41 protein-coding genes and 1 pseudogene (1 of these 42 running past the window's edge) are annotated in these 57,671 nt (G+C 44.1%); 23 read left to right on the top strand and 19 right to left on the bottom strand.

Features of this window, described 5'->3' with window-relative positions; all coding sequences use genetic code 11:
• The 3 genes and pseudogenes from AB6E51_RS13280 to AB6E51_RS13270 form a co-directional block, all read right to left on the bottom strand.
• A protein-coding gene (locus tag AB6E51_RS13280; protein ID WP_065584757.1) for an HlyD family type I secretion periplasmic adaptor subunit crosses the window boundary here: on the bottom strand, positions 1-1,192 show its 5' portion. 134 nt of this gene lie to the left of the window's left edge; only the first 1,192 of its 1,326 coding nucleotides appear in the window; its start codon is at positions 1,190-1,192; its stop codon lies off the left edge, out of view.
• Positions 1,185-3,344, bottom strand: a complete 2,160-nt coding sequence (locus tag AB6E51_RS13275) for a type I secretion system permease/ATPase (RefSeq protein WP_372058163.1) — start codon at positions 3,342-3,344, stop codon at positions 1,185-1,187. Before AB6E51_RS13275 ends, AB6E51_RS13280 begins: the two co-directional genes overlap by 8 nt.
• Positions 3,345-3,377: 33 nt before the next feature.
• Positions 3,378-15,883, bottom strand: a pseudogene (locus tag AB6E51_RS13270) (Ig-like domain-containing protein).
• Between the two features lie 254 nt (positions 15,884-16,137).
• Here AB6E51_RS13270 and AB6E51_RS13265 point away from each other — a divergent pair.
• The 3 genes from AB6E51_RS13265 to AB6E51_RS13255 all read left to right on the top strand — a co-directional run bounded on the left by AB6E51_RS13265 (position 16,138) and on the right by AB6E51_RS13255 (position 20,033).
• Positions 16,138-17,985: a M3 family metallopeptidase gene (locus AB6E51_RS13265; RefSeq protein WP_372058165.1), complete on the top strand. Its 1,848-nt coding sequence runs from the start codon at positions 16,138-16,140 to the stop codon at positions 17,983-17,985.
• A gap of 351 nt (positions 17,986-18,336) precedes the next feature.
• Positions 18,337-18,783, top strand: coding sequence for a hypothetical protein (locus AB6E51_RS13260; protein WP_372058166.1), 447 nt, complete (start codon positions 18,337-18,339; stop codon positions 18,781-18,783).
• Positions 18,784-19,178: 395 nt separating this feature from the next.
• On the top strand, positions 19,179-20,033 hold the full coding sequence (locus AB6E51_RS13255; RefSeq protein ID WP_372058167.1) for a hypothetical protein: 855 nt from the start codon (positions 19,179-19,181) through the stop codon (positions 20,031-20,033).
• Positions 20,034-20,171: 138 nt separating this feature from the next.
• Here AB6E51_RS13255 and AB6E51_RS13250 read toward each other — a convergent pair whose 3' ends face one another.
• Both AB6E51_RS13250 and AB6E51_RS13245 read right to left on the bottom strand, forming a co-directional pair.
• Positions 20,172-21,005 carry a regulatory protein RecX gene (locus tag AB6E51_RS13250; protein ID WP_017068390.1) on the bottom strand — a complete coding sequence of 278 codons (834 nt, stop codon included), beginning with the start codon at positions 21,003-21,005 and terminating at the stop codon, positions 20,172-20,174.
• Between the two features lie 204 nt (positions 21,006-21,209).
• Complete coding sequence (locus AB6E51_RS13245) at positions 21,210-22,814, bottom strand: mechanosensitive ion channel family protein (protein WP_017064335.1); 1,605 nt, start codon at positions 22,812-22,814, stop codon at positions 21,210-21,212.
• 251 nt (positions 22,815-23,065) lie between these two features.
• On the opposite strand from AB6E51_RS13245, the gene AB6E51_RS13240 reads away from it, so the two are divergent.
• On the top strand, positions 23,066-23,314 hold the full coding sequence (locus AB6E51_RS13240; protein ID WP_017062732.1) for a hypothetical protein: 249 nt from the start codon (positions 23,066-23,068) through the stop codon (positions 23,312-23,314).
• A 516-nt stretch (positions 23,315-23,830) separates the two neighbouring features.
• Here AB6E51_RS13240 and AB6E51_RS13235 read toward each other — a convergent pair.
• Positions 23,831-24,040 carry a hypothetical protein gene (locus AB6E51_RS13235; protein WP_371722397.1) on the bottom strand — a complete coding sequence of 70 codons (210 nt, stop codon included), beginning with the start codon at positions 24,038-24,040 and terminating at the stop codon, positions 23,831-23,833.
• A gap of 195 nt (positions 24,041-24,235) precedes the next feature.
• Here AB6E51_RS13235 and AB6E51_RS13230 point away from each other — a divergent pair, with 195 nt between their 5' ends.
• The 3 genes from AB6E51_RS13230 to AB6E51_RS13220 all read left to right on the top strand — a co-directional run bounded on the left by AB6E51_RS13230 (position 24,236) and on the right by AB6E51_RS13220 (position 27,719).
• Positions 24,236-26,299 carry a protein-disulfide reductase DsbD gene (locus AB6E51_RS13230; RefSeq protein ID WP_102503652.1) on the top strand — a complete coding sequence of 688 codons (2,064 nt, stop codon included), beginning with the start codon at positions 24,236-24,238 and terminating at the stop codon, positions 26,297-26,299.
• A 3-nt stretch (positions 26,300-26,302) separates the two neighbouring features.
• Positions 26,303-26,872, top strand: coding sequence for a protein disulfide oxidoreductase (locus AB6E51_RS13225; protein ID WP_108150893.1), 570 nt, complete (start codon positions 26,303-26,305; stop codon positions 26,870-26,872).
• A gap of 127 nt (positions 26,873-26,999) precedes the next feature.
• Entirely contained in the window at positions 27,000-27,719 is a 720-nt protein-coding gene (locus tag AB6E51_RS13220; protein WP_065583707.1) for a DsbA family protein, read from the top strand.
• 331 nt (positions 27,720-28,050) lie between these two features.
• On the opposite strand, the gene AB6E51_RS13215 is transcribed toward AB6E51_RS13220, so the two are convergent.
• Positions 28,051-29,067 carry a succinylglutamate desuccinylase/aspartoacylase family protein gene (locus tag AB6E51_RS13215; protein ID WP_372058168.1) on the bottom strand — a complete coding sequence of 339 codons (1,017 nt, stop codon included), beginning with the start codon at positions 29,065-29,067 and terminating at the stop codon, positions 28,051-28,053.
• A 376-nt stretch (positions 29,068-29,443) separates the two neighbouring features.
• On the opposite strand from AB6E51_RS13215, the gene AB6E51_RS13210 reads away from it, so the two are divergent.
• The 3 genes from AB6E51_RS13210 to AB6E51_RS13200 all read left to right on the top strand — a co-directional run bounded on the left by AB6E51_RS13210 (position 29,444) and on the right by AB6E51_RS13200 (position 32,149).
• On the top strand, positions 29,444-30,418 hold the full coding sequence (locus tag AB6E51_RS13210) for a porin (RefSeq protein ID WP_017064330.1): 975 nt from the start codon (positions 29,444-29,446) through the stop codon (positions 30,416-30,418).
• Between the two features lie 154 nt (positions 30,419-30,572).
• Positions 30,573-31,463: a DMT family transporter gene (locus AB6E51_RS13205; protein ID WP_065583706.1), complete on the top strand. Its 891-nt coding sequence runs from the start codon at positions 30,573-30,575 to the stop codon at positions 31,461-31,463.
• Between the two features lie 68 nt (positions 31,464-31,531).
• Complete coding sequence (locus AB6E51_RS13200) at positions 31,532-32,149, top strand: glutaredoxin domain-containing protein (protein ID WP_017062739.1); 618 nt, start codon at positions 31,532-31,534, stop codon at positions 32,147-32,149.
• Between the two features lie 153 nt (positions 32,150-32,302).
• Here AB6E51_RS13200 and AB6E51_RS13195 read toward each other — a convergent pair whose 3' ends face one another.
• The 3 genes from AB6E51_RS13195 to AB6E51_RS13185 form a co-directional block, all read right to left on the bottom strand.
• Positions 32,303-32,437, bottom strand: coding sequence for a hypothetical protein (locus AB6E51_RS13195; RefSeq protein WP_010431176.1), 135 nt, complete (start codon positions 32,435-32,437; stop codon positions 32,303-32,305).
• A gap of 285 nt (positions 32,438-32,722) precedes the next feature.
• On the bottom strand, positions 32,723-33,073 hold the full coding sequence (locus AB6E51_RS13190; RefSeq protein WP_017057980.1) for a hypothetical protein: 351 nt from the start codon (positions 33,071-33,073) through the stop codon (positions 32,723-32,725).
• Between the two features lie 100 nt (positions 33,074-33,173).
• Positions 33,174-34,379 carry a multidrug effflux MFS transporter gene (locus tag AB6E51_RS13185; RefSeq protein ID WP_048610725.1) on the bottom strand — a complete coding sequence of 402 codons (1,206 nt, stop codon included), beginning with the start codon at positions 34,377-34,379 and terminating at the stop codon, positions 33,174-33,176.
• A 108-nt stretch (positions 34,380-34,487) separates the two neighbouring features.
• Here AB6E51_RS13185 and AB6E51_RS13180 point away from each other — a divergent pair, with 108 nt between their 5' ends.
• Both AB6E51_RS13180 and AB6E51_RS13175 read left to right on the top strand, forming a co-directional pair.
• Positions 34,488-35,384: a LysR family transcriptional regulator gene (locus AB6E51_RS13180; protein WP_372058169.1), complete on the top strand. Its 897-nt coding sequence runs from the start codon at positions 34,488-34,490 to the stop codon at positions 35,382-35,384.
• A 180-nt stretch (positions 35,385-35,564) separates the two neighbouring features.
• On the top strand, positions 35,565-37,409 hold the full coding sequence (locus AB6E51_RS13175; RefSeq protein ID WP_372058170.1) for a putative bifunctional diguanylate cyclase/phosphodiesterase: 1,845 nt from the start codon (positions 35,565-35,567) through the stop codon (positions 37,407-37,409).
• Positions 37,410-37,559: 150 nt separating this feature from the next.
• On the opposite strand, the gene AB6E51_RS13170 is transcribed toward AB6E51_RS13175, so the two are convergent.
• The 3 genes from AB6E51_RS13170 to AB6E51_RS13160 form a co-directional block, all read right to left on the bottom strand.
• Positions 37,560-38,852, bottom strand: coding sequence for a peptidoglycan DD-metalloendopeptidase family protein (locus AB6E51_RS13170; RefSeq protein WP_372058171.1), 1,293 nt, complete (start codon positions 38,850-38,852; stop codon positions 37,560-37,562).
• A 276-nt stretch (positions 38,853-39,128) separates the two neighbouring features.
• On the bottom strand, positions 39,129-39,428 hold the full coding sequence (locus tag AB6E51_RS13165; RefSeq protein ID WP_009845720.1) for an isoamylase early set domain-containing protein: 300 nt from the start codon (positions 39,426-39,428) through the stop codon (positions 39,129-39,131).
• A gap of 125 nt (positions 39,429-39,553) precedes the next feature.
• A complete protein-coding gene (locus AB6E51_RS13160) occupies positions 39,554-40,207 on the bottom strand; it encodes a hypothetical protein (RefSeq protein ID WP_017064322.1) in 654 nt (217 codons plus the stop codon).
• Positions 40,208-40,239: 32 nt separating this feature from the next.
• On the opposite strand from AB6E51_RS13160, the gene AB6E51_RS13155 reads away from it, so the two are divergent.
• From AB6E51_RS13155 to AB6E51_RS13140, 4 genes are all read left to right on the top strand, one after another.
• Positions 40,240-40,722: a GFA family protein gene (locus AB6E51_RS13155; protein WP_170791798.1), complete on the top strand. Its 483-nt coding sequence runs from the start codon at positions 40,240-40,242 to the stop codon at positions 40,720-40,722.
• Between the two features lie 169 nt (positions 40,723-40,891).
• Positions 40,892-41,566: a YoaK family protein gene (locus tag AB6E51_RS13150; RefSeq protein WP_017062746.1), complete on the top strand. Its 675-nt coding sequence runs from the start codon at positions 40,892-40,894 to the stop codon at positions 41,564-41,566.
• Between the two features lie 228 nt (positions 41,567-41,794).
• Complete coding sequence (locus tag AB6E51_RS13145; RefSeq protein WP_372058172.1) at positions 41,795-43,165, top strand: YjiH family protein; 1,371 nt, start codon at positions 41,795-41,797, stop codon at positions 43,163-43,165.
• Between the two features lie 435 nt (positions 43,166-43,600).
• On the top strand, positions 43,601-45,472 hold the full coding sequence (locus AB6E51_RS13140) for a methyl-accepting chemotaxis protein (RefSeq protein ID WP_372058173.1): 1,872 nt from the start codon (positions 43,601-43,603) through the stop codon (positions 45,470-45,472).
• A gap of 128 nt (positions 45,473-45,600) precedes the next feature.
• On the opposite strand, the gene AB6E51_RS13135 is transcribed toward AB6E51_RS13140, so the two are convergent.
• Both AB6E51_RS13135 and ppiC read right to left on the bottom strand, forming a co-directional pair.
• Complete coding sequence (locus AB6E51_RS13135) at positions 45,601-47,007, bottom strand: alpha-amylase family glycosyl hydrolase (protein ID WP_017062749.1); 1,407 nt, start codon at positions 47,005-47,007, stop codon at positions 45,601-45,603.
• Between the two features lie 283 nt (positions 47,008-47,290).
• Complete coding sequence (gene ppiC / locus AB6E51_RS13130) at positions 47,291-47,572, bottom strand: peptidylprolyl isomerase PpiC (RefSeq protein WP_258185064.1); 282 nt, start codon at positions 47,570-47,572, stop codon at positions 47,291-47,293.
• Between the two features lie 281 nt (positions 47,573-47,853).
• Here ppiC and AB6E51_RS13125 point away from each other — a divergent pair, with 281 nt between their 5' ends.
• A complete protein-coding gene (locus AB6E51_RS13125) occupies positions 47,854-48,768 on the top strand; it encodes a chemotaxis protein (protein WP_017062751.1) in 915 nt (304 codons plus the stop codon).
• 94 nt (positions 48,769-48,862) lie between these two features.
• Here the strand turns inward: AB6E51_RS13125 and AB6E51_RS13120 are convergent, their stop codons facing one another.
• The 4 genes from AB6E51_RS13120 to hutW form a co-directional block, all read right to left on the bottom strand.
• Positions 48,863-49,423, bottom strand: a complete 561-nt coding sequence (locus tag AB6E51_RS13120) for an ATP--cob(I)alamin adenosyltransferase (protein WP_048610703.1) — start codon at positions 49,421-49,423, stop codon at positions 48,863-48,865.
• A 113-nt stretch (positions 49,424-49,536) separates the two neighbouring features.
• Positions 49,537-50,067, bottom strand: coding sequence for a heme utilization protein HutZ (gene hutZ, locus AB6E51_RS13115; protein WP_004731858.1), 531 nt, complete (start codon positions 50,065-50,067; stop codon positions 49,537-49,539).
• 155 nt (positions 50,068-50,222) lie between these two features.
• Entirely contained in the window at positions 50,223-50,744 is a 522-nt protein-coding gene (hutX, locus tag AB6E51_RS13110) for a heme utilization cystosolic carrier protein HutX (protein WP_372058174.1), read from the bottom strand.
• 58 nt (positions 50,745-50,802) lie between these two features.
• On the bottom strand, positions 50,803-52,212 hold the full coding sequence (gene hutW, locus AB6E51_RS13105) for a heme anaerobic degradation radical SAM methyltransferase ChuW/HutW (protein ID WP_372058175.1): 1,410 nt from the start codon (positions 52,210-52,212) through the stop codon (positions 50,803-50,805).
• A gap of 160 nt (positions 52,213-52,372) precedes the next feature.
• Here hutW and AB6E51_RS13100 point away from each other — a divergent pair, with 160 nt between their 5' ends.
• The 6 genes from AB6E51_RS13100 to AB6E51_RS13075 all read left to right on the top strand — a co-directional run bounded on the left by AB6E51_RS13100 (position 52,373) and on the right by AB6E51_RS13075 (position 57,261).
• On the top strand, positions 52,373-53,188 hold the full coding sequence (locus AB6E51_RS13100) for a TonB family protein (protein ID WP_372058176.1): 816 nt from the start codon (positions 52,373-52,375) through the stop codon (positions 53,186-53,188).
• 2 nt (positions 53,189-53,190) lie between these two features.
• Complete coding sequence (locus AB6E51_RS13095; RefSeq protein WP_065583702.1) at positions 53,191-53,892, top strand: MotA/TolQ/ExbB proton channel family protein; 702 nt, start codon at positions 53,191-53,193, stop codon at positions 53,890-53,892.
• Positions 53,889-54,302, top strand: coding sequence for a biopolymer transporter ExbD (locus AB6E51_RS13090; RefSeq protein WP_017062756.1), 414 nt, complete (start codon positions 53,889-53,891; stop codon positions 54,300-54,302). Before AB6E51_RS13095 ends, AB6E51_RS13090 begins: the two co-directional genes overlap by 4 nt.
• Positions 54,303-54,450: 148 nt before the next feature.
• Positions 54,451-55,338: a hemin ABC transporter substrate-binding protein gene (locus AB6E51_RS13085; protein WP_017062757.1), complete on the top strand. Its 888-nt coding sequence runs from the start codon at positions 54,451-54,453 to the stop codon at positions 55,336-55,338.
• Positions 55,339-55,441: 103 nt separating this feature from the next.
• Positions 55,442-56,479 carry a FecCD family ABC transporter permease gene (locus AB6E51_RS13080; protein ID WP_372058177.1) on the top strand — a complete coding sequence of 346 codons (1,038 nt, stop codon included), beginning with the start codon at positions 55,442-55,444 and terminating at the stop codon, positions 56,477-56,479.
• On the top strand, positions 56,479-57,261 hold the full coding sequence (locus AB6E51_RS13075; RefSeq protein ID WP_050620596.1) for a heme ABC transporter ATP-binding protein: 783 nt from the start codon (positions 56,479-56,481) through the stop codon (positions 57,259-57,261). Before AB6E51_RS13080 ends, AB6E51_RS13075 begins: the two co-directional genes overlap by 1 nt.
• The last annotated feature ends 410 nt before the right edge of the window (positions 57,262-57,671 follow it).

Below are 57,671 nucleotides of genomic sequence, written 5' to 3'. Positions count from 1 at the left end.
GCTGGTCTTCGTTTAACTGAATATGGGCACGATAATAGGCGTTTCCGTCTTCCGTTTGTAAGGCGTCGGCACTCACGTAAATCACCTCGCCTTTAAGTCCGCCATAAATGACGAAATCGTAGGCCGTGAATTTCACTGTTGCACCTAACCCGTTATGAACAAACGCAATATCTTGCGGAGAGATTCTCGCTTCAACAATCAGGTCACTGTTTGATGGAATGATCTCAATGATCGGCTCGCCGGGACGAACTACACCACCAATGGTACGCACAAAGATCTCTTTGACTGTGCCATCAACGGGCGCGACAATTTCAGTACGCTTGAGTTGGTCGGCAATCGCCTGCTGGCTTTCGTTCAGCTGCGCTATCTTGCTCGCCACTTCATTCAACTGGCCTTGCACTTTGGTACGAAAATCTAAAGCGATACTTCGATGATCCGCTATCGACTCTGAGTAGGCAGCTATCTGTTTCTGAGCCGCCACTTTCGAGCTGGCAATATCACCTTTCAGTTTGACCACATCACGGTTCAACTTCAGTAGTTCAACTTCAGCAACAGCACCACTCGCCACCACGTCTTTGAGCATGTTGCGTTCACGAATCACAATCTCGAGGCTGCTTTCAAGAGTCTGAATATTATTGAGCGTATCGACACGTGCTTGGTCTTGTTGCTCAATGCGAAGTGCCGCCTCTTCCAGTTCCGATTTCAACTGACCTAAACGTTCTCGATAGTTGGCTTTGGCGTTCATTAATGCCGGATGGCTCGATACATCGATGACAATATCTTGTGGCACCAAGACAACTCGTTCAAACCACTGTTTTGCATCGTTATTTAAAACAACGGTCGACAGCTCTGCTTTCAATCTTAATTGTTGGGCCAGTAAGGTATCCGCTTGTTGAGCCGACTCTAAAAAAGCCGCTTTAAAACGAGTGTCTTCGAGCTTAGCCAAGGGCTGTCCTTTCACTACTGATTGACCTTGTCGCACCATGATCTCTTGAACTAGACCGCCTTCTAAGCTCTGAATGGTTTGTACAGAAAGGCTAGGAACGACTTTGCCCTCGCCGATAACCACTTCTTCTAATGTTGCCCACGTAGCCCAACCGATAATTGATACAATGAGTAGAGCACTCAACCAAATCAGCTTTCGAGAGCGGAATGCTAAGTGGTTGTTGGTCCATTGAATATCATTACTCATGACGACCTCCCTTCACCACAGATACCGTCTTAAACCGGCTCGTACCTTTAGGTACACTTTTCTTCTGTAAAGAGAGAATTTCTTTAGGTTCACCTTCTGCCACGATTTGACCTTTATCCAATACAACAACACGATCACACATCATCAAGAATGAAGACTTATGGGAGCTGATTAGCATTGAGGTTTCTCTCGGCATACTTTGAAGTGCATTAAAGAACTGAATCTCGGCCTGATTATCTAGCGCGCTGGTGGGCTCATCCATGATCAATAACTTTGGACAACGATACAGAGCTCTCGCAATGGCAACGGCTTGGCGCTGACCACCAGAAAGTAACCGACCACCCTCACCGACAGGTGTTTCAAGGCCATTGCTTAGGCGCCCCATGTAACCATTCAAACCCGACTGTTGAAGAGCTTGTCTTAGCTTTTCTTCATCAACGTTGGTCGCACCAAGCGTAACGTTGTCGTAAACACTGCCAAAAATAAGATTAGTGGTTTGCCCTACCCAACCCATGCCACTACGCAGAACGCTGGTTGGCCATAATTGCCCATCGATTTCTTGATAGAAAGCTTGTCCTGTTGTTGGCAAATACTGGCGCGCAACAATCGATAGTAGAGTTGTTTTACCCGCGCCTGCCGCACCGACAAGACCAACTCGCTCACCCGGTTTGATCTCTAGGGAAATCTCCTTTAATGCAGGGCTTTGAGTCTCTGGATAAGTAAACGTCACTTCATCTAACCTAACCCCACCATCAAAGTCTCCTTTGTCGATAACTTGGTGTTTGGACTCTTCCTGAGGTAGCTCCATAATCTGATTCAGCCCTTCAACGGCCGAACGTGTTTGCTGGAACCTCAGCAATAGAAGAGAAAGCTGGTTCACCGAACTTGCAGCGCGCCCACTCAACATCACAACGGCTATCAAACCACCCATACTCAGCAAGCCTTCAGAGATCTGATACACGCCGAAGATGATGAGAGTGATAGTAACGATCTGCTGACTCGACTGAATGGAATGAGTCACGATATTGGAATAGTGACGAGATTGAGTCTGCCATTGAGAGAGCGATGAAATAGTCTGTTCCCAACGCTTCTGAGTGATTCCTTCAGCATTGTTTTGCTTGATATCCGGAAGGGTTGTTAAGCAATCAAACAGCTGTGCTTGTCTTTGTGTCGACAAACGTGCGGTTTCATCGAATGTTTTCTCGACTTTACCTTTCATCGCAATGCTCAGCACAATCAATACCAGCATAATTGCGACTGGGATAAACATCATTGCACCACCAAGCCAACCGATAAGGAACAGGAACAGCAAGGTAAATGGCAGGTCGACTAAAGTAACCAAAGAAATAGAAGTGAAGAAATCTTTAACACTATCGAAGTCTTGAAGCTGTCTGGCAAATGCGCCTACCGATTGAGGTCGATTTTCGAGCTTCATACCAAGGACTTTCGAGAACAGCTGAGAAGACAACTTGTTATCAATATAGCGCCCAGCCATATCAGTCACAGAGCTTCGTGAGCTTCTCAATACCCAATCAAAAATAACAACGATACCAACGCCTGCTGCTAATACCCAAAGCGTGTTAAACGCTTGGTTTGGCACAACACGGTCGTACACATTCATGGTAAATAACGGAACCACTAGCGCAAGCACGTTGATCAAGAACGAAGCGATAAACAGATCGCGATACCAAGGCTTCACTTCTTTGACCACCCGCCACAACCAACGGGTGTTGGATTTACTGTCATTGCGCTCATGTGCCTGAACACGCGCATCATCAAGCGCTTGAGCACCCACTTGCCAAACAAATGCATCCACTTTAATGACTAAGTCTTTAAGGAGAATTTGTTGGCTTAAGTTGGATTCACAATTCAATACTTGAAAGTCGCCAACGGAGCTTTGGGTTACGACAAGAGGAGACCCTGTCGCGGACTCAACAGCAACAACAGGGAACTGACATTGATTCAATAATTCTTTTTTAACGTGGCTCAGCGTTAACCCCGATTTCTCAATCGCTCTTGGAAAAAGGGATTCATTGAGCCTGCCTTCATTTAAAGGTAGGCCAGACACTATTTTGGAAGGGTGACTGCGAACATTAAAATGCTCACACAACCACTCAACACAAGCTAGCCAGCTGTCTTTTTGTTCTACCAATCTAAACTTCCTTTTATAGACTGTACATCTAACTTACAGCGTTAAATTATTGTCTTCTATCATTTTTTGTAAAATTTGTGCTTCTAATGCACTACTACTGTCACCTTGATACAGATCGTCGTACGTGACATCAGCTAGCAAGATGTTTTGTTGAACGTCTTCGTCACCATTAGGTTTAATAGAAATGGTCACACCTTCACCAGATTCTTCTAAATCTAGATATTGTGTTGCCCCTAGCCCTGTATTAAGCCCTAGGCTTCCCAAAATACCCGAGAGGTCAATTGCATCAGTGTCTGGAGACGCATCAAAATCTTGAATCACATCGTAGCTTGGTGCTTCTGCACTCCCTAAGCCTGAAGATGCGAACACAAAATTGTCAGAGCCTGTACCGCCAATCAACAGATCGTTATCATCTGTCGCGGTAATCGTAGAATCCCCTTCAGCGACAAACTCAATCGATACGGTTTGGGGTAACCCGACCGCTTGGTTATTGCCTATCTCTGCAGACGGCTCTATCGTTAGGTCAAATTGATCACCACTGTTGTAGCCCCCGGTAATCGCTAGGTTAGGCACATCTGCCAAGTCCACCACATATTGACCATAGAGCCGTGTGAGAACGTCAAACCTGCGGGAATATCATGAATTGTAATGAAGCCCACTTCTGAATCAGCAGGGTTTACAAGAGAAAGATCTAAACCAAGAGGAATCGTGCCACTTGCTTCTGCCACGATCGAAGAATATTCAACGCTCAATAACGGTGCATCAGGCTCTGGTGTGATAATAAGCGTCATGTCTTGCGAGCTCGGGTCACCCGTGTCGACCACTAACTCACCGAGTACCGTATTTTGATCAACCGTTCGGCCGGTAATCGTAATATCGAGGTTACCAAACGCATCGCCTGCAAAGAATTCGAGCTCATCAACAGAACTTGCTTTAACGAGGATCGTCGCCTGTATGATGCCACCAACACTGGTGAAAGAACTGGTTTCTGATCCAATTCGAATTCGGTCTAACCCAACTAACCCTGAAGGGTCCGAAGTTCCATTCACTGTTACCGTAATTGCTAAAAACTCATCACTGTTAGTTTCAAAGCTATTGGCATCAAGAGGAATCACGATGCCATCATCTTCACTTCCAGTGAGCTGTTCAGGTAAATCGAAGAACTCAACTTTGTCACCTATAGGGTTAACACCTACAGTAAATTCAGATTGTGTATAACGGATATCCGTCGTACCAATTTCTTGAGTAATCGCCTCTAGAGACAGATTAATGTCACCACTAAAGTCTCTTGGTGGCAGAATGACTAGATTAGATAACTGACTTGGATCTAACTGCCACTCATAGGTAGGGTTTCCATCGAAGGTACCGCCATCAGCACCATTGTTTGGAACCAACTCATAGTTGTCTCCGATTTTAATCGCGACAACTGCGCCTTCAGGAACTCCCTTCAACGAAAGCGACATGTTTTCAGAACCATCTTGGTCAATCAGCTCTGCGCTAAGTGATGACAACGAAATGTAATTATCTTCATCTCCGATAATATCCTCTGTTATCAAGTTCGCCGCATCAGCGACTGGCTCAACAGTAATAGTCACGACCGTCGTTTTATCTTGCGTATCCGTTTCTGTCACGCAATCCGCTTCATCGGTAATATTTGCTGTCACAGTGAGGGTAATTTCACCACTGTAATGCTCAGGTGGCGTAACTAACACATCACTCAAGCGGCTAGGATCCGTTACCGTCCAAGTACCATTGCCATTATCAACTAACAAGCCAGTATCAGCAGGACTCTCCGATAGTGTTACACCATTTGATACTGTGATGGTCAGAGAGTTAACTGTCTCCTTGCCAGTAGCACTATTGCCTTCACCCGTGATTAACTGACCGTCTTCAACGCTATCTCCAAGAACAAGCTCAAGATTAAGATCCGTGGCGATGTCTTCTTGAATCGTTGTCGAATCCGTGGCAACGGTGATGTCATCCACAACAGGCAAGACTTGAATACTAATAGTTTGAGCTGTCGTTACAGTCTCACCATTACACGGCGAGGTTTCAATCGTCTCTATCGTGAAATCAATACACCCAGCGAAGTCTTCGTCCAATCCAGTTAACGTCAATTTCGAGAGGCCATCGGCAGTGATTGAATAACCGACGATCTCACCAGAAGCATCGTATTCAGCAATCACACCATCACCGGAGATCTCAACGCCTTCAGGAAGTGAATCGGCAGGAATATAGAAAGAGATTTCATTGTCTGGATCACTGCCAACATCGGTGTTTAGCAAGCCAGTGAGATCAATATCTTCCCCTTCAGGTGTTTTAATTTCGCCATCGGGTTGAATCGGGCTTGGTGGGCCAACAGGGTCACAAGAACCGCCACCGCCGTCATGACCAGTAATTTGCAGCGGGAAAGTCGCATCAATATATCTCGCATCATCACCATCAATCACACGAGCACGAACCACAATATCCAGTACCGGAGTATCACTTGGGCTGGAAATCGTCGCATTATCTAAAATGTACGCTGCGAGTTCTTGGAAAGAGTCACTCGTTAACCCATCCGCAGATATGATCCAATTCCCAGAGCTATCTTGAGCGGCACCATTAGGGTGCTCAACAATCAACGAATAGCCGTCGGGAATCTCGATCAAAATATAATCGAGGTACTCTGACCCATCGATATCCGCGTCGACGAACGTCACGGCGTTAGAGATATCAACAGGCGAGCCGTCTGTACTCTGTAACAGCTCTGTAGAGCCTTCTAATCGAGTATCTAGCTCGACACGAGCATCTACAGTCACGCTAATAGAACCAGTAATATCTTTAATATCCGTTGCACCAGTTGGAGAGGTATCCGCGACTTCATAGGTGATAGGAATTGAGAATGTTCCGCTTAAATCTTCTGTCGCTGTAACAGAAAGCCTGCCGCTGCTTAGAAGATCCGAAAGCGTTGGCGTTGTTGAGTCCAGTAGAGTATCCAAATCTAAGCCTGAAGCTGGGACCTGAATAACACTCCCATCAAAATAAAGAGTGAGATCTGCAGGTAGGCTATCAATGACATATCCCGTCAAGGATTCGCTGCCATCAATATCCTGATTCACTGAAGGTTCAAGGTTCAGGCCGATTTGACTGTCTTCGATGCCTTGAGTACTGACCACTTGACCGTCTTCTTGATCAACGACCGGCGCTAGCTCTACTTTAAGTGTCATAGGAAACTCGCCCGAATCACCATCGGGCTCAGTTGAGATAGCAATAACGGTGAGTTCTAATTCACCACTAAAATCAAGAACTGGCTTGAGATACAGATCATCCAGTTGAGCGTTAGAGACTTGGAATACGGGCCCTGTCACATCATCAACATACGCAATCGTCAGCGATACTGGTTCACCCAACGCATCCACCAGCAAAGTGCCTTCAGGAATGTTAGTAAGCAGTATGTTGATCTCTTCTGAAGCATCGTCATCCGTCGTTTGTATGAGGAAGTCGAGCTGTATTAACCCATCTTCATTCAAGACCGATTGGTTGCTGATGACTTTACTGTCACTGTCGTATTGCCAATGACCATTACCACCGTCTACCGCGATAGGTTCATCCACAACACCTTTCAAAAAGATATTGATGGTTTTTGTATCACTTGACGCTTGCCCATTGATAGGAATAAGTGAATCGATCGTCGACTCAGTCGCTATTGCTGTTACGTCTATTGACAGATCTTCAGTAAAGGAACTGATGTCTTCTTTAGGCTGAATATAAGCAACACCATTGGCGATAGCTTCGGCAGTGACTGAATAGGAATTATTGCCTATCTTTGCGGTACCATCACCTTCAACAGACCAGCCATCTTGAACTTGGATAATATAACTTAACGATTCAGAACCATCGGTGTCCGCCAAAGCGCCTTCAATAACGTCTTTGAGGTAAATAGCTTCATCCTCTAGTCCCTTGTAGTCTTTAACAGACACATGAGGAGTATCAGCATCAGGTGAAATATCGACAGTAACGGTATGTACAATACTTGCCGTTTTATCATCTGGGTCAGCGAATGAATTGCCAGACTCTGTTGCAACCGCAGTAATCTCAAACTCAAAGCGACCCGCTAGGTTGTCTTCAGCCCTGATTTCCATTTTATCAATCTGAGCCTGTGTGTAAGATTTCCCTTCTTTGACTGCGTTGCCATTTAACGTCAAATTCAAGCCGTCAGGAATCCCACTAATCTGGTAGCTCAATGTTTCTGACGTATCTTGATCCACCAGCTGAGCTGTTATGTCCAAACTGACTGGGTCTGAGTCATCTTCTACTGAATGATAGGAGAATACGGAAGCCGACCAATCCGGTGCATCAGCCACCGGTAAAACAGACACTGCAACATCAGCCGTCAGTTCTTTAGGATCCGTATCAGTGCTAATGATTGCGTTGATCGCTAGGATAACCGTTGAGGTGGTATTGGATTCATGAAGTGCTGGTCGATAAGTCAACTGGCCATTCGGGCCGGTAAACTGACTATCAATCGCTGCCAATTGACTTCCAGACAAGGTGACCTTGCCGTCTACAACTTGAAGCAACACCCCATCAAGGTACAAGCTACCACCGTTTAGCGATGCTTCTGAGAACTCGATAGCAGTAACGGTTTCGCTTTGGTCGACATCGCCGGTTGCCACACTTACAACGATAATCGCGTCATTGTCTTCTGTGGTTTCAGAATCTTCATAACGAATAAAACCTTCGTTATCATCCAGAATAAGCTCAGCAGTACTCGTGACCTCATCACCATCGGCATCGCGAACCAAATAATCAATGTCATCGATTAATCGAGGATCGGTAGGGTCAGTTGATACATTGGCATTAGTAGTCAGTTGGTAGCTGCCATCAGAGTTAAGCGTAAACTGACCGTAGACGCTATTATCAAAATCATTAATGAGATCAATCTCGATTGACGTAATTACATCGGTAAAAGTGTAGGTATCACCGCGATAGTCAAAACTAACAATGACGGCGCCATCCGCACCAGCAAATTCTTCTGTTAAGAACTGTCCGCTGAGATTATCGCCTTCCACCATTTCAATGGAACCAGAACGAGAAGTTGGCACTGCATCCGTAACATTAACAACATAAATAGCCGGATCAGAACTATCACCATCGGCATCAGTAACGACCAATTCAAAATTCACAGCAAGATTATTTTCACCATCACCCGTAGCATGATCAAGCGGCGCATATAGATTGAACTCTGTTGTGCCATCGTTGTTAAAACGAATTCGGAAGATATCGTTACCCGACGTATCTTGAGCGTAATACCAACCATCGGCATTCACTGCCTGCAATGAAATGGCTTGCCCACCACTGGTATAAGCTAATGCGTCAAAAGCATCGGTATTAACTGAAACTGATGCGATATCGTCCGAGCCTTGGATAATAGCGATCGATGGGCTTGGTTCTTCAGTCCCAGTTTGTTCGTTGTCACCAATGAGTCCATCTTCATCGACAGATATGCTGCCTACAATCGAGAATGCAGGATCCTTACCATCGTATATTTTAATGTCTGATTTTTGGGTGGAACGCGAACCATCTGAATCAATAACGACAACCGTGGCCGGTATGCTCAATTCGGTATCTTTTAACCCAGCACCATGATCAATAGAGCGATATAAATCAATCTCAACGGCAACGGTACCTGAGATATTAGCTTCTAAGAAATAATCAGATGGCAGACGAATCTGCATAATGACATCGCCATTACTTAATATCGCATCGAAACTGCCGTCACCATTGTCTCTCCAAGTTAAAGCTTCACCATTATGAGTAACGGCTTCCCCATCACCATCTAAAACCGCCTGACCGTTTGTCACATCAATACCAAGATAAACGATAGGATCATGCGATGCCGTGATATCCAAATTTACCACTGCGCTTTGTTTTACACTATCTGGTGTCGTATTGGCGATAGGGGTTTCAGATAGTTCAACAGTTCCACTTCCAATAAACGGTTCACCACCGTCAGTAATAGAGATGTTAAGGTCTAGTTTGGTTTCATCATTATCTGAATCGCGAGCAGTAACGGTAAAAGGAAGAGAATCCGTACCATTGGTTTGATCTAAGCCTTTATAAAGAGTGAAGACATAATCCACACTGCTGTCTACATCACCGGATGCGGGCGCGGCAAAACTCACAGTAAAGGCAACATCGCCACCCACTACTGGTCCGGCGTAGCCAGTCAATAATGTTCCATCCTCAGAAACAGTGTAATAAATCTGTTCACCGCCGCTGAAGAGCTGAGGTTGATCTGCTAGATCAAAGAACACACTGTCTAAGTAATCACTGCCAATCCCAACACTGAAGGTTCCGGTGCTACTGACTTCACCGATAGGATCATTGCTTAGATCCGACTCGTTGACTGAAGCATTTGAATCAAGAACCAAACTCGGATCATTACCGTCCTCTACCACCCATGATATTTGACCGTTTTCTAAAGCAGTGCCATCAGTATCTGTACCAATAATATTCAACGGAATCGTGAGTAAATCACTGGTAAGAACATGATCGAGTGGGTGTTCAATCACAAACACAATATCAGCAAGTACATTATTCCCGTCGACCGTTGTCGTCATTGAAAACGAGAACACATCATCGTCACCTTGCTTAGCTGTAATAGTACGACCGTCAGCGCTGAGGGTGTAAGAAAGTGCCGTAGAATCGCCCCCCGAAGTGATACCTAATGCTTCTAGTTGCGCGACGGTCTCTGAGCTAAATTGTATAGAATCGGGGTCTGGGTTATCCGAACCACCTAATATCGTAAATTGAGCATTGATGGTTTGCGAACCAGAGGTCACGTCGACTTCCGTCACCGTTTTCGAATCATCCAATATCTGTCCTGCCGCACCATCAGTGATATCAATGGTCGCCGTTGCAGAACCAAAATCACCACTAGAGTCAGCGGCAACGTAATTGAAGGTAACGGTATGTTCTTGGTTATGATCTAGATTTCGATTTGCTTCAAAGGTCCACTGTCCATTGGCAAATACGGTCAATACCCCATCCCCGGTATTAAACACCGCAGGAGTTGCACCTGAAATGTCTTTACTGATTCCCCCTACTTCGACGCTACTAATCGTCAGTGCGGTATCAAGGTCAATGTCATTACTGAGAACGTTGCCTGACGATGTTTCACCTTCAACCATCGAGTAAGACTCGCCGAACAGCAAAGGTTCAGAATCTAGAATCGTGATCGGTAATTCGCCTAAAACGAGCTCAGTGGTTCCATCATCATCAATCTGAAGACCTTCGATAATGATCGCCGTTTGAAGTAACTCTTCACCAGCCTGTTGGTCAACCGCTTGGTAGAAAGTGATTTCAACGGTATCTCCAACAATCTTAGCTTCGAAAACCAGTGTTCCATCGGTTCGTGTTGCTTTGAGCACTTGGCCGTCAGACTCTAATGCAATAGCGATAGATTGACCTTGAGACGTCACTCCCTCGGCAGAGACTTGGTTTGCACTAAAAGCGAACTCGTCAGCAAACTGAATATTGATGTCAGCGACTTGGGTTTGATCTCCAAAGATACCAACCGTACTTTCAGAAAATGAGACTGAATCTGGCAGTATAATACTTGGCATGTCATCACTGACTTCATTACCAATCGAGTTAACAACTCTCGCATCGATAATCCACTCAGTAGATGGGTCTAAGCTAGAGACATCAATATTCTCAACTAGCCAGCCACCGGACGCATCAACTACACCTTCAAAAGTCAGCGTTTGCGTACCATCATTGATTTCTATGTAGACAGGTAAACCTTCGGAAACATCGGTCGTACCCTGCATGGTGGTTAAATCACCACTACGAAAATCTAAGATGTTGAAACCAGATAAGGTATCAATATCGATAACAGGTTGGACGGTATCAATTTTTCCTGTCGAGTCTGTGCCCGTTGTTTCATTACCTGCAATATCAACGGTAACTGCTTCTACGGTAATGTTGCCATCCGCAAATGCAGACAGATCGACATCATCGATGCTCCAAGCCCCTGCAACAACTACGGTTTGTAACGTGATAGACTGATTATTGCTATCCGAAACTGTGACGGTAATAGGCTGTCCATTTTCTACATTTTGAACAACACCTTGTAGACGAACAGATTGAACCTCTTCAGTGTTGAGTATGTTGTCGGCATCATCGAATTTTGCTGTGATACTTGCCAGAGTATCCTTAACGATTATATCGCTAGAAGTAACAGTATTGCCCGCAACATCCGTAACGCTAGCCTCTACGGTTAAGATTCCTTCTGCAAACCCCGAATAGTCTTGACCTGTCAGCGTCCAATTTCCGCCAACTACTGTGGTCGTATAAACTTGGGAGACATTAAGGCTATCGGTAAGGGTAATAGTGATCGTTTGACCGTCTTCAACATCCTCAACCGTGCCAACCAAGGCACCATTAGTAATTTCGGCTAAGTTGTAATACTCATCACCAAAACCATCAAAATCGACACTGATATCCGCTAGCGTATCTTTGACGATGGTATCGCTAGAAGTTGCAGTATTACCCGCAATGTCCGTAACCGTAGCTTCTACTGTTAGCGTGCCTTCAGCGAAGGCTGAATAATCTTGACCAATGAGACTCCACTCGCCACCAGAAACTATCGCGGTATAACTTTCTGACTTACCATCAACATCGGTGATAGTGATTGAAACTTCTTGGCCATCTTCAACATTGGTCACCGTGCCAACTAATGCGCCATTACTGACCTCGGCAGAGTTGTAATACTCATCACCAAAACCATCAAAATCGACACTGATGTCCGCTAACGTATCTTTGACTATGGTATCGCTAGAAGTTGTCGTATTACCGGCAATGTCCGTAACGCTTGCTTCTACTGTTAGCGTACCTTCAGCGAAGGCAGAGTAATCTTGGCCAGTTAGAGTCCACTCGCCACCAGTCACTGTCGCGGTATAATTTTCTGACTTGCCATCAACATCGGTGATAGTGATTGAAACTTCTTGACCGTCTTCAACATTGGTCACCGTGCCGACCAGTGCGCCATTACTCACCTCGGCAGAGTTGTAATATTCATCACCAAAACCATCAAAATCGACACTGATGTCCGCTAACGTATCTTTAACGATGGTATCGCTAGAAGTAGCAGTATTGCCCGCAACGTCTGTAACACTTGCTTCTACTGTTAGCGTACCTTCAGCAAACCCCGAATAGTCCTGACCAATCAGAGTCCACTCGCCACCGGAAACTATCGCGGTATAATTTTCTGACTTGCCATCAACATCGGTGATAGTGATTGAAACTTCTTGGCCATCTTCAACATTGGTCACCGTGCCAACTAATGCGCCATTACCGACCTCGGCAGAGTTGTAATACTCATCACCAAAACCATCAAAATCCACGCTGATGTCCACCAGCGTGTCTTTGACTATTGTGTCACTGGAGGTCTCTGTATTGCCCGCAATGTCGGTAACCGTAGCTTCTACCGTTAAAGTGCCTTCAGCGAAGGCTGAATAATCTTGACCTGTGAGAGTCCATTCGCCACCAGTGACTGTCGCGGTATAATTTTCTGACTTGCCATCAACATCGGTGATAATGATGGAAACTTCCTGACCATCTTCAACATTGGTCACCGTGCCAACTAATGCGCCATTACTGACCTCGGCAGAGTTGTAATACTCATCACCAAAACCATCAAAATCCACACTGATGTCCGCCAACGTATCTTTGACGATGGTATCGCTAGAAGTAGCAATATTGCCTGCAACGTCCGTGACACTTGCTTCAACGGTTAAAATGCCTTCTGCAAAACCCGAATAGTCTTGGCCGACTAATGTCCATTCACCACCAGAAACTATCGCGGTATAATTTTCTGATTTGCCATCAACATCAGTGATAGTGATTGAAACTTCTTGACCATCTTCAACATTGGTCACCGTACCAACTAATGCGCCATTACTGACCTCGGCGGAGTTATAATACTCGTCACCAAAACCATCGAAATCCACACTGATGTCCGCCAACGTATCTTTGACAACTGTGTCACTGGAGGTCGCTGTATTGCCCGCAATGTCTGTAACCGTGGCTTCTACCGTTAAAGTGCCTTCAGCGAAGGCTGAATAATCTTGACTTGTGAGAGTCCATTCGCCACCAGTGACTGTCGCGGTATAATTTTCTGACTTGCCATCAACATCGGTGATGGTGATAGTAACTTCTTGACCATCTTCAACATTGGTAACCGTGCCGACCAATGCGCCATTACTGACCTCGGCAGAGTTGTAATACTCATCACCAAAACCATCAAAATCCACACTGATGTCCGCCAACGTATCTTTGACGATAGTATCGCTAGAAGTAGCAGTATTGCCTGCAACGTCCTTAACTGTAGCCTCTACAGTCAAGATACCTTCTGCAAAACCCGAATAGTCTTGGCCGACTAATGTCCATTCACCACCAGAAACTATCGCGGTATAATTTTCTGATTTACCATCAACATCAGTGATAGTGATTGAAGCTTCTTGGCCATCTTCAACATTGGTCACCGTGCCAACTAATGCGCCATTACTGACCTCGGCAGAGTTGTAATACTCATCACCAAAACCATCAAAATCCACACTGATGTCCGCCAACGTATCTTTGACGATGGTATCGCTAGAAGTGGCGGTATTGCCTGCAACGTCCGTAACGCTTGCTTCTACCGTTAGCGTACCTTCCGCAAAGGCTGAATAATCTTGACCAGTGAGAGTCCAAGTACCACCAGACACAACCGTGGAATAATCAACCGAGGTGCCAGCACTATCCGTAATAGTAATGAAAATGGTTTGCCCATCTTCAACATTTAGTACCGTTCCAACCAATGCGCCATTGCTCACTTCTGCTGAGTTGTAATACTCATCATCCGATGCAGAGAAATCGACGCCAATACTAACTAGTGTATCTTTGACGATGGTATCGCTAGATGTTGCTGTATTGCCCGCAACGTCCGTAACGCTTGCTTCAACCGTTAGCTCACCTTCAGCAAAACCTGAATAGTCTTGGCCAGTCAGAGTCCAAGTACCTCCAGACACAACCGTGGAATAATCAACCGATTTGCCACTAACATCGGTGATCGTAATGGATATAGTTTGACCATCTTCCACATTTGCCACAGTACCAACCAAGGCTCCATTAGAGACTTCAGCTTGGTTATAAAACTCATCATCAGAGGCAGAAAAATCAACACCAATGTTCACTAACGTGTCTTTGATAATTGTATCGGTAGAAGAAATAGTATTGCCTGCAACATCAGTCGTGCTAGCAACAACCGTCAACTCACCTTCGGCAAAGCCAGAATAATCTTGGTCTTTCAGGCTCCAAAAATTACCAGAAACAACTGTGGTATAGTCAACAGATAAACCATTGCTATCTGTAATCTTAATATCAATAGCTTGGCCGTCTTCGACATTGAAGATCGCTCCAATCAGAGCACCTTTGCCAACTTCATTTTCGTTATAATAGTTATCACCAAATCCATCAAATCGAACGAGAATCCGGTCAATCGTATCTTTTTCTATGGTATCCGTTGCTGTGGTAGGGTTTCCGGCAATATCTATGGTGCTTGCAACAACAGTGAGTTCACCTTCGGCGAAATTGGAATAATCTTGGTTTTCGAGCGTCCAGCTATTTCCTGAGACTACCGTTGAGTAACTCACAGATAAGCCGTTACTGTCTGTAATCGTTATTGAAATAGTCTGTCCATCTTCAACATTGACTACAGTACCAACTAATGCGCCATTCTCTACTTCAAACTTGTTATAAAACTCATCACCAAAGCCATCGAAGTCAACCTCAATGTTGGCTAATGTGTCTTTGATTGTGGAATCGTTAGCTGCAATGCTATTGCCAAAATCATCAGCAATGACAGCATCGACTTGAAGATCCCCCTCCTCCAATGAAGAGAGGTCGACGCCATTGACGACATACGTTTCATCGCTTGTGATGGCTGTGGTGGTTACTGTGTTTCCGTTAACATCAGTGATGGTCAGAACAACGGTACGCCCGTCTCGAACATCCACTGCCGTGCCCGTAATCGTGACACTTGGTACTTCAAACTGATTTTCGTAACCGTCTCCACCATCCAAAATATCAACGGTTAATAGTGCACTAGGTAACAGAATATCAAGGTTACCCTCATTCGAGGTTGTATCTTCGTCGGCATATTCTGCAGGACGCGTATCAAAACCCGCCTCAGCGAGCGTTTCATCTAAGGTGGAACGAACATAAGCAATAAAAGAGGCGCTGGAACTAGGTTGATCATTTACTGAGTTAGGCTGTTGAGGTGCGCTTTCAATGTTGTTGACGAGTTCGGTGACCACCTTTTCCAACTGTTGTTCAACTGCGGCGATTTGTGGTTCGGTTAGGGGCTGAGCCTCTTGTAAATTCTGAGGTTCAATGCTGACGACTTGCACGCCTTCAACTTTTGGCTGCGTAGCAGGTAATTGAAGCCAAGTCCCATCAGGGAATACTTGCCACACAACACCACCAACTTCGATATATAAAATAGGATCCATCCTAAACCTCTTCCTTACAAAAACGCTGACCTTGAGAACATCAATTTACTCAATAAAAAGCCGGAGAAATCAGCACACTCTCTTTAGTTAATACTAGCAAACAACAAACCATTAACAGTTAATTAATTATCACTAATACGCTGTAAAGTAAACCGATAGGCTGTGACTTGCATTCAGTTATATCTATCATCACAAAATACATTCAATGAATGTGTCATAATGTTGAAATTACTGGTTAATTTTCAAGGAATGTCATGACTGCAACGAACTATCTCAACCAATTGAATCAAAAGTATCTTGCGACTCATAAAGCGAAAGAAGACTTCTTTTGGGATACATATATGGGGATCAGTGACGACCACGATGGTTCGACACTCGCGCAGACTCAGTGGACGGAATTTCTTAGCTCTGCCGAACAGATTACTGCTATCGAAACGCAACTCGCTGTTATCGATGAAATTCAAGATCCCCTCGAAAAAGAGAGTACACTGACAGGCTTGAATGGTTGGTTAGCGACCTTTAGATCTCACGCTATTGAGTCTGAACAGTCACAGAAGCTTAAAGCCGAACTCATAAAGTTTGAGGCTGAACTGTTTGAGAAAAAACAGAATCACGTGATGACTTACGTAAATGAAACAGGCGATGAAACAGAAGGGTCACTGCCCGTTTTAGGTTCAGCCGTTAGAAGTAATGGTAATGAACAAGTTAGGCTTTCTGCACATCAAGCACTATTAGATTTAGAGCAATGGCTGCTGGCTAACGGCTTTATTGAACTGATCAAAAAACGTAACCAATTTGCTCAATCACTGGGTTTTAAAACCTTCTTTGATTACTCGGTGGTAAAAACCGAACAGATGACGACAGAACAACTGTTTACGATTCTGGATGACTTCGAAGCACGCACGCGTGATAGCCATCAGCAAAGCCTAGCCAATTTGGCTGAGCAGAAAGGCGAGAATGCACTTCAAGCCCATAACTTTACCTACTCTTTTGCAGGTGACGTTATGAATGATCTTGATCCTTATGTTCCATTCTCAAAGTCACTTCGACGCTGGATCGAATCATTTGGTCGCCTAAACATCGAATACTCTCAAGCGACATTAAAATTGGATCTGCTTGATCGCAAAGGTAAGTACCCTAATGGCTTCTGCCATGGCCCTATCCCTTCTTTCTACGATCAAGACACTTGGGTTGCGGCTCAAGTTAACTTCACGAGCAACGCCAAGCCCGACCAAATCGGCAGCGGTTATGATGGTATCAACACGCTATTTCACGAGGGCGGCCACGCAGCGCATTTCGCCAACGTTAAGATGAACGCGCCTTGTTTCTCTCAAGAATTTGCACCAACCTCGATGGCTTATGCCGAAACTCAATCCATGTTCTGCGACAGCTTGTTGAATGACGCCGATTGGCTCAAACAATACGCGCTTAATGCAGATGGCCAAGCAGTACCTGACGAGTTAATCAAAGCAATCATCGATAACAAACAACCCTTCAGAGCCTATCAAGAACGCAGCATTTTAGTGGTTCCGTATTTCGAGCGAGCACTTTACGAATTGGCGGATGAAGATCTGACACCTGAAAAGATCACCGCTCTTGCTCGTAGCAGTGAGAAAACGATTCTTGGATTAGCTTGTAGCCCTCGCCCATTAATGGCGATCCCGCATCTATTGTCGGATGAAGCCTCTTGCGCATATCAAGGTTACCTGCTGGCTCATATGGCGGTGTATCAAACTCGTGCGTATTTCACCGATAAGTTTGGCTACCTAACGGATAACCCAGAGATCGGCCCTTTGTTAGCTAAGCACTATTGGCACCAAGGCAATAGCGTGAATCATAATGGGACAATCGAAAGCCTGACTGGGGAAGGTTTTAATGCAAAATACCTCGCTGACGAGTGCAACTTATTGCCAGAAGAAGCTTGGGCGATTGAGGAGCAAAAAATCAAACAGCTGTCGACAAGAGAACGTGCACCAGTCGCGGATTTGAATGCGAAGATATCGATCGTTGATGGTGCAACTGAATTAGCGAATAATGCAAAGTCGAATGACCAAATGTGTGATGATTTTGAGCACTTTATTATTGAGCAATACGGTCGATAGATTGAGTTTTAATGCTAATGAAAAAGGCAAAAATGAGTAGTGACATAACTCATTTTTGCCCCAAAGCTTGCTAGCAGACTTTCAATGAGAGTACTTATGTCTTGATTTTTCCTTAGCTAAGTTAATGATTCAGTGAAATTGGTAATTCTGTCACATACCTGTTTGTAGGTTCACACTGCCTTTTGATATAGGAGCTGATGATATGTTGAATGTTTCAACATTGCACACAGTACTTACATGAAAAATCCTGTATATTCAGTTAACTATGCAGCAGTACTTTGGATAAAGCTGTTATAAGCTTTGTCGGTTATTCTTGGTACGTTTTATTTATTGTTCATAGAAAGGTGATGTATGGGATTATTTTCAAATCTAATGAAAGATAAGTACTCGAGTAAGCAGTTTGTGCACAATGCTATACATGTATGTTCGCACTTGACGGAAATGTATAAAGATTCTCAGTTTCGCCCTTCTCCGAACAATCCTGAAACTGGAAAATTAGAGGATGTAGACTTGTTAGTCAGCATGTACCTCAACATAAATGAGATTGCTATCAAAGAAATGGTTGTTGGCGCGAACTCATACTTAAATCAAGCATTTCACTTTCACCATCAAGGCAATACGACATCTGCGTTAATCAATATATGTGATGCTATTATGAGTTTTGAGGGTTGGCAAAATCATGTAATACCCGAGGTCAATTTTGATGAGAAATACGATTTGTTGGTAGAACAGTTCTCCCAACTCATCAAAATAATTCATAAGGTTAATGCAAATAAAGCAGTATTTACCAAAGATTGAATCTCGCCTATAACAAGCGCTTCAATCTGACTGTATTACACTCGGCAATTTTAGTATAGAGTCCACTGCGCTTGGTTGATTCAGAGTGGCACACCTTACTTTGCCATACCTGTAGTTATTGGTTAACTGCTAATTTAGCAAAACCTGTAGCTCATTTGTGCCCCTTTTTCATTCAGAGTAAGTACTCATTCATAGTGTTAACGTTAGTTTTCCCTACCAAAAATTATCCGAACTTAGAAGATAATGAAATTAAACGTCACTCAACCTTCTAAGCTCACAATAAAGCCACCAACTTATTGATTGCAAACTGAACTGGCACATGAAAGACGGCATCATGTGAATATGAAAGGCGACCATTAGCCGCTTAAGTAGCATTAGGTTCACAGGAGAAAAATTTGGACGCAAGAACAACTTATAATCGACTGCCATACCGAAATGAAATTCCTGAGCAGGAGTTTTTGGGACGGATGTCAGCGCTGATACAAGATTTGTCTGAACTACTTTCGACCGAGTTGCTCAAAGGCGGTAAGGTCACCTCTCGAAATCCAGTAGAAAAATGTTTTGCTGAGATTTTGGAGTTTCACCGTAATCGAAATTACTATAATCGCGACTTTGAGTTAAAACGTTTGTTTACTCTTATGACAGACTTAAAGTCAATACGAGATAATTCTGAGCAGAATTTTTCTCAATTTAAGAAACAATTGAGAAATTGCAATCGAGTCAGCCAATATGTTGGTATACGGTTTGAAATTTCGCTAGCTAGTTTTTTTATCAGAAAAGGGGTGCCTTACAAAAACCGAGAATCTCCAGACTTTGAGTTTAATGTTGATGCAAATCAGAGAGCATATATTGAGACGACAAGTTGTCATATAGTTCAAGAAAAATCACAGAATCTATATTTAAAAGTTAATAGTGCTATTCGTACTAAGTCTAATAAGAAGTATGCAAACGACTCTACAATTTTGGTCATAGATGTCACTAATCTAGTCCACAATTCTGTGAAATTTCACCCCGAATTTAAAATTGAAAATCTGGCGGTAAATTGTCAATCTGAAATGGATAAATCATCGTATGGGGCATTCATTTTTCGCTGTACAGTCCCAAGCGAAAAAGATGGTTTGATCTATTCTGGTGGAGATTCTTATTGTAAAGGAATAGCTTCATCGAGTTTACTTAAGGTTTGGAGTTTGTTGGGCTATGAGGAAAGGGTTGCTCATGACGTAGAGCATGGTACGTACTTTTGCTCATAAACCATACAAGCATTTAAGGTTTCAAGATACTTTTACTAATCTGATAGCAACGGTTTACCATCATTCCCTAAATCGTTTCTGTCCAATAGTTACTTAGGACAAACCAACATACTACAATAGGAAATTTTTCCGGCTTAGTTATTCGTTATCTTCACTCAATGCAAATTTGATCTCGTCAGAAGAGAACCCCTTTCGACTTAGCATCGCGTAAGCCTTAGAGCGTTCTTTATGATCGTTTAGGTCATAAGACTTCTTCTGCAACTGTTCTAAACAAGAAGAATAGAAATCTAGCTGCTCTTCATTAATCAATCGGTCGATGAGCGATGACAGCTCACTGGTGTCGATTTGTCGTTGTCTCAGTTCTTGCTGTATGGCAGTCAGTCCCTTGCCTTTACGAGCATACTTGAGCACCTCTTTTTCCAAGTCGGCTTTCTCGGCCTTAATTTGAATGTTACTTTTCAGTTGATGCGCTTGTGGGTGCTGGTCAATCGCTACCTTAACTTGTTGATAGCTAAAGCCACGCTTTTGCAGTGTCGCAACCAGCTTTTCACGGCTCATGGTAAAGCTTGAATAGTAGTGGTTGATTCGGTCTATCAAGATGGTTTGTTCATCAATAGACTTTTCGAACGACACTTTATGGATTGCATCAGAAATCACTGAATCGGTCAGCCCCTTCTTCTTCAGTTTTTCGACAATGTATCGAGAACCGAATTCACCAGAGAAAGCTTGTTCCACGAATTGTTCTGCAAACACTTGGTCAGACTTGAGATACCCGAAGCCTTTCAGTGTCCCTAGAGTTTCATCGATCCATTCTTGATTGTCGGTTTTCACTTTGAGCTTCGCAACCAACTCGCTTTCCGTCATGTCTCTCTGAGTTAAATGCCACATCGCAGAGTTCATAACACTTTCAATTCGCGTCGCTTTTCTTACCGTTGTATTTCTAGTATTCGTTTTTTGCTGTGAATCGTCCATTCGATTTCAACTTTCCAGATTAAGCCTACCCCATCATAACGTAATTCTAAGGTGGTTGAGTGACATAAAAGAATGAAGCTCAACATAAGCGGCAGCCAATAAAAATGGACGCTTGTTCAGCGTCCATTTGATATCACATTAAGAATGATGGCTCTAAGCCATGCTTAGCTTTTTCGTAATAGCTTTTCATACTAGATCTTTCGTTTAGTTCTCTTCGTGATTGTAAATATGTACATCTCGTTGAGGGAATGGAATCGTGATGCCTTCTTCATCGAAGCGTTTCTTCACGGTTTCCGTTACATCCCAGTACACATCCCAATAGTCATCAGTCTTAACCCAAGGTCGTACTACGAAATCAACAGAAGACGTATTCAAGGTATGAAGCTTGATCATATGCTCTGGTTTTTTCAACACTAGAGGGTGTGCAAGAATGATGTCGTTCAATACCGCTTTCGCTTTATCGATATCATCTGAATAACCAATACCGAAAACCATATCAACACGTCTTACACGTTCTGCCGTGATGTTGTTGATCACGTCACCCCAAATCTTGTTGTTTGGGATCACCAAGCGTTGGTTATCAATGGTTTGAACAGTCGTCGATACTAAGCTCATGTCTTTTACCGTGCCTTGCACGCCTGCCACTTTAACCATGTCACCGACGTCATAAGGACGGTAGATCAAGATCATCAAACCCGATGCAAAGTTAGATAGTGTGTCTTGCAATGCGAAACCAATGATGACACCGGCTACACCGAAACCAGTAAGAAGAGGTGCTAGCTCTATCCCTATTTGAGACAGTGCGATAAGCAAACCAATAAACACGACCGCTTTAGATGCGATGGATACAAAGAAGTCCTGCATCAATACACTGAAGTCCATTTTAGAGTGCGAAACACTCTTACGAACGGTTTTGCGAGCCACGTTAGCAATAAGGCGAGTTACATACAAAATACCGAGAAACAGAGCAAGTTTAACGATAAAAGAAGGGGTATTTTCAAAAGCCCATGAACTGAACGAACGAAGCCAACCATCCAACAGCTCCAGTGCAACATCAACATCCAACACATCGGCGTTAATGTCACCTGTCGTCGCTAGCAAAACACGTTTGTACGAAGTCACATCCACGCCAAACGGTTCCATTAGCGTGATGGTTTCTTCTAAGCTCGCGACCATAACGCTAGTTCGCTCACTGAAGCGTTCAAGCTCAGTTTTAATCGTCGCTTTCTCTTCTTCACTTACATAAGATAGCCGGCGTTCTAAATCTTGACGTTGTGTATCCGTGTATAGAATTGCATTAGTAAGATATTGAGAACGAGAAACAAGTGCCGTTTTGAGCTCACCTTCAGGAACAGCAACATCAACACCACGCTCTTTCGACCAATTTAAGGTCTTAGCAAGCTGCTGATAATAGACATCCATCATTCCGATTCGTTTTTGAATACGCAATTCAAGGCGTTTTTTAGCGTCACCTTCAGCTGAACGGTTTTCTTTACTCATTGAAACGATTTTAGTTTCATTCAACGACAGCAATTTTTGTAGCAGTTCGACCTGCTGAGCAAGAGTGACATCCAGCCCCTCTTTTTTATCTGACGATAGCTGTGAAAAAATCTCTTCGCGTAGGCCCTGATTCTTACGCCTTAAGATATCTTCAAGAAAGGGCTTCTCAGCATCATGCGCCGTTTCTAATGTTGCTAGATCGAGCATTAACTGATCTTGTACTTCTGCGATTTTCTCAACGCTCTGCGCATAACTTCCAAATGCGACAAACGCCAACATTAACAATAGACAACGCCAAACCTTCATCATATTAATTCCTATCACTGTCTAAATTGACCCTATAAATAGTAGTAAAAAGAATATGGATAACAAGCATTTAAACGTATGTTATGTTAAAAATTCGCAAATTATCAGCCTGCTTCTAATATTTGAGAGTTCCAATCCCCTCTTATGACCTGTAGAGTACGCATCCAACAAAGAACAACAGCCAATATCTTCATTCGAGCACAGCACTAAAGCGCCCTAAATACGATGTTGGCTCACAGCAAGAGAGCATAAAAATGAACAACGAACTTGATATTATTGAGTCTCTAGAAGAACTAGAGCAATTCCTAATTTCAGTGGAAGCTGGCGGTTTAGGCCTTGAAGGCGTTGAAGGTGTAGGCATGGCAACCAATAATTCAGATGGTCGTCACTTCGTTGCTGTATTCAATAGCAGCCATAAAGTTCTGCTTGCTCGCTGGATCACCAAAGAGGTGTTTGATAACGGTAAAGACTTGGTACGTAACGGCCCTCGCCGCACTCACTAAGTCTTTCCAATAGCACCAATGATTAAAGCCCAACACGTTCACTGACGATCTGTTGGGCTTTTTTGTATCGCCTGTCCCGTCCTGATAGTTAATAAACCACTCAATACAGAATAATTAGCGATAACTTTCAGTTGTTGTGAACTTTAGCTACAGCTCAATGTCGTATTCGCGTGAATTGGTGTTTATGCGTCTTTTATCGTGTATCTGCCGTTTCCCGCATTTATACATAGTTTCACTTTAACCATTTTATGACTTGTGGCACGAAGAGAACTTATCTAAGCTAACCACAATTCAATGAGCTTGCTTTAACGACTAACAGATTTGATTACTGACTAATTTGCTGAACACATCGCTACTTTTCTTATCCACACAGAACCGCCGACAAAAGCATTCGCTTTGGGCGCTCTTCCTTACCGGACTGGTTATCGTAACTTGTCTGGCGAGCACTCTGGCCGTCAAGAAAGTATCGTTATCTGCATCCGCTAATGGCCAATCAGTCCTAGTTGGCACACAAACTCATACAGAAACCAGTAATCCCCAAACCAACATCGCTTCTTCAGAAAAAATGGCTGCTCTATACGCCAGCGTTTTCGGCTTAGAAGCCTCAAAAATGTTAACGTCCCCCAATTCAAATTCATGCAGCCTAAGTTCGAAAATGCTGACCTTTGCCGCACCTAAAACGGGCTGGCTGATCCCTTTCGTTCTGATGATTGCTGTTGCATTCAACTTATCTCCGCACATCTCGAGATTATCCGGAGACAATCATCGCTCTACTCGACCGACAAAACACCGATTGCATCTAAAGCACTGTATATTTAGAGAGTAAATAACCGGGCTACTACACCCTTTTATTTATTTTTTGGAGATACATTTGTGTACAACACACTACTAACTAAGTTTGTCGATTCGTTGGCATTCTGCATGCGCACATGCGCAAAAGCTTTCGTCACTGCAATCTTAGTCATGACGTCATTTACCGCCCTGGCTCAAACCACGGGCTGGATAAGCGTGCCTGAGCATCCGCCAGTTAAGATGCGAATGATGTCGACGGGTGAACAGTCGGATAACGGCGGTACCGTTCAAACTGTATTGGACGTTACACTCGACGGTGACTGGAAAACCTATTGGCGCAGCCCAGGTGAAGGTGGCATTCCGCCAAGCTGGGACTGGTCTGATTCAACTAATATAGAGTCTGTAGATTGGCATTGGCCGATCCCTAAATACTATGAACAACTTGACGTGATGACGTTAGGTTACAAAAAGCACGTAAGCTTTCCTGTCACCCTAACGTTGAAAGACAAAACGCAACCTGCTGTATTTAAGGCTTCTCTCTCGTTCCCGTCGTGCACCAATATTTGTGTTTTGACTGACTATGACATCGAACTCCCTATCGACACGCAGCAATTGCAGTTCGATGAAGAAGCGATGTTCTTGTTCAACCAAGGCATGAGCCAATCTCCAAGAGAAGCGAACCGGACTTCAGTGAACGGTCTATTTTGGGACAAAAGCAAGCAACAACTGGTCACTCAACTAAACAGTAACGAAGGCTGGGATAAGCCGATGGTGTTGATCGATGGCAAAGAAGTCATCGATGATTTCTTTGCTCAACCAAGCGTCCACATCACCGGCAATACGATGACCGCGGTATTTGACGTCAGCAACTGGATAGGCGAAGTCGACTTAACGGATCGCACCGTTAGTGTCACCGTTTCAGACACTAATTTTGCCGAAGAAATGACGGCTCAAGTCGGCTCAAAACCTATTGCTTATCAAGCAAGTAACAACGGTTTTCTTGCAATGATCGGCTTTGCTTTGATTGGTGGTTTAATCCTCAATATTATGCCGTGTGTGCTGCCTGTATTAGGAATGAAGCTAAACAGCATCATTCAAAACCAAGGCGCATCTAATCGTCATATCCGACTCTCATTCTTAGCTTCTGCGTCAGGTGTCATTACATCATTTGCACTCCTAGCCCTTGGCATGACCGTTCTAAAAATGGGTGGCAATGCGATTGGTTGGGGAATCCAGTTCCAAAATGTTTGGTTCATCGGGTTCATGCTGATCATCACTTTGCTGTTCTCGATTAATCTACTTGGGTTATTCGAATTCAGACTACCATCAGGTTTAAACACTTGGATGGCAACCAAAGGCGATGACTCACATTCAGGCCACTTTATTCAAGGCATGTTTGCGACGCTGTTGGCAACGCCGTGTAGTGCTCCGTTCTTAGGGACCGCAGTTGCTTATGCACTTGGGGCAAGCTACCAAGAGTTGTGGGCTATCTTTATCGCACTCGGCATCGGTATGAGTGCACCTTGGTTGATTTTCGCGCTGTTCCCGAGTCTTACAAAACTGCTTCCAAAACCTGGGGCATGGATGTTCAGAGTTAAGCTGGTATTTGGCTTAATGATGTTCATTACCAGTCTATGGTTAGCAAGCCTAATGAGCCCATTCATTGGTAAATTCCCGACGATCCTGTTGTCACTGTTTATCGTGATTACAGTATTGATTTGGATTGGCCGTAAGTTGGGCCGCAAGGTACTTATTCCTATCGTCGCAACCACAACCTTGGTGTTTGGTGCTGCATTGATCGTCGGTAGTGTCACCGCTGATAACTGGGCGACACCGATTGTTGACGATCTCGATTGGCAAAAGCTAGATGCAAAACAAATACCTCAATTGGTTGAGCAAGGCAAAACGGTATTTGTCGATGTGACCGCTGAGTGGTGTATTACCTGTAAGGCCAACAAGATCGGCGTCATTCTCCAAGACCCTGTCTACAGCCACCTGCAGCAAGAAGACATTGTTTTGATGAAAGGCGATTGGACAACACCAAGTGAAAGCGTCACTCAATACCTACAAAGTAATGGTCGATTTGGTGTGCCATTTAATATCGTCTACGGCCCAAGCTATAGAAGCGGTATTCCACTGCCTGTCATTCTCGACAGTGACACTGTCGTTCAAGCCATCGACGCTGCGAGATAATAGATGAAGACTCCCAACAATAAAGATAAATCTAGCACGACTGAAGACAGCGCTGTAAAGGGTGATACCAAAAAGCCAAGTCGTCTTAAGAAGTGGGGAAAGGAACTGGTTTCAATGATATTGATCGTTGGCGTGGTTTCATTTGCGATGGACTTTTATCACAGCAGGAGCATGCCTCAGGGCGACGCGATTCCAATTGTGGGTCAATCGCTCCAAGGCGAAGATATTGATGTTATCGAGCTAAGCAAAAATGGTAAGCCAGTCATTGTCTATTTTTGGGCGACTTGGTGTGGCGCCTGCAAATTTGTAAGCCCAACCGTCAATAGCTTCAGTGATTCCCATCAGGTGGTTTCGGTCGCTCTGTCATCTGGCCCAGACGAACGTGTTCAGCGTTACTTAGAGGCGAAAGAGTATGACTTCCCTGTGATCAATGATCTCTCTGGATCGATCAGCAGAAGTTGGGGAGTCAATGTCACGCCAAGTATTGTCATCATCAAAGATGGAAAGATTAGCAGTATCGCAACCGGCGTTACATCCCCTATCGGCCTGTGGTTAAGAACCTACTTTGCCTAAATCGCTCACAAAGAAAAACAGAGCAAAGCTAAGTGAATAAACCGACTCAGCCAGTTTAACAAACAATATTAATGTAAGCGCAACCTAATAAGCGCTCACGATTATCACGAATTTGAGAAAAGACAATATGAAAAAGCATCTGATAAGCGCACTGATTATAGGCTCATTAATGAGTACTAATGCCTTCGCAGAATTAAACAAAGAACAAACTCAACAACTTGAAGAAATTAATCAATTCCTGAAGGAAAATCCATCGACGATCTCTGGATTGCATACCAGTTTAGAGCAGTACGTAGCAGGTCAAGAGCAAACGAAAAAAGCCCAAGCGGAAAGCCATGATTGGTTATACAACAATGACGCCCACCCAATCACGGGCAATCCGGATGGCAAATCGGTCATCATTAACTTTACCGACTATAACTGCCCTTACTGTAAGCGCTTGGAAAAAGGCTTGGTTCAATTAGCCTCTGAAAACAGCGACATTAAAGTGATCAACGTGTACTTATCGTTTAAGCAGCAACAGGTTTCGGGGCTAGACACCAACGCGGCGCTATACGCGATGAAAGTATGGAAAGATAACCCAGAAGCATTCCCTGAAGTTGATAGATTGCTGATGGCGAAAAGCGGTATTCACTCGAAAAGCTCACTAGAAGCCGTTGCCAAGAAGACGGGAACAGAGGCGGAACTAAAAACAACTCAAGAACAAAACCAGGTTCTAACCACTAACCATCAAACGTTCAGTGCACTCGGCTTAACGGGCACTCCAACCATGATGATGAACGGAAATGTTTTACCAGGGTATGTGCCTTACGACCGACTTAAAGATATCGTGGATGACGCTTTTTAGTCGAGTGTAGATAGAGATAAAGACTCGAAAGAGAAGTGAATAAAAGCCGACTCGCGCAACCCGCAGTCGGCTTTTTCATTGCTTCGAAACAATAGAACACTTTGAAACGACAGTTTTGAAGTCATGGTTTTGAAACAAAAAAGTCGAAGTGTCACCATCTCGCAATAGATTCTTAATTTACCCTCGCTACGCTAAAAGCAGTTCTGTCGATGAGTCAAAGACGTGTTAACTCAAGACAACTGTCCTTTGACCGAGCCTTGCTCGGTCTTTTTTTTACGTGTTTTAGATAGCAACACAGTGTATTAGCACAGAAACGTCCAACCGACTAAGCCTAACTTAGCAAGCGACAAACAAGCGCACCCGGCTCCCTTAACGCATCCACGTTGTAGCTAAGGACACGTCCAGCAGACGGCGCGTGATAACGGCGACACTCATTACCAAAAGCGTCATATTGAATAGCCAATAAATCATCTTGTTCTACGCTCTGCAGAAGCTCAACCTGCGGCAATACAAAACCACCAATATCAGCGCGGATAGAAACCACATCATTACCCTCTATCCAATCCATTCTCGGCAGTTGCATTTTGTCTGGGTTATTTAGGTTAATTTCGAACATTTCATAATAAGACAGCATATTAAAAACACCGTCCACGGCTCGTTGAATCATATCAGGCTGAGTAAACTTACCCATCCCCACTTCCACCGTAATGCTAGGAATTCCACTTCGATTCCAAACCGTTTCGAGAATACCTGGGTCGCCCGGATCATTGAGAACACAATCTGGCGTCATCAACCTTGCCATTTCAAGGCATTGTTCAATTCGGTAGTCAGCAAAAACATAAAGTGGGTAGACCGCGCCACGAGTTTGGGTATGTAGGTCAACGGCGAATGTCGCATTGTGTTTGAGTAAGCGATCCCACAAAGACGCAACAAAGCGCTCTGCCGCTAAGCCATTCGCATCACCCGGAAAGAGTCGATTAAGGTTGGCAGGGCAAGAGCCCGGATCCGAAGAGATAAAATCGCGGCTGTGGTTAAGCAAACCCGACAAGTTCACAGTAGGCACTATCGTGACCGTGCCTTTGAGAGTTTTACCGACTAAGTCTCTGATAATTTGCTGAGCAGCCAACACACCGTTGAGCTCATCACCGTGAATACCAGCGGTGATCATCAACTTAGGACCTGCTTGACTGCCTTTGAAAACAGAAACCGGCATGTTCTTGGGTTGCCCTAGCCCATCACTGGTTACTTGAAACCAAAACTGGTGCTCTCCAACGGGTAGGTCTTCAACATTCAAGGAGCCAATAACCTGCCTACCTTGTAAAACATCGCCTAAGTACTCTGTTTTCATCCAACGTCTCCATCTTGTTGAGCAAAATCTATTCTCTTCTAAGTTTTTGCATCATAGAGGATATCTTAATCAGTACAAACAGTTAATAAGATGAACAAGCTCTGACTTTCCCATAATACTCACGCATATCATCATCACTTCCCCTAAATAAAAGCTTGTGAAAGTCTGCACTTAAGAACCGATAAGTTATATAACCATTCACAAACCACTCAGTCTATTGAAATGAAAGTGCAATAAAATCAACACTTAAAAAGTTCCCTATTCACGAAAATGTAATTTTATAGAAATGAAAGCTTAATTTAGCTGCTCTAAATTAGCTTCATATCGAAACGGAGAGCACATTGCTCACGGATTTTAAAATACAAGGTAAGTGATTATGAAAAAGGCAGTTCTAGCTTCTGCAGTGGTAGCAGCACTAGTTTCAGGTTCTTCTCTAGCAGCAACAGTTTACAGCTCTGATGGTACAGAACTTAAAATTGGCGGTCGTGCGGAGGCTCGTTTCAACGTATCTGACAACAACGAAAGCGCATCTGACAGTTCTTTCAAAGACAAGTCACGAGCTCGTGTGAATATTTCAGGTAAATCTGAACTTTCTGATGGTTTATATGGATTCGGTAAGTATGAAGCAGAGTTCACTAGCGCATCAACAACAGAGTTCGAAGACGGAAGTGGCAATACTGTAAAAATTGAAAATGAATCTCTTACCAATCGCTACTACTACGCAGGTTTAGGAACCAAATTCGGTGAGTTCTCATACGGTAAGCAAGATTCTTCACAGGTAATGCTGACTGACATTACAGATACAATGGCAACATTTGGTGCAGATGCTGCTGATGCCGTTGATGGCAACAAAGATAAGCGTGAGAATAACTTCCTATACTCTGGCGAGTTTGACGCGTTGACGGTACAAGCTAACTACATCGCTGCAAATGAAAAAGATGCAGATAGTTTTGGCCTTGCTGCTATGTATAACCTAGGCGCTTTTGACCTTGGTGCGGGTTATGTTTCTCAAAAGAATGGTAACTTCGATGACGATCAAATCAACCTTGTAGCTCAATTTTCTATGGATGCGTTTACGGTTGGTGGTCTATACACAATGGCTTCAGTTGCAGATAAAGATTACACAGGCTACGAGCTTTCAGCTATCTTCAAAGCAACTAAACAGCTATCACTAATTGGCGTATACAACTACGGCGAGTTCGATAAAGCGGCTGACGAAGAAGCAAATAACTTTGCTATTGAAGCGGTGTACAAGTTTAACGGCCACATTCGCACATATGCTGGTTACAAGTTTGAACAGCGAGACAATAAAGATGACCAACTACAAGCGGGCATCCGTTACGACTTCTAATCTAAATCGACTTTAGATACAGACTAAAAGGTTGGGCAATGGCTCAACCTTTTTTCATATTCGAATATTCTGACTAACTTCATCAATGCTTTTTCTGGTTAAGTGGTGTTAAATCCGTATCATAGGTGAACCACATCAAATAATTAGAAGCATCATGTCACAACACCATCCGATCCAAGGCGCTAGCTGGATGCTAACCGCAGGTTTAGCCTTTGCTTTGATCAACAGCCTAACTCAAATCGCTAGCATTCATTTCGGACTGACTTCTACCACCGTTGCCGTCATTCAGTATTCAATCGCATTGTTCGCCATCCTTCCTTACCTAAAAACATTGGGAATTCGCCGCGCACTAAAAACTGATAATCTCAAGCTACACGTATTCCGTGTCTTCTTGTCTGTTATTGGTATTCAACTTTGGATATGGGCACTGGCTTACCCAGTACCAATTTGGCAAGGCATTGCCCTTCTCATGACATCGCCATTGTTTGCAACCATTGGTTCAGGGCTTTTCTTAAAAGAGAAAGTTGGGGCTGCTCGCTGGGGCGCGACCTTAGCAGGCTTCGTGGGTGCGATGGTGATTCTAGAGCCGTGGGCTGAAGATTTTAACTGGGCAACGTTATTACCAGTCGGTGCCGCTTTCTTCTGGGCATGCTACTCACTGATGGTGAAAAAACTCTCTTCGCAAGACAGTCCTTCAACCATGGTGGTCTATCTTCTACTATTAATCACACCATTTAACATCTTGCTTGCTGCGCCAGATTGGCAAACGCCAAGCGGCGGTACAATCTGGGCTATATTGATTGTTATCGGTGTTATGACGGCACTCGCTCAATGGGCGATAGTAAAAGCCTACTCGGTCGCTGATGCTTCGTTTGTGCAACCTTTTGACCACGCCAAATTACCGCTAAACGTTTTAGCAGGTTGGATTGTATTTAGTTGGGTTCCACCGGGTCGTTTATGGCTAGGGGCTGCTATTATTATTGCGTCAGTTGCATTTATAACGCACTGGGAAACTAAAAAACCTTCAAAAGTGAAGAAAGTTTAAGGTTGGTGAAATAAATAGTTCGACAGTCCGTTCTATATGGATAAGAGAATTCAAACGAGGCCGTAACCATGAAGAAACCAGTCAAGATTACACTATACCGTTGGGCAGGCAGCTGGGGTCCATTTAAAGTTAACATCCCATGTGGAGAATGTACCCTTACCAAAGACATTCTGAAGGATACTTTTGAGAATGAGTTGGCCGATGTCGATGTCGAACTGGAAGTGAAAGATTGGTTGTCTCACTGGTGGGAGCCGCTAAAACTAGGCTCTTGGCATGCTCCAATCCTTGTTGTTGAAGGCAAAGTGGTCAGCCAAGGTGAAGCGCTGAATCGCGGTGTGTTAATCCAATCGGTGATCAAAGAGTGGACCAAACGAGACAGCTTAAAAGGCAACATCGTTTATGGTAAGGCGACCTGCCCATTCTGTGTTAAAGCAAAGAAAATGTTGGATGAAGCGGGTGTTGAATACCAATACCACGATGTCGTAAAAGATAGCGCCGCTTTGTACCGTATGATTCCAGAGGTAAAAGCACACATTGGTGAGAAAACACCGGTCACCGTCCCGCAGATCTGGCTTGATGGTAAGTACATCGGTGGTGCCGATAACTTAGAAGCGTGGATGAAAGAGAATGGCTTAGATAGCATCCCTAATAATGTGGTCGACTTATCCAATCAATCTGCTGGCTGAGTTCATTAAAAGCCATTAGTCAGAAGCTTAATTAGTGTTTTTTGTGTCCATCCACAACAAAACAAAGCGATAACTTTCACCAATCGCTAAAACGAAAAAGGCCTTAAACTTCATCGAGTTTAAGGCCTTTTAAAATTCCGTTTTTGAAAATGCTTATTTAGCCATTTTCTTCATCATTCGCTTAAAGAACGATGGTTTCTTTGGCTTTGAAGTGCCGTACAATGCTTCGTGCATCATGTTTTTTGCTGCCATTTGACCAAGGTATGCGTGGCCTAGTTCGTAATTCATGCTTATCTCCGCACATAATCAACTTTCTTTAGCGCGGATTCTACACTTAAAACGCCCAAAAACAAGATCTAAATCACACTTTAATGCAATATTAAGCATTCATTTGCAATTAGCCTAATTTTGTCTCTGTGCTAATCAGCATTGTTTTTGTATATCAATGAGTTAACCTAAATTCTGGTTTGAGCTTAATGCTCCATTCCTAATAACAACCCAAGACATTGATTTAGACACTGATAAAAAAAGCAGCTCAATAGAGCTGCTTTCTAAAATGCTTTACTGAGAAACCTAGCTGCGCTTTGGCTGTCTGTAAGTTTTACCGGCAATTTGGTATGTGTCTTTTTGCTTCAATTCAAACATCGTTTCAAAGAACCAAGCTGCAAATTTGATTAAGTCATCGCCTTCATTCATAACATGTTCGATGTACTCTTGCTCTTCGCCTTGTTCATTTTCTTGAAGCGTCACGTGGTAAATACGCTTTTCGCCTTCCACTTCAGCAAGTGCAAATTGACCAGTCAGTGATGCAGCAGCCTCAGCGACTTCTGTATCCTCATTGGATTTCAATAGCTCAAGCGCTTGAGGCAGGCCATCTAGTGCGCAGATAGCTTTTACCAGTACTTCAAATTCATTTTGCTGCATTTTGTTCTTACCTATTCAATGGACCGAAGCATTGTAGAAAACCATCAGCACAAATACAACGTATTAACGATGGTGCGTTAAACGATAGTGAATTTAGTGTTTAGCTATATTCCACTTCAACAGTATCGCCTTTGTTGTTCATTTTGGTTGAAGACCAAAGCACTCCGCCCATGGCTGCGCCAATAATGAGGTAGAACACGCCTAACTGTAGATGAGTCGTGACCCAACTTTCTACCAGATACCCACCCAATAAACCCGCTAAACACATCTGAATTGAACCAGACAATGCCGACACTGCTCCCGCTTGTTTCTTATGAGGTTCTAATAACATGCTGATTGATAATGGGAACGAGATGCCTTGTGCTATCGCCAACCAAGTAAACGCCCAAACTAAGTTAAAGATGGATAACTCATGAGTAAGAAGCCAAGTTCCCGATGCCAAGATAATCAAAATAGCTAGGCTCATCAGTTGGGGCGTACTAAACCTACGATTGAGTAAGTTTAAAGCGACGCTACCTATCAGTAAGCCTGCCGAAGGGACAATCATCAATGAACCATACTCAGCGGCGGTCAGCCCCAATTGCTCTTGCATTAAGAATGGAAACAACGACAGCGATACCAAACTCGCCATGTAGCTCATCCAGTTGTAACTGGCACTGGTCAACACTTGGCGATTGGTCAACAAGCGTCCGTAGTTCTTCACCACTTGGCACGCATCAAAGCGGCTCTTTCCGTATGGCAAAGTTTCATGCAGAACAAAGTAACCCAGTGTGAATATCGCTAGTAGATACAATAAAACGAACAGGAACACCGCCTGCCAACCGAGGTGGAATGAAATCCAGCCACCAAATACAGGCGCGATGATCGGCATAATCGACGCGGTGATCGAGATATAAGACAACGCTTTGGTAAGCTGTGAACCATCATAGCTGTCACGAAGCACACTTCGCCCAAGAACCGAGGCACTGCCCGCCCCTAAACCTTGCAGCAAGCGACCAACTTCTAGCGCCGTCATATTGTCAGAAAACACAACACAAACGACTGTACCAATCAAATAAACACCCTGACCTAACAAGAAGATAGGTCTTCTTCCCACCGCATCGGACATCGGTCCGTAAAATAGCTGAGACAAGCCAAAACCCACCAGAAACAGCGTGACGAGAAGCTGTACATCTACTTGAGTAGCACTTAAATCAGAAGCAATTAACGGTAATGCTGGCAAGTAGATGCTCACACCCACCTGCCCCGTAGCAATAATCATCATTGCTAAGAGTAACGGTGTTTTTTTAAAGGTCGATTGGCTCAAAAAATTCCCTATTCGTTTGATATTTGTTCATTAGACGAGTTTACATTCAAAACCAATAATTGATAATTAGCTAAATTGGAATTTTATTAAGTCCCAACAGGAAATAATATGGATTGGATTCTTAACGTAAAAAGCTACGTCAGAGTAGTCGAAGAAGGCAGCTTCAATGGTGCTGCTCGAAAGCTGAACACCACCAGCTCGGCGATCAGTAAAAGAGTGAACTGGTTAGAAGAGCGCATCGGCACCCAACTGTTAAAGCGTACCACGCGATCAATTAGCCAAACCGAAGCAGGTGCGCTCTTTTACCTGCGAGCCAAGGATCAGCTCGATAATTGGCAATCGATTATTGATGAAACCCGATCGGTTAACCAAACGCCTGCGGGCCTACTAAAGATAGGCGCAACCATTGCTGTTGGTTCTAAGTTTCTCGTGCAATACATGGACGACTTCTTAGAAAAGTATCCAGACATTAAAGTACAGCTTATCACCACCACGCCAGGTCAATTACCTGAGCTTGGCTTGGACCTGGTGATCAGTCGTGAACTGGAACAACTCAACTCGTTAAGCTTCAAGAAAACACCACTGTTCGAACACAAAGCTAGCTTTTATGCCGCACCAAGTTACTTGGCTAAACATGGTTATCCCATCAACGAGCAAGACTTAGAGCAGCACAACTCCTTAATATGGGGAGAGCGTCCTATTCGTGAAGTCACGCTAACTAAAGGACAGCGCATCACTTTGAACGGTAACTTTGCGACCACCAACCCTGAGGCTTTGTTTCATGCCGCCAAGCGAGGAATGGGCGTACTGTTAACCATCAAAGCAATGATCAAAGAGGATCTTAAACAAGGGACACTGGTTCCAGTATTACCAAATATAACAGCCGACGAAGTGATGGTTTACGCGTACTACCCTAAGCTTGACTACTCACATACACGAACCAAGCTATTTTTAGACCACCTAAAAGATAGGCTAGACAAAGAAAGAAATAGTCAAATTTTGTGAAATATATCGCACTAAATTTGAAAAATCACACAACACGACCAATAATAAACTAGACGCATATCAAGATTATTAATGCAAGTTGCATTGTTAATACTTAAGACAGCGCTGCTACAAGATCGTATACACAAGATCATACACATACAGCTTACACACGATTCTGGTTGGCTACGGATGGTGACTATGACTCAACATACACGCAATAGCATGATAGACACAGAGCGCATTGGCCGCTTACTCAAATTGGAAGGTATCGACCTTTTAGAATCTGCCGTGCTTACTTTGCATCAAACCTTCGGTACTCAATACACCAGTATCATTGAGAAAAAGCACTTCCCCGATCAAATGGTTCCTTTGGTAATTGCCCATTCTGACCATGTACTGCATGACAAAATAAACGCACGCCATGGTCACATATACCAACAAGCCGTTAATCAAAAACACCCAGATTGCTCATTTGCTCAGTATATCGTTCAGTCACTCCCAACATCAGCATTTAGACAGGAAATCACCTCACAGAACTCAATCGCTATCCCAGCACGCAGTCAAAGTGGCGAAGTCATGGGTGTGCTTTTCTCAACCTTTAGTTCGCCTATGAGTACAGATCAACAACAAGACGTGATAAAACACCACCAGTTGTTCGCAGATATCGTCATTCACACCTTGCGTGAAATGTGGTTCAACGACCGTTCTGAGCAACTGGTTAATCAACTCAGCTACGAAGTATCACACGATAGTCTAACTGGGCTATTAAACCGTAGCTGCTTATCAGACACCTTGGAATCGATCACTCAGCAGAGTGTCACTCCCTTCACGCTCGCTCTGCTCGACATCAATAGCTTCAAAGCCATCAATGATATGCACGGTAATTATATTGGCGATAAGGTACTTCAGTTCGTTGCAGAGACCTTGCGCCGAACCTTGCCCGACAACAACCTGACGTTCCGGACGGCTGGCAATGAGTTCGCATTCATTACCTATCATTCAGACCCAATAGCTGTTTGCGAACAAATTCTGGATAAGATAAAGCAAGGTTACACTAGTATTGATATCAAAATCGATTTCGACGTCAGCATCGGCATTGCCCGGTCAGATGGAGACAATAAAGACGTAGAACAAATCATCTTCAACACCAGTTTGGCGCTAAAAGAGTGCCAGCATAGTCAAGATACATACATTCAATGTTACGACACTCACCTAAGGGTTCGTTACCAAAGGAAAACCGAGTTAATCGCCGCCTTACGAAGTGAACTTGATAGCCCCATATCAGACAGTCAGGCACCTAATGACAATGGAATGTACGTGGTTGTACAACCAATCGTTGATCACATTGATACACGATGGGATTACTTCGAGGTGTTAACTCGTTGGAAAACCACAAGACATGGCGACATCTCGCCAGTGGAGTTCATTCAGGTAGCGGAAGAATCGGGGTTGATCGTGGAACTGGGTGAACGGATCATCGAATTGGTATGCCGCGCTAAAACAAGATTGGAGCGAGGCTTAGGCTACAAAGTTAAGCTTGGAATAAACTGCTCCGCTCACGAGCTTACCGATTCTAAGCGTTATATTTCCTATCTCACTCGAACGATTGAACAGCATCACTTTAAAGCAAACGAGTTTGTCATTGAGCTAACCGAAACCGTTCTGTTATCTCCAACTCAAGAAACAAAGTCAGCACTCGACTTTCTAAGGGGACAAGGGTTCACGATCGCTCTAGATGATTTCGGTACTGGTTACTCAAGCTTAAATTACATTCATAGCTACCCTATCGATTGTATTAAGATTGATGCCACCTTTATTCGAAACTTGCTGACAAACTCAACATCCGAAAGTGTTGTGTGGTTGATTGTTCAACTGGCACACAGACTCAATGTGTCATTGGTTGCGGAAGGTGTAGAGAAGCGCGAGCAATTAGAAAAGCTGCACGCAATGGGGTGTGACAAAATTCAAGGATACCTCTACTCTCCACCTATGCGACCAGAAGCTATCGTTAGCTACGTCACTCACTCAGAACCTCTAGCCTAAACGCCGTTTACTACCTCAACCTAAAATCAAAAAGCCGCGAGCGTATCACTAAACATTTAAGTATTTAGTTCTGCACTCACGGCTTTAAAGGCTACATCATTACTCGCAACCATCTAGCTAACGGTTACCTTGACGACATATAGTCAGCTGCTAGCTATTATTCGATTGTTTTTCTAAAGCTTTCTTTAATAGCTTGTCGGCTTCATCTCTAGCAGCTACGAATGTCGCTTTTTCCTTTTTAGGCACAGAATCGGCCATTGGGATATTCGCTTTCATCGCATCAACAGGACGACCACGTTCGATCAATTCGTAATGTAAGTGCGCCCCCGTCACTCGGCCCGTTTTACCTGATAAGCCAATACGCTGACCACGAGATACCGTTTGTCCTTTACGAACGAGGATCTTACTCAAGTGTAGGTAGCGTGTTTTGTATGTGCTCCCATGCTGAATCACCACATAGTTACCCGCATATGGGTGCTTACGCGTCATAATCACTTTGCCATCACCCGTTGCTTGAACCGGCGTACCAACTGGCGTCGCGAAATCTGTACCGTTGTGCGGTGAGATTCGGCCAGTCACAGGGTGTAAGCGCTTAGGGTTAAACTGAGAACTTTGGCGCCAGCTACTGCTCACTGGGTAACGTTGGAAAGCACGTTGTAAGCTATCGCCATTAGCATCGTAATATTGTCCGTCAGTGTGTAAGTATGCTGACACAACGCGGTTACGATTCATGATCTTAATTGCTTCAATTTCACGTTTTCCGGTTGCAACACCATCAACATATTGCGCTTTTTGAAGCACTTCAAACTGATCGCCAGCACGTAGGTCTCGGCTAAAGTTCAGCTTATCTTTAAGAAGAGTCACAATATGGTCAATCTCAAGACTGCTCAGGCCAACCTTGTTCGCCGACATAGAGAAGCTGCCTTGAATATCACCCACTAAAGGTTTTTGCTTCCATTCACCAGGAATAGAGATGTCTTCGAATTCGTAGCTGCCGTCATCAAGTAATCGGTAAACCACTTTGTCCGCGACGCTAAATTGAAGTTCCATTTTAGAAAGGTCGCCCGTCGCTTCATCACGCCAAAAACGCAATGTGTTACCTGGGCGAAGCGTGTCTAACGCAAGGAAGTTTAAATCGGTTTCCATCACGCTCATCATCGATTTGTAAGAAAATCCAAGCTGAGTGAAGATGCTACTCAAGTTATCGCCAGATTGAATTTGATACTCAAATGTCGGCGGCTCAATAACGGTAACAGAAGATGGTGACAGAATTGACTCAATAACGGTTGAGTCGGGCAAATCAAGATCGATCGTTTTCGTCAGATCCGATTGTGACGATTGCAAAGCAACACCAATCGCAGCAATAAGTGGCAGTCCCAAAATAGCTACTTTTTTTACAGGTGAAAGCTCAGCAAACGGAGAGGGAAATATTTTTGAATACACGGTAAACAGGTCTTTCTACGATATAAAGGCATAGGATATGCTTTTCAAACGCATAAATCATCAATACATTGTCATAATATGACGTGAATCTTCCCAACTTAGCCTAAGTCATTGAGTTGCCGTAGATGAAGAGCCACTAGATAAGAAATAAAATTAACCGCTAAATTTAAAAATAAAAAAGCAGAAACGGCTAGTTTCTGCTTTCTATTGGTTTACGTTATTCCGTTTCGAATAATTAATAAACGAAGCGAATTAGTCGCTGGTTTTAAGAAAAGATTATGCGTTTACCGTCGACACTAAGCAGTTGTCTTCACCAAACTCATTTGGGATGTAACGGTCAGCATTCGCATCGTTCACCCATTGTTGGTCATCAACTAGGTAGCGGAATTGAAACTCGCCATCTTTAGGTAGACGAGTTTTAAACTTGTAAACCTTCCCTTTGGCCAGTTTTTTCATTGGGGTGGCTTTCCAATCAAGAAAGTCAGCAACGATGGATACAGAGTTCGCTTCCTGAGCTTCTAGCTCGAAGGTCACTTCAACTTCATCTTTCGTCTTAAAAAAACGTTTATTAATCATTCGCAAGCTCCATTTGTAATAAGTAAGCGGACACAAAGCTAACTGTGTCTAAATTTCATTCATCTAACTAAGATAATATGTAATTTGGCTCACATAAACAACAGATCCTTACATTCACGAAAACGTTATTGCTTACCAATTGATTGCGTATCAAAAGAAAAACTCATTAACACCTTTTCAGAAGGGGGTTCTGCAAATGATTGTTCCGCAGAATGCTGAGTAAAGCCGATAAAACCTTCCCCAGTAAGTTTATTCTGTGATTGCGAACCTGGCTGCTGAGCTACCTCCAATGTCTGAATTTGTATACGATCACCCAGTAAAAGTTGGTCGACTAACACCACACGGCTTCGTTGCTGGTCATGCTTAAACAGGCCTAGATAATAGAAAACACCGCTGCCTTGGTTAGATATCCACATCGGCGCGACAAAGAAACTCGCCTTGCCCAACGTGGCGGCTGAAAGATTATTGGTGTCTACCGTTACCACACCGCGCTCAACACCTGAGTCATAGCGTCCAAACGCGATGGCTCTAGGCTCATCAACTTCATTGATAAAAGCGTAGGCGTTAGTCTCAGGAACTTTAATTGTCCATGGATTGGTCGTCTTCAAATCAAAAACGGTTTCTACGACTGGGTCATAACTCACTTGAGAAGAAGGAAACTTCGCCAAGATCTCTTCATCACTTAAGCTAAAGCGATAAATACCCGCTACTATCACCACAACCAGCATGACAATTGGAATCAGTAGAATCAGAGGGATAGGTAAGATTTTCTTTTTCATGGGCAATTATATTCTTTTGTTTTCATCCAGTTGTGCAGACCATAAAGGGCTTTAGTATAATTATCAATACAGGGTTAACCAGAAGTGGAGCATGGATGGATATCAATCATATTAAAGATAGAAATATCAGAAGTTGCGAATGCCGCTGTGGAGCAGTCAACCTAGTATGCCGAGGTGAACCTCAACGTACATCTGTCTGCCATTGCTATGAGTGTCAGAAACGCACCGGAAGTGTGTTCGGCATTCAGGCTCGGTTCCCAATAGAACAAGTTACACTCAGCGGTGAAGTGACCTCTTTTTCACGCATCAGCGATACGGGTAATGAAGTCACCTATCAGTTTTGTCCCAAGTGTGGCACCACCATGCTTTTGCAGTCGGTTGCCGCCGCTGATTTTTATATCGTCCCGCTCGGATTATTTAAAGAGCAAGACTTCCCACTGCCGAGCTTTTCGGTTTATGAAGAACGCAAACACGGTTGGGTTAAGTTCGACCACCAAATGAGCCATTACAACTAGTTCGTCATTGAGCGTTATCTCGTTATTGACCGTTATCTTTATATAGCAACAGTATTAAAACAAACTGCAATACTGTTGCCTAAGATCAAATATCACCGCTTCACAGCGCTAGCGTATCTTTTGTCTAGCGTTATAATCTTGCTCCTCTATTTAACCCAGGGTGAACCACATGATTTCTAAGTTACCTCGCTGGGTTGAATACGGCGCCCTTTTGTTAGCTGGTCTTGCTGGCAGTGTTAATGCTATCGGCTTACTTGGCTTCCAACATCAAGCTATCTCCCATATCTCCGGCACCATGTCTTTGCTAGGCAGTAGCCTGCTTACACCGACCTCGGCTTCTGTTCACCTCCTATTGGTGATCATGAGCTTCATGTTAGGTGCGGCGTTCAGCGGGTTCTTTATTGAAAACCAAGCATTGAAGTTAGGACGCCGTTACGGTGTTGCACTATGTATTGAGGGTGGATTGCTGTTTTTGGCGCTGTGGACACTGTTGCAAGGCTATACTTCAGGTCAGTATTTCGCTTCAGCCGCGTGTGGTTTGCAGAACGCGATGATCACCACTTACAGCGGGGCAATCATTCGAACAACACACATGAGCGGGATCATTACCGATCTTGGGATCATGATTGGCGCTCGCTTAAAGGGGATGCCTTTTGACCGCCGTAAAGCCAAACTGCTAATTTTCATTGTGGTTGGCTTCCTGTTTGGCGGCTTAATTGGCGCTTGTCTGTTCCAACGCTTCGAAATCTTGGCATTGGCTTTCCCTGCCTCTTTTGCTTTCATTATTGCGTTTAGCTACTGGTTATACTTGACCTATCGAACTGAAACCCCAGTCAATTTATAAATATCTGGCAATATAACCTCAAACTACGTAACATCCGCAACACTTTATTCTAAACTCTTAATACGTTGCAGAATAACCAGTATGAATATTTAGCGATATTTGATGAATAGTATTGCAAGCGATATTAATACTGGGTAATCTTGCACCCAATGAGAAAATACGGACGTTTAGTGAATAAAAATGCCAAGGATGTGGCTTTTTTACGTGTAGAAATTCGAGAACAATAACATGTCTAACAACAAGAATACTGCTCAAACAGAGAAATCTAAAGGCAGTTTCTGGGTTTTCTTAATCCCATCATTGATTGGTTTATTCCTTTTCATGGCGCCAATCAGCTATCAAGGTGATCTAACGATCCCTGTCGCTATTCTAGCTAAATCAATTCAAGCGGTTTTCGGTGAGTCTCTAGTTGCTATTATCACTGCAATCGTTGCTTTCATGTCTGTAGCTTCCGTTTTAAGCACCATTTTCAAACCTACATTCATTACATCAAGCTCTTTCTTAAACGGTCTTTTCAACCCATCTCCACTGTGGTTGTTGGTTCGTCTTATCGGTGGTGCTGCTGCATTCATGGCTTTCTTCCAAGTAGGCCCTGAGTTTATCTGGGAAGAAAACACTGGTGGTCTCGTACTAGAAGGCCTACTTCCAACACTGTTCTCAGTATTTATCTTTGCAGGTTTACTACTGCCACTACTACTTAACTTTGGTTTGCTAGAATTGTTTGGCACCTTACTAAGTAAAGTGATGCGCCCAATCTTCAACCTGCCAGGTCGTAGTGCTATCGATTGTATGGCTTCTTGGTTAGGTGACGGCAGTGTCGGTATCCTGCTTACAAGCAAACAATACGAGAAGAAATTCTACACGCAGCGTGAAGCCGCTGTAGTTGGTACGACTTTCTCTGCAGTCTCTATCACGTTCAGTCTTGTGGTTATTGCTCAAGTAGAGCTAGAGCACCTATTCCTGCCTTTCTACGCAGCAATCTGTCTAGCGGGTATTGTGGCTGCGGTAATCATCCCTCGCCTTCCGCCACTAAGTATGAAGAAAGACACCTTCATTGATGGCAGCAAGCCGCACAAAGACGCTGACGCGATCCCTGCAGGTCACTCAACATTCTCTTGGGGTCTTGAGCTAGCAGTAAACAAAGCATCACAAGTTAAGTCAGCTAAGTCAGTATTTGCTGAAGGCATCCGTAACGCCGTGGATATGGTATTTGGCGTACTGCCTGTGGTGATGGGCCTTGGTACGATGGCACTGGTTATTGCGGAATACACATCGGTATTCTCATTCCTAGGTCAACCTTTTATTCCGTTCCTAGAGCTACTTGGTGTTCCTGAAGCGGTTGCGGCATCTGAAACCATCGTGGTTGGTTTTGCAGACATGTTCATCCCAGCAATCCTTGCGGCTTCTATCGACAACGAGATGACTCGCTTTGTTATTGCAGCAATGTCGGTAACTCAGCTGATCTACATGTCTGAAGTGGGCGCTCTGCTTCTAGGCAGTAAGATTCCAGTGAACATCTTAGAACTGTTTATTATCTTTATTCTACGTACGTTAATTACGCTTCCAGTTATCGCTGGTGTAGCGCATCTAATATTCTAAATTAGATACTACTTATGTAACTCAATAAAGATTCAGTTTATAAAGCCTCACTTTTGTGGGGCTTTTTATTAGCACAAATATATACACAGCATTATTTAGAGTTCAATCAATTTATAAGTTCTGTATATCACTTGATTTCATATCATTTATTCAACCCACCTCTTGTTAATAGAAAACTGAACGCATAATCGTCAAATTAATACATTCTTAATCCCTCCTTAAACTCTGTCTAGCCCCATTCCCCAACTCATTGAACCAAATACTAAAAGTAACAAATATGTGATTTAGTGAATTTTGTGTTGTTTAGGTTGTTGTATTTTTGCAGTCTATTTTGTGAAATTACATTCAAGTAAAACCCAATCTAGTCGATATATATAATTACAAAAACACGATTAACTTTAGTCTTCGCAAAGCCTGTGAGAAGGGGAAAACTCAATGAAATTTAGCCATAAGGTGGTTGCTGCATCATCAGCCTTGCTGCTAGTGACAGTATCATTGCTTTCAATACAACAACTTTACACTGTAAGAAGTGCAGTAGAAAACCACGTCAATGCGAGCCTGAAAGAGATGGTCTCGGGCGTGAAAAATACCGTCGTATCGGAGATGAACGCCAAGAAAGCGTTGGCTCAATCGACGACTGAAGTCATCGAGATCAACCCTGAAGATCGCGCTTACGTTAAAGAAATCTTAGAAAAGCCAAAGCTTAAAAACAGCTTCCTAGCGGTTGGTTTTGGTTATGAAGCAAACGGTTTCGTTATTGAAAATGATGATGGTTGGGATGCCGGTCCAGACTACGACCCACGAATTCGTCCTTGGTACATTGATGCTAAATCCAAAAACAGTTTAGTTGTTACCGCTCCTTATGTGGATGCATCAAGTAAGAAAGTCATCATATCAGTAGGTACTCCAGTTAAAGACAACGGCCGCTTTACTGCGGGTATGTTCTACGACCTAGAATTGACGAACCTTGCTACCTTGGTCAACCAAGTGAACTTGTTTGATGCGGGTTACCTGTTCCTAGTAACAGCCGACGGCACCACGATTGCTCACCCAAATGCGAAAAACAACGGTGAAACGCTATCAAGCTACATGCCACAAGCGACTATTCGTGAAGGCTCTCAAGAAATTGAAGTCGACGGCAAAATGTTCCTAGTTAATTTCACCCACATCCCTAGTGAAGATTGGTACATCGGTGCCATCCTGGATGAAGAGATCGCTTTCCAAACCGTTGAAGAGTTGAAGAACAGCTCAATGATCTACTCTTTGATTGCGGTAATTCTCAGCATCATTGCTCTAACAGTTCTAATTCGCGTGTTAATGCGTCCACTGGATGCACTTAACCAAGCGATTCAAGATGTAGCAAGTGGACAAGGTGACTTAACTAAGCGCCTAGATACCAACACAGACAAAGAGTTCTCTGACCTAGCGAAAGGCTTCAACACCTTTACCGAAAACCTGCAAAATCAAATTATTCAATCGAAAGCGATTGGTGTTGAGATTAAACGCGGTACTGAAATCACGGTTAAAGGTGCAGGCGAATCAGCAAACGCAATGAATACGCAACTTCAAGAGCTTGAACAGTTAGCGACTGCAATGAACGAGATGGCGGTGACTGCAACTGAAGTGGCGAACAACGCTCAAGGCGCGGCTGCGGCGGCTCGTGAAGCTGATGAAGCAACGCTAGACGGCACATCTGTCGTAAGTGACACCACTCAAGCGATTGATAACCTTTCAGCTCGTATCGACCAAGCGGTTGCCGAAGTACAAGTACTTGAATCAGCAACAGCCAACATCGAAACGATTCTAAAAGTAATCAACGATATTGCAGACCAAACCAACCTACTGGCATTGAATGCGGCTATTGAAGCGGCGCGTGCTGGTGAATCAGGCCGTGGTTTCGCAGTCGTTGCCGATGAAGTTCGTACTCTGGCACAACGTACTCAAGAATCAACTACGGAAATCCGCAACATGATCGAGCAGCTCCAAGCGGGTGCAAGCTCAGTATCGAACGCGATGAACCAAAGTAAAGACACAGCCACTGACGCCGTTGAACGCGCTCAGCAAGCGAACTCTTCACTTGACCGTATCCGTGACGCGATTCAACGCATCTCAGATATGAACATCCAGATTGCTTCAGCGGCAGAAGAGCAGAGCTTAGTAGCGGAAGAGATCAATAACAACACTGTTAAGATCAAAGACCTTTCAACACAAGTATCAACAGCGGCCCAAGAAGCGAATACCGCAATGCAGCAGCAAACTGACAATGTTCGCCAACAAGACGAGCTATTGAATAAGTTTACGGTTTAACCAAGGTTTGGCTCAGTTGCCGTTTGGCTGAGTCGCCATTTGGTTTAGTTACCGAGCAATAGCTTAAAATAAAAAGCCCCGATTACTGATTGCCAGTAAGCGGGGCTTCTCTTTCTAGTCTATCCAAGTTAACTCGTGACAGGCTTCAATTCATTCGTCGTTAACATCATGCATTGGTTCGATTCCACCTTGATGGTTAAATCCTTACCAACACATTCAAACACATCATCCGACAGTAAATCGGTTACCGCACCAGTCCAATTTAATGAGGCTGTTTTGCTTCGCTTCGACTTGTTGATCACCACAATGCCTTTATCGCCACGGACAAACACCAACAAATCATCATTCGCTTCAACCACACGCATCGCTTCGCCATGAACATGGTTATGGAATTGAATCATGCTTTTCATGTAAGGCGCTTGCCAGTCGTTAAGCCAACGAGGCTGACCGCTCTTGTCCAGAATACCGCTGGTGCTCAGTTCACTGTAAACAAGCGGCACACCGCCGTCTCGACCAAGAATGAAAGCATGAGCCAATCGCTCATCCACTTCATCCATCACATGCTCCAAAAACACCTCGTTATTGGGAATATCATGAGTGACCGCAAACGTGATCGCTCGCATATTCGACAGAGCCTGACCAAAACAGTATGGGTTAATCAAAGACTTAAAGCTGCCCTGCTCTTCAAATGCTTTGAAGATGGTGTTGAACAACGGGAAATCGTAAGCGCCTAAGCGAGTGTGTTTAAGATAAGGCTCAAGGAACAGCTCATACTCTTCTTCTGTCGCGCCGCCATCGGTAATGATCTCACCGAAGATGTGCATTTCTTCGCAGATGTCATCCGTCCACACCTTGCGTAGGTGTGCCAGTGTCATATGCTTTGCCGCATCAATGCGAAATCCTTTCACACCAATCTCTTTCAGTGCTTTTAGGTAGGCTCTTTGTTGTGCCACCACATTATCGTTATCGAGTAGCGTTGGCAGGCCAGGATCGCTGGCGCCACCGGTAATACGCCCGTTTTGCACTTCCCACGTGTCTTTCCAGTTCTTGATACCAAACGCTTCCACGAAGTCGTTCTCATCAAAAAGAGGCTCAGAAAGGTCACCAAACAAACGTATGGATTCATAATAGTCAGCATCTTTTTGATAAGACGCCATGTCTTGCTGATTGGGATACGTTAGATCACCGCGGATACCCGATTCGTTGGCCATGTGGTTAAACACCACATCCACATAAGTACGAAGCCCATGTCGCTTTAACGTGTCGACCATCGCTTTAAAATCTTGTGTGTCACCCAACTGATTATCGATCACACGATAGTCTTGGGGCTGATAGCGTTGCCACCATTGAGTACCAGAATTTCGATCGCAACCTTTAGGGCCGCGCAGCGATTTCATCGCCGGTGATACTAAAACAGATTTATAACCCAACTCTTGGATCAGTGGGGCGTTCTTCATTACGTCAGCGTAGCACCAGTCAAAGGCATGCAATATGACATCTGTCGCTGGTTTGCTTAACATAGCTGAACTCTCCATGTTGTTCTCCTACCAAACTCGTTTACAGCTTTTTAGAAAAGGCAAAGGCTAAAAGGCAAAGCTGCAATAAATTTCCTCAAGAATGGCATTTATTATATGAGTTACTCATTAAAAACCCTCCTCCTCCTACCAATTACTCACGGTGGATGGTTGAGGGCGTAGCACCAATTATCGCATAACGTCTGGGATGAACACTCAACCGTAGTGCTTTAAAACGCGCACAAAAGTCACAAAAAAGGAGCGTATATACGCTCCTTTTATTCAATCTAACACATATTTATAACTAAGTTCTGTAAAGAACCTTCACGACGTGCCAGCCAAATTTTGTTTTCACAAGGTGTGGTACAAGCGTCTCGCCAGAGAAACAAACCTTATCAAACTGAGGCACCATTTGACCTTTTTTGAACTCACCTAGGTCGCCGCCCTTTTTACCAGATGGACAGGTTGAATGTTTCTTCGCTAGCGTTTGAAATTTAGCGCCCTTTTTAAGCTGCGTCATGATGTCTTCTGCTAGTTCTTTATGCTTCACCAAAATATGAAGCGCTGCTGCTGTTCTTGCCATGATAATTCTCAGTTTGTTGCTGCCAGTTTACTTACGACGATTACTTAGAACATCGCGAATGAACTGACTGTTGTAAATCTGTTTGCCGCTAACGGCTTATCGACATAAATTCATCGACAGCCAGCGTTTAGCGTGATTTTAACCCAAGAACCGCTATTCTTCACTCTATAACCGAAAACAACTGCCTTAAAGGCCATTAAAAACCGCATCGCGACTTGCTGCGGCTTCCATTTCCCTTTAAATTAATCCTTATAAATTAAGCGCGTATTAAGTAGGAGCCACTTATGGCCAAACCGATCAGTAAAGCGAGTCAGTCACAGGGAATGTTGATGTTCAAGTTGTCCCTCACTCAAAGTTTTGCGATTGGCACGCTTAAGGTCAGAGAAATCGTCCCTTTTCAGCCGATGACTCAGATCCCCTACTCCCATCATCACGTGATTGGTACAGTGACTATCCGCGACCTTACAGTTCCTGTGATTGATATGTCCGCTGCGATTGGCTTCCGTCCGATAACACCCGCTGAATACCAAGATTGTGTACTCATCGTTACTGACTGTTTGAGAACAGTTGTGGCGTTCTTGGTTCGTTCAATTGATAAAATCATTGAATGCGACTGGAAGAGCATTGAATCTCCACCCACCAGTGTGGGTCGCAATGTGTTTGTAACGGGTATTACACGTTTTGAAGACCGTATTGTGCAAATGCTCGATGTGGAACTGCTGCTTTCTAAGATCTACCCAGCTTATGAGAATGCTCATATCCCGATGCTGACCGATGTAGAAAGGGAACGCCTCAAAGCATTGAACATCTTATTAGTGGATGACTCTTTGATTGCACGTAAACAGTTATCTGATGCCTTAGACAGCATCAACATCCCTTACAGCATATGTAACAACGGCTTAGATGCCATCGACCTAATGCGACGCCAAGCCAGCGCAGGCAATGCCATTGATCTTCTGGTGAGTGATATCGAGATGCCGGGATTAGATGGTTATGAGCTTGCATTTGAAGTGCAAAACGACAGCGCTTTAAGTCACGCTTACTGTATTTTGCATACCTCACTGTCCAGTGAGATCTGTGTCGACCGTGCTAATCAGGTGGGGGCGCATGAAGCGCTTGAGAAGTTCAACGCGGGTGAATTAATCGAAGCTATGCTACGCGGCGCAAAAGTCTTAAACGGCGCCTCTACGGCTGCTTAGGCTCTGTTATAGAAGCTAAACCTGGCATAGTGCTCAATGGTTTAGCTTCTTAGTCTCTTCTTTCTTCAAATCTTAATAAGAATAGAGCTAACCGTTAGTCTTTGTTTTCTGGCATAGACTTTTTCGGCATAGAGTAGCTCTTACTCACAAATTCCACTTCCTCGACTTCATTCACATGATTGGTAAAAGAGGCCAATGCATAGAGAGTGTTCGCGACTAGGTTGGCGTATTTAAAAAGAATCGGGTCTGGCGACTTTTTGCTTTCATGATGTTCAATACTCACCAAAGCTCGCACAACTTTCTTAGCCTGACAACGACACAAGTGAAGTTCACTAGACACTCGGTGTCCACCGGGTAAGACAAAGCCTTTAAACCCCCCTTCTAACTGCTCACGGATACGATGATAATCTTGCTTGAGCTCGACCAATTCAGACTCGGTGATGGCAAGCTTACCGCGCACAGAGCCATTCAAATGGTAGATGTTTGGCTGCAAGCGTTGCAGGATCTCACGAACCTGAGGCTCTAGCTCTAAAGACAACACCAATCCAACTCGGCAACAAAGTTCATCCGACAAAATCTCAAAATCACAGATAGGACTGTCTTCATAAATAAACGGGTAACAGAACTCGTCCCAATCTCGACTTACTGGTTTCACGTACCGATCCTTACATATAAATAGTCATCAAACACCAATATACCAAACTCTTTGATTTAGACATAAAAAAGCCCTCACATTGGAGGGCTCCTAAAGAAATCGATTAAACGAGATTACTCGTTAGATACTTTTTTGTGACCTTCTTGTAGGTGAACGAAATCCACCAGATCGTCGCCTGACACTTGGTATGCCTGACCAAAGCCTTTAACGAACAGGCCGTTCTCAGCTTTAAGGTTAAACAGAGAGAAGTCTTGAAGTTGGCTCAAACCATCAATGATTTCACCAAAACGCTCTTGCATCTGGCCAATCACTTGAGTCCAAAGTTCCGTTTCACGCTCCACAACACTTGCTTGAGCATCAAACGTTAAACGTTTACGTGCGTAAAGTTGCTTCGAGCTCTCTTCGTCTTCAATCATCATCAAAGAGACCTGAGGGTTCGCTTTCAAGTTGCGAGCATGACGAGCAATATCAGAAATTAGAACAAAGTAACCTTCTTGGTTCTGAACGAAAGGTGCGTAACTTACGTTCGGGCGACCTTCTTCATCAACCGTTGCAAGTTGAAGGGTACGGCGCTCTTGGCGAAACTCTTTAATTTCTGGACCTAGGCGACCTTGTAGACGTTCTTGTTTTACTTGCTGTTCCATGGGTAATTCCTTTCTTCACTTTCTCTGATTTATTATTTTTGCCCAAGGTTGAGCGATCATTAGCGAACTAAACGATCCTCGAGCATTGATGTCTTGTTTAAGCCAGTTGGCAACCCTATGTAAGATTACTGCTGATTATTTACTATTGACTGTACTTAAGCTTGTTCTTTTAACGCTTTGAAGCGTTCTACTTGGTCGGCAATAAGCTCACGCTTTTCGTTACGGCCTAGGTAAATCTTAAAAATGTTCTCACCGGTTTCACTGAAGAAGCCGAAGTAATGACTTTCACGACCCATGAACGCCTTGCTCACCAAACCGATATGTTTAACGTTATCAAGTTTAAGGTGACCATGAAGCTCGCCCTCTTTGCCCATTAGGTTGTAGTAACCACGCGCTACCTTACCTTTCGGGAATGGCGCTTTAACTTCAAAGATAGAACCAAATGAATGCACGATAGTGGTCACAGGGCCCCAACCCACTAAACCTTCTAGAACCTCTTGAGCACGGCTGCCATCTAGCATTACCGCCATGTCGTTTGGAAAAGCAGCAACCACTTCAACCTCTGAAACACCTAGCTTCTCAGCAATTGCTGTTGGCAGTAGTTTTGGCTCTTCTTCTAAAATTAGAGCTACGCGTTGTTCTAGAGTTTCTGTCATTTCTAATGTTGTATCTGTCATTGAATATGTTTCCGTATAAACGAGTAATTTACGTAAGTTTTAAATTAAAAATTCGATATTAAGCGTGCTTCAAACTTGCATGCGGGTGTACGCCCGAACCTGACGCTTTAGGCGCTGGGTGCATAGCTTGGTATTCAGCGTTAAGCACTTGAATCACACTCTGCGCTAGGCTTACCGCCCAAAAGCTGCCAGCAATAGTCAGGCTCAGATAATCTTCCGAAAGCTCAACTAAACCGTTCTTTTCCCAATGCGCGAACAAAGGCTTGAGGTAGTCGAACGTATCTTGCCCCATAAATCTCGGTAGCGTACTTCTTCTAACAACACCAGAATCGAAACCTGCCTTTAATGTTGAGAAGATAGGCTCTAATGAGCTTTGCTTAGTCATCATGGCAATAGGTAATTGACCTTGCTTTATAGACTCCATGTAGCTGTCTAAAGTTCGATGCTGCATCACACCATGACCGCCGATGTTGCCACCAGCGCCACAACCAATGGGTAGAACTTCGGCATAAGCTTTCGCTAAGCTGTTGTAAATGCTGCGTTCGCGGTTATCACGAGTCCAGTGGTTTACGCTCAGTTGCTTGACCTTATTTTTTGCCATGAACTCCACACCCGCCAAATACATGCTCGCCTTATCTGGCGTATTCGCAGGCGGTGGGATTTTTCCTTTCTCAACAAGATTAAGCATAGGTGCATTGCCCGCAACAATCAGTTGGTAGAGGTCAATGCCGTGTGCGCCAGTAGACATGTAGTCTTCTAAATCTTGTTGGAACACTTCCATAGATTGGTGTGGTAATCCGTATAACAGATCAAGAACGATTGGCGCTTGCTCGGTGCGGCTTAGTGAACTGATACGTTCTAGCACAACCTCTCGGTCATCTAGGCGCTTGGCGCTGCGTCTAACTTGAGTGTTGAAACTTTGAATACCGAATGAGAAGCGATTGAAACCACCTTCAAGCGCACAATCAAACATCTCGTCGCCAAAGCGATTGATGCGCCCTTCCAAGGTCATTTCCACATCGTTTGCTAGTGGGAAATATTGACGAATGGCTTTACCAAGCTGCTCAACTTGTTGAGGTGACAAATCGGTGGGTGTTCCGCCACCAATATAGACAGCGTGAAATAGTCCAGACTGAGCCCAAGGTGTTTTGGCTTTCTGCTTTAGCTCGACCATCAGTGCATCGAAATACTCATCCACTAATTTACGGCTTGCGGCATTTTGGAAGAAATTGCAGAACGTACAACGCACACGACAAAAAGGAATATGGATATACAAGCAACGTTTATCCTGTTTTTGCCCTTCACTTAACATCAGTTCATCAAAGAGCTCCAACTTCTTGCTCGGGTCGACCGGAATTGAACTTCCTCCGGCATGGGCAGAATGCTTTTTAGCAAACGCAAAACGAAGCGGATCAGGGCTAGAAATACCTAAGACTGATTCGTCATACTTATAGATATTAAGACTCATATAATCTCTCTAAACACTTACATAGCAAAGTCTGGAAGACTATTCGCTAAAACTGAAATAATCATAAATAGACGCAAATGATAATGCAATTGATAATTGATCTTATTTAGATTCTAAGCAATAATCCGATACAGATTTTGGATTTGGTAAAGGATTGAGTGTGAACGTTCCTAGATATGTTATTGCAGGCGGTGCATCGTTAGTGATTCATGCAGCGCTATTATTTGTTGCTCAAGAATCCAAAGTATTCGCGATGCCTGCAGGTAGCCAATCGAACACGGTATCGATCAACTTCACTCCCAAGAGCACGCCTTCTCCAGCTCAACAAAAAACCACCACAGAGCCGGTTGAACCAGAACCAATCAAAGAAACGGTCTCACAAGCTGAACCTAAACCTGTCGAACCCAAGGCCGTTGAGCCAAAGCAAGCCAAACCGACGCCAAAGAAAAAAGCGATCACCAATAAGCCTCAACCCAAGAAAGTAGAGAAAAAGGTTGTTGAAAAGAAAGTCGAGAAGAAGCCGATTCAAAAGAAACCAGTGACTCAGAAAAAGGTCGTTAAGAAAGAACGCCCAGAACCAAAGTCCAAACCAACGCCTCAACCAGAAAAACTGGCCGACAAGAAAGTCGATAGAAATCTGGCCGAGTCTGCCAACAAACCTCAGGAAGTAAACCAAGGCGTATCAAACCAAGAGCCCGTATTAGTGACTAAGCCCTCTTTTTCTTCACGCCCCACACCACCGAATTACCCGCGCCAAGCTAGACGTCGGGGCGTTGAAGGGGTCGCAACTTATGAGGTCTGGTTAGACGCGGAAGGCAAACAAATCAAACAAGCATTAGTAAATTCATCAGGCGCACTAATGCTCGATAACGCCGCTTTAGATGCCATTAAACAATGGAAATTCTCACCTCACACTGTCAATGGTCGAGCGATTGCTCACCGTGTACAAATACCTGTTCGTTTTAGGTTGGATTAATCATGCAACAAATCAGTTACTTACAAGATCAACTTGGCTTAATGACTTGGCCTCTTCTTATCTGTTCAGCATTAACCGCAATGATCATCGCTGAACGAGTCTTCCAAGTCATGCTCAGCATTGGTGTGGGCAAACGTGCCATTCGTCGCGAGTTAAACCAAACCTCACCAACCAACAGCAAAGAGATTGAAGCGCTTGCTCAGTCGATTTCAGGTAAACGCCCGCTCTTGTACAAGGGCGTGTCAATGTTGCTTGCTCACCACTCTTTCTCAAAAGGGTTACGTGAAGATGCCGCTGGGATCTGGCTACAAGAAAAACGCCACCAGCTTCATGCAGGTTTAAGACTGCTTGGTTTGATCGGCGTGATCAGCCCACTCATCGGCTTGCTTGGTACGGTACTTGGTCTTATTGAGATGTTTAAAGGCGTTGCCGCGACAACAGGCAGCATCACGCCTAATGATTTGGCAGACGGTCTTGGATTAGCAATGCGAACCACAGCAGCAGGTTTGATGATTGCGCTTCCTGCTATTTCTGGTGCTCAGCTACTAGGGCTATGGGCAGATCGAGTGCTGGCTCAATTGGAGCATACATTGAACTATGTGAATGTGTGGCTAGAAGGCATGTCGATTCAAACCAATCAGTCTGATGATACTCAAGGTAAGCCTATCAACAAAACCTCTATCGGTGATGTGAGTCAAGCATGATTAAAACGCCCCACTCATCTCACACACAGAGCCTAGCGCCAGACTTAACACCGCTGCTCGACATCATTTTTATCGTGATGGTTTTTCTATTGCTTACGGCATCAGTAAAGCTGGAGTCACTGGAAGTTGAGCTGCCAAGCTCGGATGTCAAAAACGTTTCTGAAGTCCACAAGGATTCGATTAGCGTCAATATTTTAGACCGCGAACCCTACTGGGCAATTAACGGCCAAGAATACATCGACTGGGAAAATTTCAAGATTGCCCTGTTAGAAGAGACTGGTTCAACGGATAAAAAACCGATCATCATTGGCGCAGATAAAGCCGCTAACGTGGAGAACCTAGTGAAGTTGCTTTCATTCCTTCAAGAAAACGGAATACCAGCGACTCAATTGCTCACGGACGATGGCTAGAGCGACACTCAATTTTCACGAGGTTTGGCTTCTGGTTGATAAAACTAAACAAGCAGACTAAGCCTCTCTATCGATTCGAACTCACAATGCGAACGGACTGCTCACTGAGTATCTTCGCGATACAAAAAGAAAATATAAAGAACTTATTATGAACAACTTAAACGTGCTCAATAAATTAAAGACCAAGACACCTCTTCTTTCATTAGCTGCAATCAGCCTGGCACTTAGCGCACCCGCAATGGCCAACGACGCTGAACAACCTCGAATCATCAGTGCTGGCAGTGCCGTTACTGAATTGGTTTTGGCATTAGGTGCCGAAGAGCAGTTAGTCGCGATTGATGTGACCAGCCACTTCCCTCAAGGAGAAAACCTGCCAAAGATTGGTTATCACCGAAACCTGTCTGCGGAAGGCTTACTTGCCCTAGAACCAACCACATTGATTGGCTCGGATGAAATGGGACCAGACAACGCTATCTCTCAATTAAAATCGGCAGGCGTCGATGTAGAGATTGTTAACACTGAAGCAAACGTGGAAGGGCTATTAAAGCGTATCGACCAAATCGCAAAGATCACCCATACCGAAGATCACTCGCAGCAAGTGAAAACCGATGTGAATCAAAAGATCGCAGCACTGAAAGCGAACCAAGTACCAAGCAACGAAGCGAAGAAAGTTCTATTCCTGTTGCTGCATGAAGGTCGCCCTGCCAACGTTGCTGGCGGTGAAACATCACCAAACGCAATCATCGAGTTAGCTGGCGGTATCAACCCTGCCGCTCAGAGCTTAACGTCTTACAAGCCACTTTCAATGGAATCACTCGTTGAGATGCAACCTGATGTCATTTTAGTAAGCGGCCGTAGTTATCAAAAAATGGGCGGCGCAGATGCCATCCTGAAATCACTGCCTATGCTAGCGGCAACGCCTGCAGGTATGAACAAGCAAATCATTACCGTAAATGGCAGTGCTTTGGTTGGCGGGCTTGGCCTAGAAAGCCTCTCTGAAGCAAAGCGTCTAAACGCACTTATCTACCCGCTATAACTCAACCACCCTATTTCTGCTATCGCTAATTCGCTTCCCTCACCAACTGACTCACGCTGTTGTTGAAGGAGGTCGAAGTTAGCGATAGATATTGAGGCCCTTTATGTTGTTACGCTCCGTCCCACTGAAAACGTCGATGTTAGCTCTAGGTGCAACCCTAGCTTTTGTCGCGCTGTACTCGATCACTGTTGGGCCAATGAACATTAGCTTAGCGGACAGCGCCACAAGCTTAATTAAACCAAACAATGACTTAGCACCTCACATCAACTTAGTGATTCAAAAGATCCGCTTACCTAGAACCATCTTGTGCATGCTGATTGGTGCGATCCTCGCCTTGTGTGGTGCAGTGATGCAGGGTTTGTTTCGAAACCCACTTGCAGAACCTGGCATCATAGGTGTGTCTGCGGGCGCAGCATTAGGTGCTGCACTGGCTATCGTTTTGTTCTCTGAGCTATCGCTTCAATACCCTGCTTTCATGAACTTTGCTGCGGTTCCTGTGTTCGCTTTTCTTGGCGGCGCTTTAACCACGCTGCTGGTGTATAAGCTGGGTACAGGTAAATTCGGCACCTCTGTCACCATCATGTTGTTGGCGGGTGTGGCGATCAGTGCGCTCTCTGGCGCAGGTATTGGCTTCTTGAATTTCATTGCTGATGACCAAATGCTGCGCGATCTTTCATTGTGGTCGATGGGTTCATTGGCGGGCGCTAAGTGGTCAGGAATTTTGCTGGCAGCTGTCACGCTCGTTGGCTTGTTTGTTGTTTTCTACCGCCAAGCGATGTCTCTAAATGCTCTATTACTGGGCGAGTCAGAAGCGCAACACCTTGGTATCCCAGTTCAAAAGCTGAAACGAAAGCTGATTCTACTGACGGCTGCGGGCGTTGGTATCACAGTTAGCCTGTCTGGCATGATTGGTTTTATTGGATTGGTTATCCCACATTTAGGTCGCATGTTGGCAGGCCCTGACCACCGAGTTCTGTTGCCACTATCAGCGGTACTAGGCGCACTGCTGCTAACCGCCGCAGACATGTTCTCACGTGTGGTACTTGCTCCGGCTGAACTTCCTGTTGGTATTGTCACTGCGATTATCGGCGCCCCATTCTTCTTATATCTACTATTTCAACAGAAAGGGAGAATCCTTTAATGTTTCCTTCAGCTTTAAAAGCGACCGATATCGAAGTGAAGTTCGGCAGTAAAGTGATATTAGATGGCGTTTCTATTGAGATTGAAGCGGGAAAGGTAACCACACTGCTTGGGCCAAATGGCGCAGGTAAAAGCACGCTGCTTAAAGCTTTGTGCCAAGAGATATCAAGCAACGGCGATATCCAGTATTTTGGACACAGCAAAGACAAGTGGCCTTCTCACAAGTTAGCTAAGCACCTTGCTATGCTTCCTCAACACAGCACCTTGACCTTCCCATTCTTGGCACATGAAGTTGTCGAGCTTGGTGGGATTCCTCTGCAAGAATCCAACAAGAAGCTGACCAGCATTGCTAGCCAAAAAATGGATGTTGCTGATGTGACTCACCTGAGTGAAAGACTTTATCCTTCGCTATCAGGCGGTGAAAAGCAGCGAGTGCACTTGGCTCGAGTGTTAACTCAGCTTCACCACTCTGGTGACCAATGTATTTTGATGCTTGATGAACCAACCTCTGCACTGGATCTTGCCCACCAGCACAACACCTTAAAGATTGCGAGAGAATTAGCCGATAACCACAATGCCGCGGTTATCGTGGTTTTGCATGATCTCAACTTAGCCGCGCAGTATTCCGATCGATTGGTGGTATTGAAAGATGGCAATTTGGTGTGTGATGGCAAGCCTTGGGATGCACTGAAACCTTCGATGATAGAAGATGTGTATGGTTACAAAAGTATCGTAGAAAAACACCCAACCATGAGCTTCCCTCAGGTTCACCCCGCACAATAAGTCCGATTAAGGAGCGACTCGTTTTGAGTATTCGTTCTTGATAACAATGACGTAATCCTAAGCCTCGATTTGTTCGGGGCTTTTTATTGGCTCACAGCCACTATCTCGGCTTAAACTCAATTTTATTAATAACCACAGCAGCAAGCACCAAAACGACTCACCTTGAGCATTTGAGGCTCTAGAAATGAACACTACCCGTTAGGGTTACTTAGCTTTTAACACTGAAGAGTAAAACAAGCCGCGAGCGTAAGCATATAAAAAGAAAGGAAATAACATCATTCAGCATCAATCAACAAGACTGCGACATCGATGTGGGATTGAGAGAAAAACGTACAAGAAGTGAAACTGCAAGCACAAAAAAAGGTTCATCGCGGATTAGCGGGAACTAAAAACAAAAACGGTAGTAAGTG

Source organism: Vibrio sp. 10N.247.311.47 (assembly GCF_041467535.1).
GTDB classification, from domain to species: Bacteria; Pseudomonadota; Gammaproteobacteria; order Enterobacterales; family Vibrionaceae; genus Vibrio; species Vibrio crassostreae_C.
This window is presented reverse-complemented; position numbering and strand designations above follow the sequence as displayed.

Coding starts and splice junctions, on each gene's coding strand:
- AB6E51_RS13265 (WP_372058165.1), top strand. CDS start 16,138: ATGACTGCAACGAACTATCTCAACCAATTGAATCAAAAGTATCTTGCG.
- AB6E51_RS13260 (WP_372058166.1), top strand. CDS start 18,337: ATGGGATTATTTTCAAATCTAATGAAAGATAAGTACTCGAGTAAGCAG.
- AB6E51_RS13250 (WP_017068390.1), bottom strand. CDS start 21,005: ATGGACGATTCACAGCAAAAAACGAATACTAGAAATACAACGGTAAGA.
- AB6E51_RS13245 (WP_017064335.1), bottom strand. CDS start 22,814: ATGATGAAGGTTTGGCGTTGTCTATTGTTAATGTTGGCGTTTGTCGCA.
- AB6E51_RS13240 (WP_017062732.1), top strand. CDS start 23,066: ATGAACAACGAACTTGATATTATTGAGTCTCTAGAAGAACTAGAGCAA.
- AB6E51_RS13230 (WP_102503652.1), top strand. CDS start 24,236: ATGCGCACATGCGCAAAAGCTTTCGTCACTGCAATCTTAGTCATGACG.
- AB6E51_RS13225 (WP_108150893.1), top strand. CDS start 26,303: ATGAAGACTCCCAACAATAAAGATAAATCTAGCACGACTGAAGACAGC.
- AB6E51_RS13220 (WP_065583707.1), top strand. CDS start 27,000: ATGAAAAAGCATCTGATAAGCGCACTGATTATAGGCTCATTAATGAGT.
- AB6E51_RS13215 (WP_372058168.1), bottom strand. CDS start 29,067: ATGAAAACAGAGTACTTAGGCGATGTTTTACAAGGTAGGCAGGTTATT.
- AB6E51_RS13210 (WP_017064330.1), top strand. CDS start 29,444: ATGAAAAAGGCAGTTCTAGCTTCTGCAGTGGTAGCAGCACTAGTTTCA.
- AB6E51_RS13205 (WP_065583706.1), top strand. CDS start 30,573: ATGTCACAACACCATCCGATCCAAGGCGCTAGCTGGATGCTAACCGCA.
- AB6E51_RS13200 (WP_017062739.1), top strand. CDS start 31,532: ATGAAGAAACCAGTCAAGATTACACTATACCGTTGGGCAGGCAGCTGG.
- AB6E51_RS13195 (WP_010431176.1), bottom strand. CDS start 32,437: ATGAATTACGAACTAGGCCACGCATACCTTGGTCAAATGGCAGCAAAA.
- AB6E51_RS13190 (WP_017057980.1), bottom strand. CDS start 33,073: ATGCAGCAAAATGAATTTGAAGTACTGGTAAAAGCTATCTGCGCACTA.
- AB6E51_RS13180 (WP_372058169.1), top strand. CDS start 34,488: ATGGATTGGATTCTTAACGTAAAAAGCTACGTCAGAGTAGTCGAAGAA.
- AB6E51_RS13175 (WP_372058170.1), top strand. CDS start 35,565: ATGACTCAACATACACGCAATAGCATGATAGACACAGAGCGCATTGGC.
- AB6E51_RS13165 (WP_009845720.1), bottom strand. CDS start 39,428: ATGATTAATAAACGTTTTTTTAAGACGAAAGATGAAGTTGAAGTGACC.
- AB6E51_RS13160 (WP_017064322.1), bottom strand. CDS start 40,207: ATGAAAAAGAAAATCTTACCTATCCCTCTGATTCTACTGATTCCAATT.
- AB6E51_RS13150 (WP_017062746.1), top strand. CDS start 40,892: ATGATTTCTAAGTTACCTCGCTGGGTTGAATACGGCGCCCTTTTGTTA.
- AB6E51_RS13145 (WP_372058172.1), top strand. CDS start 41,795: ATGTCTAACAACAAGAATACTGCTCAAACAGAGAAATCTAAAGGCAGT.
- AB6E51_RS13140 (WP_372058173.1), top strand. CDS start 43,601: ATGAAATTTAGCCATAAGGTGGTTGCTGCATCATCAGCCTTGCTGCTA.
- AB6E51_RS13135 (WP_017062749.1), bottom strand. CDS start 47,007: ATGGAGAGTTCAGCTATGTTAAGCAAACCAGCGACAGATGTCATATTG.
- AB6E51_RS13125 (WP_017062751.1), top strand. CDS start 47,854: ATGGCCAAACCGATCAGTAAAGCGAGTCAGTCACAGGGAATGTTGATG.
- hutZ (WP_004731858.1), bottom strand. CDS start 50,067: ATGGAACAGCAAGTAAAACAAGAACGTCTACAAGGTCGCCTAGGTCCA.
- hutX (WP_372058174.1), bottom strand. CDS start 50,744: ATGACAGATACAACATTAGAAATGACAGAAACTCTAGAACAACGCGTA.
- hutW (WP_372058175.1), bottom strand. CDS start 52,212: ATGAGTCTTAATATCTATAAGTATGACGAATCAGTCTTAGGTATTTCT.
- AB6E51_RS13095 (WP_065583702.1), top strand. CDS start 53,191: ATGCAACAAATCAGTTACTTACAAGATCAACTTGGCTTAATGACTTGG.
- AB6E51_RS13090 (WP_017062756.1), top strand. CDS start 53,889: ATGATTAAAACGCCCCACTCATCTCACACACAGAGCCTAGCGCCAGAC.
- AB6E51_RS13085 (WP_017062757.1), top strand. CDS start 54,451: ATGAACAACTTAAACGTGCTCAATAAATTAAAGACCAAGACACCTCTT.
- AB6E51_RS13080 (WP_372058177.1), top strand. CDS start 55,442: ATGTTGTTACGCTCCGTCCCACTGAAAACGTCGATGTTAGCTCTAGGT.
- AB6E51_RS13075 (WP_050620596.1), top strand. CDS start 56,479: ATGTTTCCTTCAGCTTTAAAAGCGACCGATATCGAAGTGAAGTTCGGC.